General features: G+C 55.1%; 51 protein-coding genes, 1 other RNA gene, 4 pseudogenes and 2 other annotated features. Of the genes and pseudogenes, 43 read left to right on the plus strand and 13 right to left on the minus strand.

The genetic code is table 11. From position 1 onward, the window contains the following. From NFS31_RS17365 to gatB, 6 genes and pseudogenes are all read left to right on the plus strand, one after another. Positions 1 to 469: pseudogene (locus NFS31_RS17365) on the plus strand (hypothetical protein); the annotation flags it as partial. 709 nt (positions 470 to 1,178) lie between these two features. Beyond that, a complete protein-coding gene (aspS, locus tag NFS31_RS17370; RefSeq protein WP_251497790.1) occupies positions 1,179 to 2,510 on the plus strand; it encodes an aspartate--tRNA(Asn) ligase in 1,332 nt (443 codons plus the stop codon). A gap of 7 nt (positions 2,511 to 2,517) precedes the next feature. Continuing rightward, entirely contained in the window at positions 2,518 to 2,739 is a 222-nt protein-coding gene (locus tag NFS31_RS27885) for a DUF6783 domain-containing protein (protein WP_416389477.1), read from the plus strand. After that, complete coding sequence (gatC, locus tag NFS31_RS17375; RefSeq protein ID WP_251497792.1) at positions 2,723 to 3,016, plus strand: Asp-tRNA(Asn)/Glu-tRNA(Gln) amidotransferase subunit GatC; 294 nt, start codon at positions 2,723 to 2,725, stop codon at positions 3,014 to 3,016. The genes NFS31_RS27885 and gatC overlap by 17 nt, the downstream gene beginning before the upstream one ends. 15 nt (positions 3,017 to 3,031) lie before the next feature. Next, entirely contained in the window at positions 3,032 to 4,513 is a 1,482-nt protein-coding gene (gene gatA, locus NFS31_RS17380; RefSeq protein ID WP_251497795.1) for an Asp-tRNA(Asn)/Glu-tRNA(Gln) amidotransferase subunit GatA, read from the plus strand. Position 4,514: 1 nt separating this feature from the next. After that, entirely contained in the window at positions 4,515 to 5,951 is a 1,437-nt protein-coding gene (gene gatB, locus NFS31_RS17385; protein WP_251497798.1) for an Asp-tRNA(Asn)/Glu-tRNA(Gln) amidotransferase subunit GatB, read from the plus strand. A gap of 96 nt (positions 5,952 to 6,047) precedes the next feature. On the opposite strand, the gene NFS31_RS28365 is transcribed toward gatB, so the two are convergent. Beyond that, positions 6,048 to 6,134, minus strand: a complete 87-nt coding sequence (locus tag NFS31_RS28365) for a DUF6783 domain-containing protein (RefSeq protein ID WP_416389479.1) — start codon at positions 6,132 to 6,134, stop codon at positions 6,048 to 6,050. Between the two features lie 96 nt (positions 6,135 to 6,230). Continuing rightward, positions 6,231 to 6,470: a binding site (T-box leader), on the plus strand. A gap of 175 nt (positions 6,471 to 6,645) precedes the next feature. Here NFS31_RS28365 and pheS point away from each other — a divergent pair. From pheS to NFS31_RS17430, 9 genes are all read left to right on the plus strand, one after another. Beyond that, positions 6,646 to 7,665 carry a phenylalanine--tRNA ligase subunit alpha gene (gene pheS / locus NFS31_RS17390; RefSeq protein WP_251497801.1) on the plus strand — a complete coding sequence of 340 codons (1,020 nt, stop codon included), beginning with the start codon at positions 6,646 to 6,648 and terminating at the stop codon, positions 7,663 to 7,665. A gap of 108 nt (positions 7,666 to 7,773) precedes the next feature. Continuing rightward, positions 7,774 to 10,194 (plus strand): phenylalanine--tRNA ligase subunit beta, encoded by a 2,421-nt coding sequence (gene pheT / locus NFS31_RS17395; protein WP_251497804.1) that lies wholly within the window; start codon positions 7,774 to 7,776, stop codon positions 10,192 to 10,194. Between the two features lie 450 nt (positions 10,195 to 10,644). Beyond that, the gene (locus tag NFS31_RS17400) at positions 10,645 to 10,902 is read left to right on the plus strand and encodes a DUF3781 domain-containing protein (protein WP_251497918.1); all 258 of its coding nucleotides are present in this window, start codon (positions 10,645 to 10,647) and stop codon (positions 10,900 to 10,902) included. 365 nt (positions 10,903 to 11,267) lie between these two features. Then, the gene (gene eno / locus NFS31_RS17405) at positions 11,268 to 12,557 is read left to right on the plus strand and encodes a phosphopyruvate hydratase (protein ID WP_251497806.1); all 1,290 of its coding nucleotides are present in this window, start codon (positions 11,268 to 11,270) and stop codon (positions 12,555 to 12,557) included. Positions 12,558 to 12,614: 57 nt separating this feature from the next. Next, a complete protein-coding gene (gene secG / locus NFS31_RS17410) occupies positions 12,615 to 12,851 on the plus strand; it encodes a preprotein translocase subunit SecG (protein WP_251497809.1) in 237 nt (78 codons plus the stop codon). A 264-nt stretch (positions 12,852 to 13,115) separates the two neighbouring features. Beyond that, the gene (rnr, locus tag NFS31_RS17415; protein WP_251497922.1) at positions 13,116 to 15,215 is read left to right on the plus strand and encodes a ribonuclease R; all 2,100 of its coding nucleotides are present in this window, start codon (positions 13,116 to 13,118) and stop codon (positions 15,213 to 15,215) included. Between the two features lie 21 nt (positions 15,216 to 15,236). Further along, a complete protein-coding gene (gene smpB, locus NFS31_RS17420; RefSeq protein WP_251497811.1) occupies positions 15,237 to 15,701 on the plus strand; it encodes an SsrA-binding protein SmpB in 465 nt (154 codons plus the stop codon). Positions 15,702 to 15,724: 23 nt separating this feature from the next. Beyond that, entirely contained in the window at positions 15,725 to 16,336 is a 612-nt protein-coding gene (locus NFS31_RS17425; protein ID WP_251497814.1) for a GDSL-type esterase/lipase family protein, read from the plus strand. Further along, the gene (locus NFS31_RS17430; RefSeq protein WP_251497817.1) at positions 16,333 to 17,664 is read left to right on the plus strand and encodes an MATE family efflux transporter; all 1,332 of its coding nucleotides are present in this window, start codon (positions 16,333 to 16,335) and stop codon (positions 17,662 to 17,664) included. The genes NFS31_RS17425 and NFS31_RS17430 overlap by 4 nt, the downstream gene beginning before the upstream one ends. A gap of 64 nt (positions 17,665 to 17,728) precedes the next feature. On the opposite strand, the gene NFS31_RS17435 is transcribed toward NFS31_RS17430, so the two are convergent. The 3 genes from NFS31_RS17435 to NFS31_RS17445 form a co-directional block, all read right to left on the minus strand. Further along, positions 17,729 to 18,502, minus strand: coding sequence for an ABC transporter ATP-binding protein (locus tag NFS31_RS17435; RefSeq protein WP_251497820.1), 774 nt, complete (start codon positions 18,500 to 18,502; stop codon positions 17,729 to 17,731). A gap of 18 nt (positions 18,503 to 18,520) precedes the next feature. Then, positions 18,521 to 19,414 carry an ABC transporter permease gene (locus NFS31_RS17440; protein ID WP_251497823.1) on the minus strand — a complete coding sequence of 298 codons (894 nt, stop codon included), beginning with the start codon at positions 19,412 to 19,414 and terminating at the stop codon, positions 18,521 to 18,523. A 91-nt stretch (positions 19,415 to 19,505) separates the two neighbouring features. Beyond that, positions 19,506 to 20,618: an ABC transporter substrate-binding protein gene (locus tag NFS31_RS17445; RefSeq protein ID WP_251497826.1), complete on the minus strand. Its 1,113-nt coding sequence runs from the start codon at positions 20,616 to 20,618 to the stop codon at positions 19,506 to 19,508. Between the two features lie 151 nt (positions 20,619 to 20,769). After that, positions 20,770 to 21,011: a binding site (T-box leader), on the minus strand. A 304-nt stretch (positions 21,012 to 21,315) separates the two neighbouring features. Here NFS31_RS17445 and NFS31_RS17450 point away from each other — a divergent pair. Both NFS31_RS17450 and NFS31_RS17455 read left to right on the plus strand, forming a co-directional pair. Further along, positions 21,316 to 21,735, plus strand: coding sequence for a DUF3592 domain-containing protein (locus NFS31_RS17450; protein ID WP_251497830.1), 420 nt, complete (start codon positions 21,316 to 21,318; stop codon positions 21,733 to 21,735). Positions 21,736 to 21,787: 52 nt separating this feature from the next. Continuing rightward, positions 21,788 to 22,300 (plus strand): GNAT family N-acetyltransferase, encoded by a 513-nt coding sequence (locus NFS31_RS17455; RefSeq protein ID WP_331482737.1) that lies wholly within the window; start codon positions 21,788 to 21,790, stop codon positions 22,298 to 22,300. On the opposite strand, the gene NFS31_RS28370 is transcribed toward NFS31_RS17455, so the two are convergent. Further along, complete coding sequence (locus tag NFS31_RS28370; protein WP_416389478.1) at positions 22,218 to 22,451, minus strand: helix-turn-helix domain-containing protein; 234 nt, start codon at positions 22,449 to 22,451, stop codon at positions 22,218 to 22,220. The genes NFS31_RS17455 and NFS31_RS28370 overlap by 83 nt on opposite strands. 37 nt (positions 22,452 to 22,488) lie before the next feature. Between NFS31_RS28370 and NFS31_RS17460 the strand changes: the two genes are divergently transcribed. The 12 genes from NFS31_RS17460 (at position 22,489) to NFS31_RS17515 (ending at position 33,382) form a co-directional block, all read left to right on the plus strand. Continuing rightward, complete coding sequence (locus tag NFS31_RS17460) at positions 22,489 to 24,198, plus strand: alpha-glucosidase (protein WP_251497833.1); 1,710 nt, start codon at positions 22,489 to 22,491, stop codon at positions 24,196 to 24,198. 151 nt (positions 24,199 to 24,349) lie between these two features. After that, on the plus strand, positions 24,350 to 25,075 hold the full coding sequence (locus tag NFS31_RS17465; RefSeq protein WP_251497836.1) for a hypothetical protein: 726 nt from the start codon (positions 24,350 to 24,352) through the stop codon (positions 25,073 to 25,075). A 242-nt stretch (positions 25,076 to 25,317) separates the two neighbouring features. Then, positions 25,318 to 26,196, plus strand: a complete 879-nt coding sequence (locus tag NFS31_RS17470) for a YicC/YloC family endoribonuclease (RefSeq protein ID WP_251497839.1) — start codon at positions 25,318 to 25,320, stop codon at positions 26,194 to 26,196. Positions 26,197 to 26,213: 17 nt separating this feature from the next. Further along, positions 26,214 to 26,846 carry a guanylate kinase gene (gene gmk / locus NFS31_RS17475; RefSeq protein WP_251497842.1) on the plus strand — a complete coding sequence of 211 codons (633 nt, stop codon included), beginning with the start codon at positions 26,214 to 26,216 and terminating at the stop codon, positions 26,844 to 26,846. 22 nt (positions 26,847 to 26,868) lie between these two features. Continuing rightward, positions 26,869 to 27,123 carry a DNA-directed RNA polymerase subunit omega gene (gene rpoZ / locus NFS31_RS17480; RefSeq protein ID WP_251497925.1) on the plus strand — a complete coding sequence of 85 codons (255 nt, stop codon included), beginning with the start codon at positions 26,869 to 26,871 and terminating at the stop codon, positions 27,121 to 27,123. Positions 27,124 to 27,428: 305 nt separating this feature from the next. Beyond that, positions 27,429 to 28,766: a 30S ribosomal protein S12 methylthiotransferase RimO gene (rimO, locus tag NFS31_RS17485; protein ID WP_251497846.1), complete on the plus strand. Its 1,338-nt coding sequence runs from the start codon at positions 27,429 to 27,431 to the stop codon at positions 28,764 to 28,766. Beyond that, positions 28,750 to 29,292, plus strand: coding sequence for a CDP-diacylglycerol--glycerol-3-phosphate 3-phosphatidyltransferase (pgsA, locus tag NFS31_RS17490; protein WP_251497849.1), 543 nt, complete (start codon positions 28,750 to 28,752; stop codon positions 29,290 to 29,292). Before rimO ends, pgsA begins: the two co-directional genes overlap by 17 nt. Before the next feature lie 3 nt (positions 29,293 to 29,295). Further along, positions 29,296 to 30,549 carry a competence/damage-inducible protein A gene (locus tag NFS31_RS17495; RefSeq protein ID WP_251497852.1) on the plus strand — a complete coding sequence of 418 codons (1,254 nt, stop codon included), beginning with the start codon at positions 29,296 to 29,298 and terminating at the stop codon, positions 30,547 to 30,549. Positions 30,550 to 30,573: 24 nt separating this feature from the next. Then, positions 30,574 to 30,942 (plus strand): hypothetical protein, encoded by a 369-nt coding sequence (locus NFS31_RS17500; protein WP_251497855.1) that lies wholly within the window; start codon positions 30,574 to 30,576, stop codon positions 30,940 to 30,942. Between the two features lie 94 nt (positions 30,943 to 31,036). After that, the gene (locus NFS31_RS17505; RefSeq protein ID WP_251497858.1) at positions 31,037 to 32,041 is read left to right on the plus strand and encodes a hypothetical protein; all 1,005 of its coding nucleotides are present in this window, start codon (positions 31,037 to 31,039) and stop codon (positions 32,039 to 32,041) included. Positions 32,042 to 32,137: 96 nt separating this feature from the next. Then, positions 32,138 to 32,539 carry a GerW family sporulation protein gene (locus NFS31_RS17510; RefSeq protein WP_251497862.1) on the plus strand — a complete coding sequence of 134 codons (402 nt, stop codon included), beginning with the start codon at positions 32,138 to 32,140 and terminating at the stop codon, positions 32,537 to 32,539. A gap of 279 nt (positions 32,540 to 32,818) precedes the next feature. After that, on the plus strand, positions 32,819 to 33,382 hold the full coding sequence (locus tag NFS31_RS17515; RefSeq protein WP_251497866.1) for a DNA-3-methyladenine glycosylase I: 564 nt from the start codon (positions 32,819 to 32,821) through the stop codon (positions 33,380 to 33,382). 163 nt (positions 33,383 to 33,545) lie between these two features. Here the strand turns inward: NFS31_RS17515 and rpmB are convergent, their stop codons facing one another. Beyond that, positions 33,546 to 33,731, minus strand: coding sequence for a 50S ribosomal protein L28 (gene rpmB / locus NFS31_RS17520; protein WP_160228706.1), 186 nt, complete (start codon positions 33,729 to 33,731; stop codon positions 33,546 to 33,548). 199 nt (positions 33,732 to 33,930) lie between these two features. On the opposite strand from rpmB, the gene NFS31_RS17525 reads away from it, so the two are divergent. The 6 genes from NFS31_RS17525 (at position 33,931) to NFS31_RS17550 (ending at position 42,185) form a co-directional block, all read left to right on the plus strand. Then, positions 33,931 to 34,287 carry an Asp23/Gls24 family envelope stress response protein gene (locus tag NFS31_RS17525; protein WP_251497869.1) on the plus strand — a complete coding sequence of 119 codons (357 nt, stop codon included), beginning with the start codon at positions 33,931 to 33,933 and terminating at the stop codon, positions 34,285 to 34,287. A gap of 14 nt (positions 34,288 to 34,301) precedes the next feature. After that, positions 34,302 to 36,005, plus strand: a complete 1,704-nt coding sequence (locus NFS31_RS17530; RefSeq protein ID WP_251497871.1) for a DAK2 domain-containing protein — start codon at positions 34,302 to 34,304, stop codon at positions 36,003 to 36,005. 55 nt (positions 36,006 to 36,060) lie between these two features. Beyond that, a complete protein-coding gene (gene recG, locus NFS31_RS17535; protein WP_251497874.1) occupies positions 36,061 to 38,115 on the plus strand; it encodes an ATP-dependent DNA helicase RecG in 2,055 nt (684 codons plus the stop codon). Positions 38,116 to 38,173: 58 nt separating this feature from the next. Then, on the plus strand, positions 38,174 to 38,698 hold the full coding sequence (locus NFS31_RS17540) for a GNAT family N-acetyltransferase (RefSeq protein ID WP_251497877.1): 525 nt from the start codon (positions 38,174 to 38,176) through the stop codon (positions 38,696 to 38,698). A gap of 362 nt (positions 38,699 to 39,060) precedes the next feature. Further along, positions 39,061 to 40,740, plus strand: coding sequence for a methyl-accepting chemotaxis protein (locus tag NFS31_RS17545; protein WP_251497880.1), 1,680 nt, complete (start codon positions 39,061 to 39,063; stop codon positions 40,738 to 40,740). 341 nt (positions 40,741 to 41,081) lie between these two features. Continuing rightward, entirely contained in the window at positions 41,082 to 42,185 is a 1,104-nt protein-coding gene (locus NFS31_RS17550; protein ID WP_251497883.1) for a DUF362 domain-containing protein, read from the plus strand. A 109-nt stretch (positions 42,186 to 42,294) separates the two neighbouring features. Here NFS31_RS17550 and NFS31_RS17555 read toward each other — a convergent pair whose 3' ends face one another. After that, a complete protein-coding gene (locus NFS31_RS17555) occupies positions 42,295 to 42,570 on the minus strand; it encodes a hypothetical protein (protein WP_251497886.1) in 276 nt (91 codons plus the stop codon). A gap of 202 nt (positions 42,571 to 42,772) precedes the next feature. Here NFS31_RS17555 and NFS31_RS17560 point away from each other — a divergent pair, with 202 nt between their 5' ends. Both NFS31_RS17560 and NFS31_RS17565 read left to right on the plus strand, forming a co-directional pair. Then, a complete protein-coding gene (locus NFS31_RS17560; protein ID WP_251497889.1) occupies positions 42,773 to 44,134 on the plus strand; it encodes an NCS2 family permease in 1,362 nt (453 codons plus the stop codon). Positions 44,135 to 44,513: 379 nt separating this feature from the next. Next, on the plus strand, positions 44,514 to 44,984 hold the full coding sequence (locus NFS31_RS17565) for a methylglyoxal synthase (protein ID WP_251497892.1): 471 nt from the start codon (positions 44,514 to 44,516) through the stop codon (positions 44,982 to 44,984). A gap of 114 nt (positions 44,985 to 45,098) precedes the next feature. Here NFS31_RS17565 and NFS31_RS17570 read toward each other — a convergent pair whose 3' ends face one another. From NFS31_RS17570 to NFS31_RS17580, 3 genes are read right to left on the minus strand one after another with little or no spacing between them, the layout of a single operon-like run. After that, on the minus strand, positions 45,099 to 46,379 hold the full coding sequence (locus NFS31_RS17570; protein WP_251497895.1) for a GntP family permease: 1,281 nt from the start codon (positions 46,377 to 46,379) through the stop codon (positions 45,099 to 45,101). After that, positions 46,376 to 47,959 carry an acyl CoA:acetate/3-ketoacid CoA transferase gene (locus tag NFS31_RS17575; protein WP_251497898.1) on the minus strand — a complete coding sequence of 528 codons (1,584 nt, stop codon included), beginning with the start codon at positions 47,957 to 47,959 and terminating at the stop codon, positions 46,376 to 46,378. The genes NFS31_RS17570 and NFS31_RS17575 overlap by 4 nt, the downstream gene beginning before the upstream one ends. 21 nt (positions 47,960 to 47,980) lie before the next feature. Beyond that, entirely contained in the window at positions 47,981 to 48,400 is a 420-nt protein-coding gene (locus NFS31_RS17580; protein WP_251497901.1) for a MaoC family dehydratase, read from the minus strand. A 369-nt stretch (positions 48,401 to 48,769) separates the two neighbouring features. On the opposite strand from NFS31_RS17580, the gene NFS31_RS17585 reads away from it, so the two are divergent. From NFS31_RS17585 to NFS31_RS17595, 3 genes are all read left to right on the plus strand, one after another. Then, on the plus strand, positions 48,770 to 49,666 hold the full coding sequence (locus NFS31_RS17585) for a LysR family transcriptional regulator (RefSeq protein WP_251497904.1): 897 nt from the start codon (positions 48,770 to 48,772) through the stop codon (positions 49,664 to 49,666). A gap of 389 nt (positions 49,667 to 50,055) precedes the next feature. After that, positions 50,056 to 50,775, plus strand: a complete 720-nt coding sequence (locus NFS31_RS17590; RefSeq protein WP_251497907.1) for a DUF5131 family protein — start codon at positions 50,056 to 50,058, stop codon at positions 50,773 to 50,775. A gap of 20 nt (positions 50,776 to 50,795) precedes the next feature. Further along, positions 50,796 to 51,149, plus strand: a complete 354-nt coding sequence (locus NFS31_RS17595) for a hypothetical protein (RefSeq protein ID WP_251497910.1) — start codon at positions 50,796 to 50,798, stop codon at positions 51,147 to 51,149. 95 nt (positions 51,150 to 51,244) lie between these two features. Here NFS31_RS17595 and ssrA read toward each other — a convergent pair. Then, positions 51,245 to 51,589: a transfer-messenger RNA gene (ssrA, locus tag NFS31_RS17600) on the minus strand. A gap of 248 nt (positions 51,590 to 51,837) precedes the next feature. Between ssrA and NFS31_RS17605 the strand changes: the two genes are divergently transcribed. Further along, a complete protein-coding gene (locus tag NFS31_RS17605; RefSeq protein WP_251497912.1) occupies positions 51,838 to 53,175 on the plus strand; it encodes a glycoside hydrolase family 10-like protein in 1,338 nt (445 codons plus the stop codon). On the opposite strand, the pseudogene NFS31_RS27890 reads toward NFS31_RS17605, so the two are convergent. Then, positions 53,172 to 53,429, minus strand: a pseudogene (locus NFS31_RS27890) (DUF6783 domain-containing protein); the annotation flags it as partial. The gene NFS31_RS17605 and the pseudogene NFS31_RS27890 overlap by 4 nt on opposite strands. Between NFS31_RS27890 and NFS31_RS27895 the strand changes: the two are divergent. Next, positions 53,367 to 53,594 (plus strand): annotated as a pseudogene (locus tag NFS31_RS27895) (DUF6783 domain-containing protein). The pseudogenes NFS31_RS27890 and NFS31_RS27895 sit on opposite strands and share 63 nt — an antisense overlap. Here the strand turns inward: NFS31_RS27895 and NFS31_RS17610 are convergent. Continuing rightward, positions 53,497 to 53,838 (minus strand): hypothetical protein, encoded by a 342-nt coding sequence (locus tag NFS31_RS17610; RefSeq protein WP_251497915.1) that lies wholly within the window; start codon positions 53,836 to 53,838, stop codon positions 53,497 to 53,499. The pseudogene NFS31_RS27895 and the gene NFS31_RS17610 sit on opposite strands and share 98 nt — an antisense overlap. 334 nt (positions 53,839 to 54,172) lie before the next feature. Between NFS31_RS17610 and NFS31_RS17615 the strand changes: the two are divergent. Then, positions 54,173 to 54,751 (plus strand): annotated as a pseudogene (locus tag NFS31_RS17615) (MATE family efflux transporter); the annotation flags it as partial. Positions 54,752 to 54,828 lie beyond the last annotated feature (77 nt).

The raw sequence follows: 54,828 nt of genomic DNA on the forward strand, positions 1-54,828 counted from the left end.
GGCTGAGCAGGCGCGTGAGGAAGCAGCACAGGCGCGTGAGACGTCTGAACAGGCGCGCGAGGCGGCTGAGCAGGCGCGTGAGGAAGCAGCGCAGGCGCGTGAGACGTCTGAACAGGCGCGTGAGGCGGCTGAGCAGGCGCGTGAGACGGCTGAGCAGGCGCGTGAGGCGGCTGAGCAGGCGCGTGAGGAAGCAGCGCAGGCGAGTGAAGCGGCAACACAGGCCCATGAGACGGCGGTTAAAGCGGGCCAGGAAGCCAGGGAAGCGAAGAAGATTGCGCTGAGAACCCAGATGCTTCTTGAAAATGAAATCAGTTCAAAGATCGATGTAATAGGAGAAGGCCATGATTTCCTAAAAATGAGGCTGGAGGAGGCCCTGCAGATGGAAAGCAAACGCGAAAGGATGGAGCTGGAGATTTTGAATCTGAGCATGAAGGTAAAAGCAATCGAGCGCAGACTTGACGCGATGTAAGGGCGCCTTTGCCGCCAAACTGTAATCATTCAGATAACCTGTGAACAGTTACGCCGGTTTCTTAAGACATGAATAAAAAAATTTATTAGGTCTTTACAAATCAAAAAAAATGGTTTATAGTAAGGAGCATAATAACAAATAAAGCACAGAAGGCAATGAAGCCGCACAGCGGCCGATTTGTCTTCTTTTTTAAAAGGCAGTGAAGGAGACTCTGTTCCAAAGAATCCGACAGAAAGACGCGGTCACCGGCTGAGAGCCGCGTCAGGAGGGCAGGGGACAATAGGGAACACTCCGGAGCCGGACGGCTGAACCTGTCGCAGGCGGCAAATCTATTTGACGTTTGCATATTGAGAAATGTATAGGACGTTTCTGTAAGTAGGCCGCCACGTAGGTGCGCGTTAAGCATGAATGAGAGTGGAGAAAACGGATAACCGCATATAAGCGAGCCGCTGAAAAGGCGGTTTGCGGGCATATGGCGCGGCCTGTCTCTCCGAATGCGGGTGGTACCGCGGGAATATCCCGTCCCGGAATGTCGATTCGATGTTCCGGGATTTTTTATGCGCAGGGGTGCGTAAGGAAATTGGCAGCTTCGCTGTACGCGCTCCGCGCGCGGGTAGGGGTAGAGGGCTCTCCCCTGCTCGGTTGCACAGGCCCGCATAGGGAAGTTTGCTGCCCGGGCCGCGCGGTGAGAAGGGAAGGAGGAAAACACATGGATTTTTTGACAGGAAAAAGGGAAACCGGGGTTTTGGATTTGCAGGAACTGCTTTCAGAGGAAAAGGACGGCTGTGTGGTAAAGACGAACGGGGCGGTTTTGAGCATCCGTGACATGGGCGACATTGTATTTATTATTCTTCGGAAGCGGGACGGGATTCTGCAGGCTGTGATGGAGCGGGGCGCTGTAAATGAGGAGGCGCCGGCTCTCCGGGAAGAATGCTTTGTGGAGGCGGAGGGCAGGATTGTGAAGGAGGCGCGGGCGCCTCACGGCGTGGAGCTTAAGCTTACCTCCGTGCGGATTCTTTCCGCGCCGGAGGTCCCGATGCCAGTCGCTGTGTCAAAGTGGAAGCTGGGAGCTTCCCTGGAGGCCAGGCTGGATATGCGGCCCCTGACGCTCAGGAATCTGCGCGAGCGGGCGAGGTTTAAGGTACAGGAGGGCATTGCGCGGGCATTCCGCGAGTATCTCCAGGGCGAGGGCTTTACGGAGATACACACGCCCAAGATCGGGGCCAGGGGGGCGGAAGGCGGCGCGAACGTCTTTAAGCTTGAATACTTCCACCGGCCGGCTGTGCTGGCGCAGAGCCCGCAGTTTTATAAGCAGATGATGGTCGGCGTCTTTGACCGCGTGATGGAAATTGGCCCGGTGTTCCGGGCGGAGAAGCACAACACAAAGCGCCATTTAAACGAATATACCGGTCTGGATTTTGAGATGGGCTATATTGAGGACTTCAGGGATATTATGGCCATGGAGACGGGCTTTTTGCAGCATATGACCGCGCTTTTAAAGGCGGAATACGGCGCGGAGCTGTCCCTCCTGCATGTTGAACTTCCGGACACGGCCCGGATTCCGGCGGTTCCGTTTTCCGAGGCCAAAAGGCTGGTTTCCGAGGCGTACCACACGCAGATACGCAATCCGTATGACTTAGAGCCGGAGGAGGAACATCTGATCGGGCGCTATTTTAAGGAAAAATACAATGCGGATTTCGTGTTTGTGACGCATTATCCGTCCAAAAAACGGCCGTTCTACGCCATGGATGACCCGGCGGATCCGACGTATACTTTGAGTTTTGATCTGCTGTTCCGTGGCTTGGAGGTGACGACAGGCGGCCAGCGGATCCATGCGTATACAGAGCTGATGGATAAGATCAGACGGCGCGGCATGGACACAGAGGGCATGGAGGACTATCTGAGCGCGTTCCGGCACGGCATGCCGCCCCACGGCGGCCTGGGGATCGGGCTGGAGCGCATGGCCATGCAGCTTTTGGGAGAGGAAAATGTGAGGGAAGCCTCGCTGTTCCCAAGGGATTTAAGCCGTCTGGTTCCCTAGAGCGTGTTTGAAAATTCATTCCTGGCATCTGCACGCCCCACTTCGCGGTATATTTGTGCCAAATTCACTTAACGTAGCCCACTACGCCGCGTTCATTTGGCACAAATCTCCCACAAAGTGGCACGCACAGCTGCCAGAAAGCAATTTTCAAACACGCTCTCTAGACAACATTGCATTACGCGGCGTATTTGCGCCCGGGAAAGGAGCAAAAAATGGCGGTAACGATTGATGATGAGATGATTGAATATGTGGGAATCCTCGCAAAGCTTTCCCTCTCAGAAGAGGAGCGGGAAGCGGCGAAGAAGGATATGGGGCGGATGCTTACGTATATCGACATGCTAAATGAGCTGGACACAGAGGGGGTCGCGCCCATGTCGCATGTATTTTCCATCCAAAATGTGTTCCGTGAGGATGAGGTGACAAACAGCGACGCGTCGGAGCAGATGCTGGCGAATGCGCCGCAGAAGAAGGACTGCCAGTATAAAGTTCCGCGCACCGTAGAATAGCGGGAAGGAGGTTGGATGAATATGCAGGATATTGCACAGATGACAGCGCTGGAGCTGGGAAAGAAGATACAGGAAAGAGAGGTGTCCGCCGAGGAGGCGGTGAGGGCGTGCCTTACACAGATACAGAGGGAGGAAACGCAGATCCACGCCTTTGTGAGCATTGAGGAGGAAAAGGCCCTCGCCCGGGCAAGACAGGTCCAAAAGCAGATCGACAGCGGCGCGCTCGCCGGCCCTCTGGCGGGCGTGCCGGCGGCAGTGAAGGATAATATCTGCACCGAGGGCATGAGGACGACGTGCAGCTCGCGGATCCTGTCGGATTTTGTGCCGGCGTACTCCGCGGAGGCGGTCGCGCGCCTTGAGGCTGCCGGGGCCGTGATTCTCGGAAAGACAAATATGGATGAGTTTGCTATGGGCAGCACGACGGAGACCTCGTATTTCGGGCCCACGAAGAATCCCTGGAAACGGACGCATGTCCCGGGCGGATCCTCGGGCGGCTCGTGCGCGGCCGTGGCTGCCGGGGAGGCGTTTTATGCGCTTGGCTCCGATACGGGCGGCTCCATCCGCCAGCCGAGCTCCTTCTGCGGCGTGACGGGCATCAAGCCTACGTACGGGACCATTTCCCGCTACGGGCTGATCGCGTACGGCTCCTCCCTGGACCAGATCGGGCCTATTGCGCGGGATACGGCGGACTGCGCGGCCCTGCTGGAAATCCTGGCTTCTTATGACAAAAAAGACAGCACCTCCATCTGCAGGGAGGATTACCATTTCACAGAAGCCTTAACCGGGGAGGCAAAGGGCCTGCGGATCGGGATCCCGTCCGACTATCTGGGGCAGGGCCTGGACGAGGGTGTGAAAAAAGCCGTGCTGGCCGGCGCGGAGGGATTAAAGGAGCAGGGGGCCAGCGTGGAATACTTTGATCTGGGCATGGTTCCGTACGCGATCCCGGCCTACTATGTGATCGCCTCCGCGGAGGCCAGCTCCAACCTCTCGCGCTTTGACGGGATTAAATACGGTTACCGGGCCGGGGAGTATGAGGATCTGCACGAAATGTATAAAAAGACGCGTTCCGAGGGCTTTGGACCGGAGGTGAAGCGCCGCATCATGCTCGGCGCCTTTGTCCTGAGCTCCGGCTACTACGACGCCTACTATTTAAAAGCCCTGCGCGCCAAGGCGCTGATTAAAAAAGCCTTTGACAGGGCCTTTGAGCGGTTTGATATCATACTGGGCCCGGCCGCGCCATCCACGGCCCCGGCGCTGGGGGAGAGCCTGCAGGATCCCATGAAAATGTACCTGGGCGATATTTATACCGTATCCGCCAACCTGGCGGGCCTGCCGGGCCTGTGCCTTCCGTGCGCGACGGACGAAGCGGGCCTTCCGGTGGGCATGCAGCTCATGGCAGACTGCTTCCAGGAGAAAAAGCTGTTCCGGGCCGCCTCTGCCTATGAAAAGATCCGGGGCAGATGGCGCCTGCCGATCAGGGATAAGGAGGGAATGTGACATGAGAAAGGAATATGAAACCATCATCGGCCTGGAGGTTCACGTAGAGCTGGCCACCCGCACAAAAATATTTTGCGGTTGTTCCACAGTTTTTGGCGGCGCGCCCAATACGCATACCTGTCCGGTTTGTACCGGCATGCCGGGTTCCCTCCCTGTACTCAACAGACAGGTGGTAGAGCTGGCGCTGCGCGTGGGCCTGGCCGCCAACTGCCAGATCAACCAGTTCTGTAAATTTGACCGCAAAAACTATTTTTACCCGGACAATCCGCAGAACTATCAGATCTCGCAGCTCTATCTGCCCATCTGCCGCGACGGCTTCATTGCCATCGGCACAGCGGGCGGGGAGAAACGGATCCGTATCCATGAGATCCACATGGAGGAGGACGCGGGAAAGCTGATTCATGATGAATGGGAGGACTGTTCCCTGGTCGATTACAACCGCAGCGGCGTTCCCCTGATTGAGATCGTATCCGAACCGGATATGCGAAACGCCGACGAGGTCATTTCCTATTTAGAGCGGCTGCGCCTGCTGATCCAGTATCTGGGCGCATCGGACTGCAAGCTTCAGGAGGGATCCATGCGCGCGGATGTCAACTTATCCGTGCGGGAAAAAGGCAGCGATGTCCTCGGCACGCGGACAGAGATGAAAAATTTGAACTCCTTTAAGGCCATTACCCGCGCTATAGAGGGCGAGACAAAACGCCAGATCGAGCGTCTGGAAGAGGGAAAGCCGGTTATCCAGGAGACAAGGCGATGGGATGACAACAAGGAATACTCGTATGCGATGCGCTCCAAGGAGGACGCAAAGGATTACCGCTATTTCCCGGATCCCGATCTGCCGCCGATTTACATTGACGACGCATGGCTGGAGGCTGTGAGGGGCCGAATTCCGGAGCTTGCGCCGGACAAAATGAGGCGTTATCAGGAGGAATACGGATTGTCCGAGTACGACAGCCGCCTTCTCACCGGCTCCAGGCAGACGGCGGAGCTGTTTGAAAAGACAACGGCTCTCTGTAAAAACGCGAAAAAGGCCGCCAACTGGCTGATCGGGGATGTCAGCCGCCTGATGAAGGAGCGCGGGATCGGGCCGGAAGACCTTGTGCTCTCGCCGGGACATCTGGCAAAGCTCATCACGCTGACCGGGGCGGGAAGGATAAACCTAAACACCGCCAGGGAGGTACTGGAGGCTGTTTTCGACGGGGACCGGGATCCGGAAGCGTATGTAAAGGAGCACGGACTTCTGATGGTCAATGACGACGAGGCGCTTGAAAAGGCGGTGGAGGCGGCCCTTAAGGCGAACCCGAAGACCGTGGAGGAGTACCGGGCCGGGAAGACCAAGGTCATGGGATTTCTGGTCGGGCAGGTTATGAAGGGGATGAAGGGGAAGGCGAATCCGGCTAAGGTCAATGAGATTTTGGCGGAGCGGCTGAAGGGGTGATATGTGTTTGGGGGAAGGTGTGTGGGAGGGCCGCCAGAGCCAGATATCGTATCCATAGGGAACCCCCGCTCCCGCTCAGAGAAAAGCGCAGCGGTACTAAGCTCGAAAAAAACCGCTAGAGCGTGTTTGAAAATTCATTCCTGGCATCTGCACGCCCCACTTCGCGGTATATTCGTGCCAGATTCACTTAACATTGTCCGCGGGAATCAAAAACAGCAGCAGGGTATTGACAAACCATGGATTTGTGATTAAAATAAGTTTTAAGTTTCAACAAACTGTCAAAAAGCTGTGAAGGCGTCAGTAAGGCTTTACGTTTCTTACAGAGAGAGGGGATCACCGGCTGAAAGTCTCTTCAAGTTCAGGTAAAGCGCGAATTTCCCGCCGGAGCTGCATGGCTGAACACGGATCTGCGTATCCAGTAGGCTGTGACGGATCGTACACGTTACGTATAAGAAGAGTGCCTGTCCTTACGGGGCAGGAATCAGGGTGGTACCACGAGACAGACGTCCCGTCCCTTGCGAAGCAGGGGGACGGGATTTTTTTATGCGCAGGGGTGCGTAAGGAACTTAGCAGCTTTGCTGCAGGCGCCCCGCGCGCGGGCAGGGGAAGATGGCTCTTCCCTGCCCGATTGCACAGGCCCGTGCAGAGGAAAGATGCCGCCCCCAAACCATATTTTGCCGAATAAGGAGAAACCATGAAAGAGCAGTTGGAAAGAATCAGAGAAGAAGCGTTAAAGCAGATTGAGGCTTCCGACGCGCTGGAGAAGCTCAATGAGATCCGCGTCGCGTATCTTGGAAAAAAGGGCGAGCTGACCAGCGTGTTAAAGAGCATGAAAAACGTAGCCCCCGAGGATCGGCCCAGGGTTGGCCAGATGGTAAACGACGCGCGAGCGGCGATTGAAGCGCGCTTAGAGGAGACAAGGCTTGCCCTTGCCAGACGGGCAAGGCAGGAGCAGTTAAAGCGGGAGGTGATTGACGTCACGCTTCCGGCAAAGAAAAGCCGCGTGGGGCACAGCCATCCGAATACGATTGCCTTAAAAGAGGTGGAGCGCATCTTTGTGGGCATGGGCTATGAGGTGGTGGAAGGGCCTGAGATCGAGTATGATCTCTATAATTTTGAAAAATTAAACATTCCGGCCAACCATCCGGCCAAGGACGAGCAGGATACATTTTACATTAATAAAGACATTGTGCTGCGCACCCAGACCTCCCCGGTGCAGGCGCGCGTCATGGAGCAGGGGAAGCTCCCGATCCGCATGATCGCCCCGGGGCGCGTGTTCCGCTCCGACGAGGTGGACGCCACGCATTCCCCGTCTTTCCACCAGGTAGAGGGACTGGTGATTGACAAATGCATCACATTTTCCGATTTAAAGGGAACCCTCGCGGAGTTTGCAAGGGAGATGTTCGGGGAGGATACGCGGGTAAAATTCCGTCCGCATCATTTCCCCTTCACAGAGCCCAGCGCGGAGATGGATGTGAGCTGCTTTAAATGCGGCGGAAAGGGCTGCCGCTTCTGCAAAGGCTCCGGCTGGATCGAGATACTGGGCTGCGGCATGGTGCATCCCCATGTCCTGGAAATGTGCGGCATTGATCCGGAAAGCTACTCCGGCTTTGCCTTCGGCGTCGGCCTTGAGCGCATCGCCCTGCTGAAATATGAGATCGACGATATGAGGCTGCTGTACGAGAATGATATACGGTTTTTAACGCAGTTTTAGAGCTGCTGCAAAAGAAATGGAATGATACGGCAACACAGCGCCCGGAGCCGTTTACAGGCCCGGACGGCTGGAGAACCGTGCAAAAAGGCGAAAAGGAGCTATTTTATTATGAATACAGCATTATCATGGATCAAAGCATATGTCCCTGATTTGGATGTCACGCCCGAGGAATATACGGATGCGATGACGCTGACCGGGACAAAGGTAGAGGGCTGCGAGCGCCTGGACAAAAATCTGGAACGCATCGTGGCCGGCCGGATCGAGCGCATCGAGCGCCATCCCGACGCGGATAAGCTGATCGTCTGCCAGGTGGACATCGGAAATGAGACGGTTCAGATCGTGACCGGCGCGCCCAATGTGAAGGAAGGGGACATGGTCCCGGTGGTCTTAGACGGAGGCCGGGTCGCCGGAGGGCATGACGGAGGCCCGCTCCCGGAAGAGGGCGTAAAGATTAAGAAAGGGAAGCTCAGAGGCGTGGAATCGTGCGGCATGATGTGTTCCATTGAGGAGCTGGGAAGCAGCCGCGAGATGTATCCCGACGCCCCGGAATCGGGCATCTACATCCTGCCGGAAACGGCCCGCCCCGGGGAGGATGCCATAGCGCTTCTGGGCCTTCACGACACGGTGTTTGAGTATGAGATCACATCCAACCGCGTGGACTGCTACAGCGTGATCGGCATCGCCAGGGAGGCGGCCGCCACCTTTGGCAAGGCGTTTCACCCGCCGGTTGTCACAAAGACCGGCAACAGCGAGGATATCCACAGCTATTTGAAGGTAAGCGTCGAGGATCCGGCGCTGTGCCCGCGCTACTGCGCGAGAATGGTCAAGAACATCCGGCTTGCCCCGTCCCCGTCGTGGATGCAGCGCCGCCTGGCAGCCAGCGGGATCCGTCCCATCAACAATATCGTTGACATCACAAACTATGTGATGGAGGAATACGGCCAGCCTATGCATGCATTTGACTATGACACCTTAAGCGGCCATGAGATTATCGTTAAACGCGCAAAAGACGGCGACGCCTTCCAGACCCTGGACGGCCAGGAGCGCCGCTTAGACAGCCGCGTCCTGATGATCAACGACGGCGAAAAGGAGGTCGGTATCGCCGGCATCATGGGCGGGGAGAATTCCAAAATTACGGATGACGTAAAGACCATGGTATTTGAGAGCGCCTGCTTTGACGGCACGAATATCCGCCTTTCCGCCAAACGGCTGGGACTGCGCACCGACGCCTCCGGGAAATACGAAAAGGGGCTGGATCCCAACACGGCGGAAGAGGCCGTGAACCGCGCCTGCCAGCTCATCGAGGAGCTCGGCGCAGGGGAGGTTGTGGGCGGCATGATCGACATCTATCCCGTAAAGCGCCAGGGAAAACGCGTTCCCTTTGAGCCGGAGAAGATCAACCGCCTTCTGGGCATTGAGATTGACGCGGATACCATGCTCGGCTATTTTAAGCGCGTGGATCTGGACTATGACGCCGCCGCAAATGAAATCATCGTGCCGAGCTGGAGACAGGATGTCTGCCGCATGGCCGATCTGGCGGAGGAAGCCGCCCGTTTCTATGGCTATGACCGGATTCCGACAACCCTGCCCTCCGGAGAGGCGACGACCGGGAAGCTCTCCTTTAAAATGCGGATCGAAGAGATCGCCAGGGAGATTGCCGAGTTCTGCGGCTTCTCCCAGAGCATGACGTATTCCTTTGAGAGCCCCAGGGTATTTGACCGTCTGCTTCTGGAAAAGGATGACATCCTGCGCAGGGCGATCCCCATCTCAAATCCTCTGGGCGAGGATTTCAGCGTCATGCGCACCCTGCCGCTAAACGGCATGCTGACTTCCCTGTCCACGAACTACAACCGCCGGAACCGGGATGTGCGGCTTTATGAGATGGCGACTGTATATCTCCCGCAGGAGCTTCCCCTTACAAAACTGCCCGACGAGCGCGTCCAGTTCACGCTCGGTATGTACGGGGAGGGGGATTTTTACACCATGAAGGGCGTGGCCGAGGAATTCTTCGAGCGGGCCGGGATGAGGAAAAAGCCGCATTATAACCCGGACGCGGGAAAACCGTTTCTCCACCCGGGCCGCCAGGCGGAGATTCTCTATGGAAAAAAAGCCGTAGGCTATCTGGGCGAGCTGCACCCGGATGTGGCGGATGCCTATAAGATCGGGGAGCGCGCGTATATCGCCGTGATCGATATACCGGCTGTTTTGGAATTTGCGACCTTTGATTATAAGTATGCCGGACTTGCCAAATATCCGCCGGTGACCAGGGATCTGAGCATGGTGGTGAAAAAAGAGGTTTTGGCCGGGCAGATCGAGGACGTCCTGGAACAGAGGGGCGGGGCGCTGCTGGAGAGCTATAAGCTGTTTGATATATATGAAGGAAGCCAGATCACGGCGGGATTTAAATCGGTTGCTTATTCGCTTACGTTCCGGGCGAAGGATCATACGCTGGAGGAGAAGGAAGTGGGTGCGGTGATGAAGAAGATTTTGAATGGGCTGCAGGGGCTGGGGATTGAGCTGAGGGCGTAAAGAAAGTATTTTAGTGGCTCCCTGGCTGGAGTATAGATGCGAGGGGGCCGCCAGAGCCATTATCTATATCCAACGAAACCGCGCTTCCGCTCGGAGAAAAGCGCAGCGGTACCAGTACAGCCCTGCGTATACAGCTCGAAAAGACCTCGCTAAGTACCGGCGGTTTTCTACGCGTTTCTTTAGATATAGATAATGGCTCTGGCTGCGTTATTGGCTGCCTTTAGGGAAGGATGGGCGAATGTTTATGACAGGATTGAAAAAATTGTAACAAACGAGCCCATGATAATTCCTCCCTTTTAGAATAATAGCCTCTCGGAATCTCGCTGCGCCTGATTTTGCGAGTATATAATCGTGTATCCCTGACAATGGGAGTATAAATTTATATTGCAAATGCAGGCATATATTTTAAAATGTAATATAGATATCGGAACTTAAAGGGATAGTTGTATGATGGATATAGATAATGAATTACTAAATAATTTGGATAAATTGCATACGACAAAGCTAGGCGTGGAACGCATTAAAAGAAATCTGTCCTTAGATATAGATACAAGTGATGTTGTTGATTGGTGCAAAACTAAAATCAGTTCTGTCAATGCCATTATTTCAAGAAATGGAAAAAATTGCTATGTAAACGTGGATAATTGTATTATAACGATCAATGTATATAGTTATACGATTATAACGGCACATAAGGAAAAGAAATGAAATTGCCTAATCAATATAAAAAGTTATAATATTCGCTAAAATTTGGAAAATGTGCAATGAGAACACTTCCCCAAAAAGGAGTTATAATTTAAGGCTTACCATCTATACAGCCGGAAGCAGGCGATATATCCGTAAGAAACCCATAGAAAACCGCCGGCGCTTAGCAAGGTCTTTTCGAGCTTAGCGTCCGCTGCGCTTTTCTCTGACCGAGAGCGCGGTTTCGTCGGATATATCGCCTGCTTCCGGAGTCCCTTCCGCGGCTTTTCCAGCCAGCAACTTTCCCCCCATCGCCTATCCGCGCGAATAAACTAAAAAGAATCGAAGATACTGATACTGTCGAATACAATTCCAAGGAGGCAGACATCATGTATAAAGATTTCGAGATTATCGGCGTAAAGGGCCGGGAGATCCTGGATTCGCGGGGAAATCCGACGGTTGAGGCGGAGGTGACGCTGGAGAACGGCGCGACCGGGCGGGCGGCTGTTCCGTCCGGCGCTTCGACCGGGAAATTTGAGGCGGTGGAGCTCAGGGACGGGGACGCGCTGCGCTACCATGGCCAGGGCGTTAAAAAGGCCGTGGATCACATCGGAACCGTCCTGGGCGAGGCGGTTTTGTTTGAAAACGCGCTGGAGCAGCAGACAATTGACCGTCTGATGCGGAATGCGGACGGGACGGAAAATAAAGGAAAGCTGGGGGCAAACGCGATACTTGGCGTATCAATGGCTGTGGCAAGGGCGGCCGCGGCGGGCCTTGGGATCCCGCTGTACCGCTACCTGGGAGGAATCGGGGCCAGCCTCCTGCCGGTTCCGATGATGAATATTTTAAACGGAGGAAGGCATGCGGACAATACGGTGGATCTGCAGGAATTTATGATTATGCCTACCGGGGCCTGCTGCTTTAGCGAGGGTCTGCGGATGTGCGCGGAGATCTACCACACCCTGAAAAAGGTCTTAAACGAACGGAATTTGAGCACAGCCGTCGGGGACGAGGGCGGCTTTGCGCCGGATCTTAAAAATTCAGAGGAAGTTTTGGAAACCATTGTAAGGGCTGTGGAACAGAGCGGATACCGCCCCGGGGAGGACATAAAGATCGCGATGGACGCCGCTTCCAGCGAGCTCTACGACGAGGCAAGCGGGCTTTATCTGTTTCCGGGAGAGAGTAAAATGAGCGGGACGCGGGTGGCCCGCACGGCCGGAGAAATGGTGGATTACTATAAACGCCTGATTCAGAAGTTCCCGATCTGCTCCATTGAGGACGGCCTTCAGGAGGAGGACTGGGAGGGCTGGCGTCTGATGACAAAGGAGCTCGGTGCGACGGTGCAGCTCGTGGGAGACGATCTGTTTGTGACCAATACAAAGCGTTTGAAGCGCGGGATCGATGAGGGAGCGGCGAACTCGATTCTTATAAAGGTCAACCAGATCGGCACGCTGACCGAGAGCTTTGAAGCCATTGAGATGGCAAAAAGGGCGGGCTATACTACCGTGATTTCACACCGCTCCGGCGAAACCGAGGACTCCATCATCGCCGATATCGCCGTTGCCGTCAATTCCGGCCAGATCAAGACCGGGGCCCCCTGCCGGTCGGATCGGGTGGCAAAATATAACCAGCTTTTGCGCATTGAAGAACAGGTTTCCGGATATTTTCACAAAAAGTAGTTGTACAGAAAGCCAAAGTATGGTATGATACCTTTGTTTAACTACAGGAGGTGTGATATGATTCGGGGAATCCTTACGGTATTATTTGTTATAATCTGTATATTTTTATCCGCTGTGATTCTGCTTCAGGAGGGAAAATCTGCGGGCTTAAGCGGCTCCATCGGCGGTATCGCGGACAGCTACTGGGGAAAGAACAAGAGCCGTTCCATGGAGGGAAAGCTTGAGAAGCTGACCAAATATGCGGCCATCCTCTGGCTTGTCCTTGCGTTCATATTAAATCTGAAGGTTATTTGATTCGGACACTCCTGGAAACGGGAGTGTTCTTTTTATGCACACGGGCGCCCGGAAGAACTATATCAAGCCCAGAGGAACTATGTCAGCCAGAAGCTGACGGGCGCCCGGCGCGCAGGCAGAGGAAGATGCGCCTTCCCCTGCCCGGTTGTACAGTCCCGCAAAGGGAAACCAATTTTGTATAAAAGGAGTTTAAAAAATTTGAAAAAAACAGAGCAGGCCAATGAGCCTATCCGGGAGCCGCAAGAGCAGGAACGCCGGCGCGCGATGCTGCTGGAGCTTGTAAATGATCCGTCGTATGCGCCGATGAAGCTGAAAGAGCTGGCCGCGCTTTTGGAGGTTCCAAGGGAACTTAGGGGCGATTTGAAGGCAGCGGTGGACGCGCTTGTGGAAGAGGGCAGGCTTGGCATATCGGCCAAGGGACGGATCGGGAAGCCGGAGAGCTTTGCGCTGATCGGGATATTTTCGGGCCATCCGAAGGGCTTTGGCTTTGTCGCAGCCGAGGGGCGCGAAACGGATATTTTTATTCCGGAGGATAAGATCCGGGGGGCGCTTCACGGCGACCGCGTGCAGGTCGTTGTAGAAGAGGAGGCAGCCGGAAAGCGGGCCGAGGGGCGCGTTGTGCGTATCTTGAAGCGCGCAAATGAGACGGTTGTGGGCGTATACGAAAAGAGCCGGAACTTTGGCTTCGTGATTCCCGATAATCCAAAGCTTTCCACAGATATCTTTATCCCGCAGGGCTGCGACGCAGGCGCAGTGACGGGCCATAAGGTGACGGTTCGGATCCGTGAATTTCCCGCGGAGCGGGGGAAAAAGCCGGAGGGCGTTGTGACCGGGATCCTGGGGCATATGGATGACCCGGGCGTGGATATCCTGTCCCTGATCCGGGCGTACGGCCTTCCTGAGGAATTTCCGGACGCGGCGGAGGAAGAGATAAAGGGCATCCCTTCAGAGGTGCGTGAGGAAGAAACAAAAGGCCGGATGGACCTGCGCGGGCTTTTGACAGTCACGATTGACGGCGAGGAGGCCAAGGATCTCGACGATGCCATTACCCTGGAGAAAACGGACAGGGGATGGCGGCTCGGGGTGCACATCGCGGACGTCGCACATTATGTAAAGGAGAACAGCCCGCTGGATGAAGAAGCTTTAAAGCGGGGAACCAGCATTTATCTGACAGACCGCGTGATTCCCATGCTGCCGCACCGGCTTTCCAACGGGATCTGTTCCTTAAATCAGGGGGAAGACCGCCTTGCTTTAAGCTGCCTGATCGAGGTGGACGAAAAGGGGGCGGCGATGGGCCACGAGATCGCGGAAACGGTGATCCGGGTGGACCGGCGCATGACGTATACGGCCGTTGAGGCGATCGTTACGGCCCGCGATCCGGCGCTTTGTGAGGAATACGCGGAATGTATTTCCCTGTTTGAGCATATGAAAGAGCTGGCGGCGCTTCTTAGGGAGCGGCGGATGAGCCGGGGATCCATTGATTTCGATTTTCCGGAAAGCCGGATTATCCTCGATGAGACGGGCCGCCCGCTGGAGATACGGCCCCGCGAGCGCAACACGGCCACGCGCATCATAGAGGAATTCATGCTTCTGGCAAATGAAACCGTGGCGGAGGATTATTTCTGGCAGGAGGTTCCGTTCCTGTACCGCATCCACGAGAAGCCGGAGACAGAGAAGATGAAACGCCTGGCCACGTTTATCCACAATTTTGGCTGTTCGATCCGCATGCCGGGCGGCGAGGCGCATCCCAAAGAGGTACAGAAGCTTTTAAGCCGGATCGAGGGCAGGCCGGAGGAGGCGCTGATCGGGCGTCTTACGCTGCGCTCCATGAGGCAGGCCAAATACACGACGCAGAATATCGGCCATTTCGGCCTGGCGGCAAGGTATTATACGCATTTTACCTCCCCGATCCGCCGCTATCCGGATCTCCAGATCCACCGGATTATCAAGGAAAGCCTGCGCGGCGGCTTAGATGAAGCGCGCCTCGCGCACTATACGGATCTTCTGCCCGGGGTGGCGGCCGCCTGCTCTTCGCTTGAGAGGCGCGCGGAGGAGGCGGAGCGGGAGACGGATAAGCTGAAAAAAGTGCAATATATGGAGCAGTACATCGGAGAGGAATTCGACGGTGTGATCTCCGACGTCGTGGGCTGGGGCTTTTACGTGGAGCTTGCCAATACAATCGAGGGGCTGGTGCGCATCCAGGAGCTTAAGGATGATTACTACCGGTTCGACGAGGCCCATTATGAGCTGATCGGCGACCTTCACCGGAACACGTATAAGCTGGGACAGACGATCCGCGTCCGGGTCGCGGGCTGCGACCGGGTGGCGAAGACCATTGATTTCATCCCGGTGAAACCCACATAAAAACAGGACAGGAGCAGGGAAATGGGAAAAGAGAGCGTGAAGCTGGTAGCCAATAACAAAAAGGCGTACCATGATTATTTTATAGACGATACCTTTGAGGCGGGGATCGAGCTGTACGGCACAGAGGTCAAGTCGATCCGCATGGGCAAATGCAGCATCAAGGAGTCCTTTATCAAGATTGAAAACGGGCAGGTATACGTGTATGGGATGCATGTCAGCCCCTATGAGAAAGGAAATATTTTCAACAAGGATCCCCTGCGGATTAGGAAGCTTCTTCTGCACAGGGCGGAGATCCGCCGCCTTCTCTCGAAAATAAAGGAAAAGGGCTATACCCTGGTTCCGCTGAAGGTCTATTTTAAGGGAAGCCTGGTAAAGGTCGAGATGGGGCTGGCGAGAGGTAAAAAACTTTATGATAAGCGCGAGGATATCGCGAAAAAGGATGCGCGGCGGGAGATCGAGAGGGGATTTCGCGAAAAGAACCGCTGACGCGGGAGTGGAGGAGATGCGGATTGAAGAAGATCGTTTGTTTTGGCGATTCCAACACCTATGGCTATGACGCCCGCTCCTTTTTTGGAGAACGGCTTCCGGAAAACGAGAGATGGCCGGAGATACTGGGGGCGCTTTCCGGCTGGGAGATCATAAATGAAGGGATGAACGGCCGGGAGATCCCCCATGAGCCGTGGGCTCTGGAATCCTTTGACAGACATTTGTCGCGGTGCGGTGCGGTGGATCAGATATGGATGATGCTTGGGAGCAACGACCTTTTAAATTCCTATGTTCCGGATATCGGGGCAGTCGGAGAGCGGATGGAGCGGTTTGTAAAGCATGCGCTGGGCCATCCGCTGGCAGGGGGAGACGGAAGGAAGATCCTGCTGATCGCCCCGCCGCGGGTGGATGTCGGCCGTTTCCGGGAGGAGGACGGCTGTTATGACAGGGAATCGGGGAAATTCGGCGCCTGTTATGGAAGCATCGCCTCCCGCTATGGGCTGGATTTTGCGGACGCGGGCCTGTGGGAGCTTCCCCTGGCGCATGACGGGGTGCACGTAACGCCGCAAGGCCACAGGAGGATGGCAGAAAAGCTGTGGGAGAGGATGGCAGGGAAGGAGGCCGGAGGCGGATGAGAATCCAGTTATCGGATCATTTTACATACAAGCGGCTTTTGCGCTTTGTCATGCCCTCGATTGTGATGATGATCTGCACGTCCGTCTACAGCATTGTAGACGGGCTGTTTGTGTCCAATTTTGTGGGAAAGACGCCGTTTGCGGCGGTGAACCTGATTTTCCCCTTTCTGATGGCCATGGGGACCATTGGCTTTATGATCGGGATCGGGGGAAGCGCAGTTGTGGCGATCACGCTGGGAGAGGGGGACCGGGAGAGGGCGAACCAGTATTTTTCATTTCTGATCTATGCCTCGATTGGCCTCAGCCTTATTCTCTCGGCCGTGGGGCTTATCGTCCTGCGGCCGGTTTCCGTGATGCTGGGCGCAGAAGGGGCGCTTTTGGAGCACTGCGTGGTATACGGCCGGATTCTGATTGCAGGGCAGACGGCTTTTATTTTGCAAAATGTATTCCAGAGCTTTTTTGTGACCGCGGAAAAGCCGGGCTTAAGCCTTAAAATCTCGGTGGCGGCCGGGGTTGTGAATTTTGTGATGGATTATGTGTTTATCGTGCTGTTTGGCTGGGGCGTGGCTGGGGCGGCGTGGGCGACCCTGATGGGCCAGATCGTGGGCGGCATCATCCCGATCGTTTATTTTGCGCGGGAAAATGAAAGCCTTTTGCGGCTGATCCCCTGCGGCTTTAACGGCCGCGTCCTGTGGAAGACGTGTACGAACGGCTCTTCAGAGATGCTCTCCAGCCTTTCCGCGTCGGTGGTCAATATTCTGTACAATTATCAGCTAATCCGCATCGCCGGCGAGGACGGGGTGGCGGCTTACGGCGCGATCATGTACGTGAATTTTATTTTTGCGGCGATTTTTATCGGATACTCGATCGGCAGCGGGCCTGTGATCGGCTATCATTACGGGGCGGGGAACAAAAAGGAGCTTAAAAATCTGTTCGGAAAAAGCCTGGCTGTCATCGGCATCGCGGGAATAGCGCTGACCGCGCTGGCGGAGCTCCTCTCCGCGCCCCTTACGCGCGTTTTCGTGGGATATGATCCGGATCTGTACGCCATGACGCGCCACGGATTTTGCCTCTACGCCCTGGCCTTTCTCTTAAGCGGCTTTAACGCCTTTGGATCCGCTTTTTTTACGGCTCTTGGAAACGGCGTGGTATCCGCGGCGATCTCCTTTATGCGGACTCTTGTGTTTGAGGTGGCCATGGTGCTTTACCTGCCGGCGCTCCTGGGACTGGACGGGGTATGGCTGGCGCTTGTGGCGGCGGAGATCCTGGCGCTGGCGGTGACAGGGGCGTTTCTTCTGTGGGGGCGGGGGAGGTATGGATACATGTGACGGAGATACCGTCAGGTTACGGTTCACGCATCAGGCAACGCGAGGCGCTGTAACCGCAGCATCGTCAGTTCCCGCACTCAATACTGATCGCGTTAAACTGCTCCAGCAGATCCTCAGACCGCAGGCCCTCTTTCTCCTTCCCGGCCCGATCGATCACGCACTGGCCCTGGTGCATCATCAGCAGGCGGTTCCCGTATTCCACGGCATAGCGCAGGTTGTGCGTCACCATAATAGCGGTCAGTTTCTTTTCACGGACGATCTGATCCGTCAGATTCATGATCACCTCGGCTGTTTTCGGATCCAGGGCGGCCGTGTGCTCGTCGAGGATCAGGAACTCGATGGGGGTCATGGTTGACATCAGAAGCGCCATGGCCTGGCGCTGGCCGCCGGAGAGAACGCCGACTTTGACCTCCAGCTTATCCTCCAGCCCCAGGCCGAGCGCGGAGAGGAGCTCGCGGTAGAGGCCGATGCGTTTTTTGTTGGTTCCCCTGCGCAGGTTAAAGGACTTGCCCTTGGTGTCCGCGATGGCCATGTTTTCGAGGATGGTCATATTCGGGCAGGTGCCCATGGCCGGGTTCTGATACACGCGGCCGATGATGCGCTGGCGCTTAAAGTCCGGCATATTTGTGATATCCGTTCCGTTTACGAGGATGCGCCCGGCGTCCAGGGGGATCGTGCCGCAGATCAGGTTTAACAGGGAGGTTTTGCCGGAACCATTGCTTCCCACAACCGACACGAATTCGCCCTGGCGGATGGTCAGGTTAAAATCCTCAAACAGGCACATCTCATTTACAGTTCCCTGATTATAATATTTTTCCAGATGAATTAATTCCAGCAAAGCGATGCTCTCCTTTCTTTATACCACAGACCGGGCATGGACGGCGTTTCGTTTTTTGCGTTCGCTGACAACGAGAATGAGCAAAAACAGGAGCGATGTGACAAGCTTTAAGTAGAGCGTCTTTAAGCCCGCCGCCATGGCGAGGGAGACGCACGCCTTGTAGATTATGCTGCCCAGGATCACGGCGGAAGTGGTCTTTAACACGGTGATCCTTGCAAATACCCGGGCGCCGATGATGACGCTGGCAAGACCCATTACCATCGTGCCGGTGCCGATAGAGATTTCAAAAAATCCCTTCTGCTGGCAGTAGACGGCCCCGGAGAGGGCGGTCAGGCCATTGGCCAGGGCCAGCCCCAGAAGCTTTACGCGGCCTTTGTCCTTTGCCAGGGAGGTGACAAGCGTCTCATTGTCCCCCGCGGCGCGCAGGAGATAGCCGGAGCGCGTTTCGAGATAGAGATCCAAAAGCAGTTTTACAACCAGCACGATGAGGAGCAGGATAAGCGGCGTGGAATAGTCCGCCAGGGCGGGCGGCAGCCCGCTTATCCAGGTATTTTCAAAGATCGTGTCCTGGCTGAAAATCGGGAGGTTGGCCTTGTTGCCCGTGATGGCCAGGTTGATGGAATAAAGTCCTGTCATGACAATGATCCCGGAGAGAAGATCCCGGATCCCAAGCTTTACATGGATGAGCCCTGTGACTGCGCCCGCCAGCGCCCCGGCGGCAAAAGCCAGGGGCAGGGTCAGAAACGGCGGGACGCCGGCCAGGATCAGGGTGGCCGTTACGGCCGCCCCCAGGGGAAAGGTGCTGTCTACCGACAGATCCGGGAAATCAAGGATGGAGTAGGTGATATAAACGCCCAGCGCCATCAGTGCATAAATCAAACCTTCATTTATAACGCCAAGTAGAATGGACATGGCAAACCTCCTGTTTCCGTTTTATATCTGTATTTTATGCAACCGGTTCAGGACAACCCGGGCGGTTACTGTTTTATGACGCTTCGCCGCATTACGGCGCAATGTCGTCAAACATTTCCGCAGCCCCTGACACAAGGGACTCAGGAAGTGTGATTCCAAGCTGCTCTGCCACCTTCGTATTACCATAGAAGGAACCGCCTTCGATGATTTCAAAGCTCAGTTCGCCGGCCTTGGCCTCGCCTTTGAGCACCTTCGCCGCCATGCGGCCGGTCTGTTTCCCGAGCTCCACATAATCGAGCCCGACCGAGGCCAGGCAGCCTGCTTTAACCTGTTCGATCTCGCTTCCGAATACCGGGATTCCCTTCTTTCCCGCGGCGTCCAACACAACCTGCAGGGCGCTGACCACCGTATTGTCTGTCAGGTTATTAATGCAGTCCACCTTTTCCACAAGCTGATCCGCGGCTAAGGGAACCTCGGCCGTGGAGGAAACGCCGCTTTCTACGATTTCAAAGCCGTACTCCGCGGCGGCGGCTTTGTATTCCTCAATGGCGGAGAGGGAGTTCACCTCGCTCGTGCTGTACATGATCCCGATCTTTGCCGCGTCTGGCAGAACCTCCCGGATCATGGCGAGCTGTTCCGTCACCGGGAGCTTATCGCTCGTTCCGGTCACTTCCCCTACAGGGGTCTTATCCGCATTTGCCAGCTCCGCCGCCACGGGATCCGTCACCGCGGTATAGATAACCGGGAGGCCGCTTTTCCTCGCCGCGCTGTAGGCGCTCTGTGCCATCGGCGTGGCGATCGCGCAGATTAAATCCGCCTTATTGGAGAGGAAATTCGCGGCTATCTGGCTGGACGCGGCCCCGTCCGCGTTGGCGTTCTCATACAGGATTGTCAGGTTTTCCCCTTCCACAATCCCTTCCTCCGCAAGCCCCTGGATAAAACCTTCCCGGCAGTTGTCGAGAGAGCCGTGGACGGCGAACTGGCCGATGCCGACGGTGTAATGCGCGCTGCCTGTTTCCCCGCCCGGGGAAGAAGCATCCGTTTCATCGCCCTGATTGGCCCCGGTTTCCGTCTGCGCCGCACCCTGGGCGACGGTAGTCCCGGCTTCGGAGGGCGCGCCCTGTTTCGCGGCGGGAGAGCAGCCGGCCAGGGAAACAGCGGCAACGGCGCCAAGCAGAATAGTTGTAAATGTCTTGTTTTTCATAATTGTTTCCTCCATTTCTGAAATCTATCAATCGCGGTGCAAAACCTGTAGGTATAAATCATAAATCCCGTTTTGCAGGGAGACGCCGGCCGGCGCGGCTTTCTTATGGCAGGGCTGCGCACAAAAAAAGTCCCAGATACAGTTTTTCTGCATCTGGGACGAATCTGTCAAAACAAACCCGCGGTACCACCCATATTGGCCTTTGGCCCTCTTAAGTCATATACTAACATATATGCCGCCAGATAACGGTTGCGGTTTCCGTCAGCCCCTACTGCAATTTCAGGACTGCCCTCAAAAGTCCATTCGGCTATCCGCTTTGTACCGTGCTTCCACCGCGACACGGCTCTCTGTGACACTGCCAGATAACGTACTCCTCTTTCTCAACGGTTTCGATTTATGGGTTTTATCCTAATACTTTTTTGGGGAGATGTCAAGAGGAAAATTTGCGTTTTTTTGGAGGCAGTACGCATAAGGGCATAAGGGCAACCATTCAGGCCGCCTGAATGGTTACATATTGCTGTCATCCCCCGCAAACACTTGAACCGGAAGCGAAAGTGTGCTATTGTAGTTTTATCAGCCAGTGAAAGGGATTTTTTGCCTAAAGCTTATGTGGATTTATAAATTATATTCTAATAGTTCAGAAAATCCGAAGATTTAACAAAAACGTCTGGCAACAGTATACGGGGAGGTACAAAGGATGAATAAGATACGGATTGTGCTGCTGGGATTGATTGCCTGCAATGGGTTTTGGGCATACAGATATTTTAAAAGGCTGAAACAGCTTACGCAGCTCTATAAAGGCGTGGCCGCGGCGGAGATTGTGGAGCTTCGCGAGGAGGGGCTTGCGGATACGGGAAACAATCCATACAGATGTTATCCCACGTTTGAGTATACCGTGGACGGGACAGCGATCCGGAAGGCGTCCTCGTGGGGGTATCCCCGGAAGGCGTATCTGTTTATCGGCCGGAAGATGACGCTGCATTACGATACAGCGAATCCGGAATGCTTTATCCCCAGAGAGGATGAAAAGATGCTGAAACAAAAGTTTCATCTCCATGCGGCCGGAGTCCTGATCTTTACGGTACTGCTGATCCCGGCCTTTCTGTGGTTTGCATAGGACGGCGCGGCGGTTTTGTCTGGAAACGTATGTGTAAATGGAGGGGCGGACGATGATCAGAACGTTTCGGAAAGCGGAGATCGGCAGAGTGGCAGATATCTGGCTGGACACCAATCAAAGGGCGCATGCCTTTATTTCCGCTCAATATTGGGAGGAGCACTTTGAGGAAGTGAAGAAGCTCCTGCTGCAGGCGGAATTGTATGTGTATGAAGAGGAGACCAGGCATTTGGTTCAGGGCTTTATCGGGCTGGACGGCGATTATATAGCCGGTATTTTTGTCGCGGACGGGGCGCAGTCCCGCGGGATCGGCAGGCAGCTTTTGGAGCATGTAAAGAGGTTGAAGGGGCGGCTCTGTCTGAAGGTGTATCAGAAGAATGCGCGGGCTGTTGCATTTTATGTGAAAGAATCATTTCATATCCGGAATGAGGGTGTGGATGACGCTACCGGGGAGAATGAATATTTCATGATATGGAAGAAATCTTTCACTTCCCGTTCTTCTGAAAGTCCTGCGGCGTCATGTGACAGTATTCGCGGAAGCGTTTGTAAAAACAGGGAAGGCTGTTGAAGCCGCGGGCAAAAGCAGCCCCGGCGGCAGGAAGGCTGTTTTTCAGAAGCAGGGCGGACGGATTCAGGCGGTACGGATTTAAATACCGGTTGAAGGTAAAGCCTGTCTTCTCCCTGAATATAGCGCATAAAATTTCGTTATATAACAGCATAATCTTACAAAAATAAAAAGCAAGGAGCGCGGGAACGATGAAGAAAAAATGGTGGCATGGCAAAGCGGCGTATCAGATCTATCCAAAGAGCTTTATGGATGCGGACGGGGACGGGATCGGCGATCTGAAGGGGATTGCCGGGAAGCTTGATTATCTGAAGGGGCTGGGGATCGGCATTGTCTGGATCTCTCCGGTCTATCAGTCCCCCTTTGTGGATCAGGGGTATGATATCTCGGATTATTATGCGATTGATCCGGCGTTTGGAAGCATGGAGGACATGGAATGCCTGCTTCGGGAGGCCAAAAAGCGGGGGATTGCCATTGTCATGGATTTGGTGGTGAACCACTGTTCGGATCAGCATGAATGGTTTCAGAAGGCGCTTAAGGATCCGTTTGGGAAATACGGGAAGTATTTTTACATAAAAGAGGGGAAGGACGGGAAAGCGCCCTGCAACTGGCGTTCGTACTTTGGCGGGAGCGTGTGGGAAAAGCTGCCGGGGTATGACAATCTCTTTTATCTTCACATGTTTGCAAAGGAGCAGCCAGATCTCAACTGGGAGAACCCTGAGGTGCGCCAGGAGATCTACCGGATGATCCGCTGGTGGCTCGATAAGGGGATCGCGGGCTTTCGGCTCGACGCCATTATTAATATCAAGAAGGATCTCCGTTTTATGGATCTGCCGGCGGACCGGGACGACGGGATGTGTTCCCCTGCCGCCATGCTTGCGCAGGCGGACGGGATCCATGAATTTCTGCAGGAAATGAAGCGGGAGGCGTTCGCGCCGTATGAGGCGTTTACCATAGGGGAGCTGTTTGATTTTCGGGAGGAGGAGCTGGAGCGCTACATCGGGGAGGAGGGCTGCTTTGAGTCAATCTTTGATTTTGCGCCCCATATGCTCGGCGCGAGCGGGCGCGGCTGGTATGACCGGACGCCGGTGTCCTTAGATCAGTTCCGCGACGCGGTATTTGCGAGCAAGGCTGTTTCACAGCGGATTGGAATGATGGCCAATATCATCGAAAACCACGACGAGCCGAGAGGCGTAAGCCGTTACCTTCCGGAAGATGCGGGGGATGAGGCGGCGAAAAAGCTCCTGGCCGGGATCTCCCTCATGAGCTTCGGCCTGCCGTTTCTGTATCAGGGGCAGGAGATCGGCATGACAAATAAACGGTTTCTGAGCATCCGCGAGGTGGATGACATCAATACCCTGGACGAGTATAAGGTTGCGCTGGAGCACGGTTTTAGCGAAACAGAAGCGCTTGCGATCATTTCCGGCATGAGCCGGGATAATGCGCGCACGCCCATGCAGTGGAACAGCAGGCCGCACGCAGGCTTTACAGACGGTACGCCCTGGCTGGCGGAAAATGAGAATTACGGTGAAATCAATGCGGCGGAGCAGGAGGGGCGGGCGGATTCCGTGCTGTCCTTTTATAAAAAGCTGATCGCATTGCGGACGGATCCGGAGTACGGGGAGGCCGTTGTTTATGGGCTTCAGGAGCCGTTTGGGCAGGAGATGGAGCAGTTTACGGGCTTTTACCGCAGGGGGGAGAAACAGACGCTTTTAGCGCTTGCAAACTGCAGAGGTCAGGAGCGGGAGGTGGAGATCCCGCATGCGGTCCGGGGCGTTGTGCTTGATAATTATGATGAAGGGGCGGACAGCGTGCGGATTGAGACCCTTGAAGGGGGAAGCCGGGTAGTTATGAAGAGGTGGCAGTTTCTGGTGTTGGCTGTCATTGAGGATGGACAGTAACCCTCTGGCCGCCAACCTGTTTATTTTTGCCATAATACCGATTGAATATTCCCCATTTTTTTTGTATAATAAAACCACAGCAGTAAACCAGAGCGCCCGCCTCCTTTTCAGAGTGTGCGCAGGCGTTTTGGAATGAAAAAGAGGTGGCTTTATGATAAGTGGTATTTCAGGAATGAGCTCCTATTACAGCATGTACCGTTTCAGCGGCTTTTCCCACATGAATTCCGCGAACCGGGCGGCGCAGGGGATGCAGGGCGCGGCGGCGGTTGCCGGCGGACGGCGTTCGGACAATCTGGAAACGCCGGTCCAGCCGGTGGACCGAGTGTCCGGTTCCGCGCCGGTTCTGCCGCGGTCCCCGGAGCCGCGCCTGTTTATCCGTCAGGGAGCGGATCCCGTAGAGATGGCGGTGCGGATGCGCATTCAATATGTGGATATGCCGGGCCAGAGCGGGAGCGGCGGGGAAGCGGCGGGAACCGGAGAGGCGCAGGGAACACAGGGAGCGGAGGGCGTCCAGAAGGCGGCGGAGGAAGGCAAATGCCAGACCTGCGAGCAACGCAAATATAAGGACGGCTCCAATGATCCGGGCGTTTCCTTTAAGACAGCGACCAGAGTCGCGCCGGAGCAGGCGGCGTCCGCTGTCCGCGGCCATGAGAGGGAGCATGTGGTCCGTGAGCAGGCAAAGGCAAAGCGCGAGGATCGCCGCGTAGTCAGCCAGAGCGTGGCCTTAAAGACTTCGATCTGCCCGGAATGCGGAAAAGTCTATGTATCCGGAGGCGTGACGCGCACCACGACCGCGTCTAACCCGGAGCCGAAGGATACGGCCCAGGTTCAGGCAGAGGCGCAGGAAGGGCGCAGGCCGTTCTCGGCAGTTGCGTGAGAGGGACAGCAGACGCAAAAGACGTTTACAGGTACATAAGACAATAAGCGCGCGGGGAAGCGGCGCAGAGAGCAGGCGGCTGCCGGCCTCTGGCCGTTTCTTTATTTATATGGCGTTTCTTCGGGTGATCGCGGGAGCCGGATTTGATTTCACAAGCTTTGATTTCACAAACATTTCAGTTGACTCCCCCCCATATTTGCATTATAATACCAATATCTATGGACGAAAGAAGGAACTACAGCATGGTTAAAAGCATGACCGGTTTCGGCCGCCATGAGCTTTCTACAGAAGAATACCGCATCTCAGCCGAGATGAAGGCGGTGAATCACCGCTACCTGGATTTGAGCGTCAAGATGCCGAGAAGGTTCAACTCGTTTGAGTCCGGGATACGCGCGCTTCTGAAGGATTACGTGCAGCGCGGCAAGGTGGATCTCTTTATTGCGTATGAGGATTACACGCAGAGCCGTATGTCGCTTAAGTACAACGCGTCCCTGGCGGCGGAGTATATGGGATATTTCCGCGCGATGGCAGAGCAGTTCTCCATTCCGGATGACGTGTCCGTTACATCCCTGGCGCGGTTTCCCGAGATATTTTCCATGGAGCAGGAGCCGGAGGACGAGGAGCAGATTTGGCATATTCTTGAGGAGGCCGTGAGCGGCGCGGCGTCCCGGTTTGTGGAAAGCCGGATCCGCGAGGGCGAGAGCCTGAAAAAGGATCTCCTGGGCAAACTCGACGCCATGGAAGGCATGTTGGACGAGCTGGAGCGCCGTTCCCCGGCTGTTGTGAGCGAATACCGGGAGAAGCTCGCTGCCAAGGTGCAGGAGCTTTTGGGCAGTTCGTCCATTGATGAGAGCCGTATTGTGACAGAGGCGACGATCTTTGCGGATAAGATCTGCACGGACGAGGAGACGGTGCGCCTGCGCAGCCACATCGAGGCCACGAGGGCGGAGCTTTCAGCGGGCGGAAGCGTGGGCCGCAAGCTCGACTTCATCGCCCAGGAGATGAACCGCGAGGCCAATACGATTCTTTCAAAGGCCAATGATCTGGAGATATCGGACTGTGCGATTTCGCTGAAGACCGAGATTGAGAAGATCCGTGAACAGATACAGAATATCGAGTGAGAAAACCGGGAGGCAGGATGGATAATCAGGGAGTGCTGGCCGTTGTATCAGGCTTTTCAGGGGCCGGGAAGGGAACGCTTATTAAGACGCTTCTGGCCGGATATCAGAATTATGCGCTGTCTGTTTCCGCGACGACGCGCAGCCCGCGGCCGGGCGAAGCGGACGGAAGAGAATATTTTTTCAGGACAAACGATGAGTTTGAACGTATGATAGAAAACGGCGAGCTGTTAGAGTATGCCCGCTACGTGGATCACTATTACGGCACGCCGAAGGAGTATGTTCTGCAAAACCTTGCGGCCGGCAGGGATGTCCTTTTAGAGATTGAGATCCAGGGGGCGCTGGCGATCCGGGAGCGTTTTCCGGAGGCGGTGCTCCTGTTTGTGACGGCGCCGGACGCCGCGGAGCTTAGGAAACGCCTGACAGGGCGCGGCACGGAAGAACGGTCCGTGATTGAAAAACGCCTTAAGAGGGCCGCCGAGGAGGCGGACGGGATTGAACAGTATGATTATATACTCGTCAACGACGAGGTGGAGGCCTGCGCCCTGCGGATGCACAGCCTGATTCAGGCGGCGCATGCGAGGGTGGGAAACCACCTGGAATTTATCAGGGGCATGCGGGATGATTTGAAGGCGCAGTCCTTTGACGATTGAGAGGAGAGTGAATCGGGTTATGATGTTACGTCCGTCTTATAACGATTTGATTCAGGTTGTAAACAGCGGGGTGGAACCGGGTGAGGAGCCGGTGGTTCAGAGCCGCTATTCGATTGTGATCGCCACGGCGAAACGCGCCAGGCAGTTGATTGGGGGCGAGGAGGCCACGGTGATGGAGCGCGCGCGGAAGCCTCTTTCCGTCGCGATCGACGAGCTTTACCAGTCCAGGGTGAAGATTATCAATGAAGAGCCTGTTTCCGAGGACGAGGGGGAATAGCGGCTGCTGTTCCTATGCCGGCCACGGTGAAACGGGAGCCGCCGCGCAGTCCGGCCGGTATGCTGGGCTGTGCGGCGGCGGATGAGGGCCGTCTCACGCTTCCTTAGCGCCTGAGATGGCTTTTATAGTAAACGACAAAAGTATTTTCCGTTTACTATAAACCCTCCGGGGGATGCGCATGATTTTTGTGGTAGTTCTGCGTTTACACGCAGCAAAAATCGGCGCAGGAAACGTTATAAAAAACATTTATGACGTTTCCTGATAGTTTAAGATGTACTCTCGGTATCAAGGAGGAAATAGGTGGCATGAAGATACTTTGCATCTCCTTAGGCTGCGATAAAAATCTGGTGGACACGGAGCGGATGCTGGGGTTCTTGGATCGGGACGGTTATACCTTTACGGACGATGAGAACGAGGCGGATATCATTCTGGTGAACACCTGTTGCTTTATTGGCGACGCCAAGGAGGAGAGCGTAAATACGATTCTGGAGATGGCGAAGCTCAAGGAAGCGGGAAGCTGTAAGGCCCTGATTGTGGCCGGATGCATGGCGCAGCGCTATAAAGAGGAGATTTTGAAGGAGATTCCGGAGGTGGACGCGATTTTGGGCGTTTCCGCCTGCGATGAGATTTCCGGCATCATTAAGAGGGCTCTGGAGGGAGAAAAGGGCGTTTCATTTCCGCCGCTTTCCGGCCCGTATGAGCCGGAGGGAAAACGGATTGTGAGCACGGGAGGCCATTATGCCTTTCTAAAGATTGCCGAAGGGTGCGACAAGCGCTGTACGTACTGCATTATTCCCTCTCTGCGCGGGCCGTACCGCAGCGTTCCCATGGAACAGCTCCTCGCGGAAGCCAGGGAGCTTGCAGAAGGCGGCGTAAAGGAGCTGATCCTGGTGGCGCAGGAGACGACGCTGTACGGGGTGGACCGGTACGGCGAAAAGCGGCTCCCCGAGCTTTTACGGGAACTTGCGCGGATCGACGGGATCCGCTGGCTGCGGCTGCAGTATTGTTATCCGGAGGAGATCACAGAGGAGCTGATTGAGGTTATGCGGACCGAGGAGAAGGTATGCCATTATCTGGACATCCCGATCCAGCACGCCAGCGGCCGGGTTCTGAGACGGATGGGGAGGAGGACCACGCCTGACGCCATCCGAAAGCGGATTGAGAGCCTGCGGGCGGCCATTCCGGATATCGCGCTGCGCACGACCCTGATCTCTGGTTTCCCGGGCGAGGACGAGGACGATCACGAGATCCTGATGCAGTTTGTGGACGAGATGGAGTTTGACCGCCTGGGCGTGTTTGCCTACTCGGCGGAGGAAGATACGCCGGCCGCCTCCTTTCCGGATCAGATTCCGGAAGAAGAAAGGGAGCGCCGCCGGGATGCGGTGATGGAGCTGCAGCAGGCGATCGCCTTTGAGCGGGCGCAGGAACAGATCGGCCGTGAGATGGAAGTCATGATCGAGGGCAAAGTGGCGGATGAGAACGCCTTTGTGGGCAGAACCTACATGGACGCCCCAAATGTGGACGGCCTGATTTTTGTAAACAGCGACGCTCCCCTGATGTCCGGCGATTTTTGCCGCGTCAGGGTAACCGGCGCCCTGGAGTATGATTTGATAGGAGAATGCATCGATGAATTTACCGAATAAGCTTACGACGCTGCGCGTCATATTGATCCCGTTTTTCGTGTTCTTCCTGCTGTGGCAGGGGGGAGAAAACCGGACATTCCGCATCATTTCCCTGGTAATCTTCATTGTGGCCAGCCTGACGGATCTGCTGGACGGAAAGATCGCCAGAAAGTATAACCTGGTGACGAATTTCGGAAAGTTTATGGATCCCCTGGCGGATAAGCTTCTGGTCTGCTCGGCGCTTATCTGCCTGATCGAGCTTAATCAGCTTCCGGCCTGGATGGTGATTGTCATTATCAGCCGGGAATTCATCATCAGCGGCTTCCGCCTGGTGGCTTCGGACAACGGCGTAGTCATAGCGGCCAGCTATTGGGGGAAATTTAAGACCACGTTCCAGATGTTCGCGGTGATCCTGCTTATATTGGATATGCCGGCCCTTTCCGTTCTGACGACGCTTTTTGTCTGGGCCGCGTTCGCGCTGACGCTGATTTCCCTTGTGGATTATATTGCAAAAAATTACAAAATCCTGACAGAAGGGAGCATTTAAGCCATGATTGTGGAAATGATATCCGTAGGCACGGAGCTGCTGCTTGGAAATATTGTGAACACCAACGCCCGCTATCTCTCTGAAAAATGCGCGATGCTGGGCTTAAATGTGTATTACCAGACCACGGTCGGGGACAACAGAGAGCGGATGACTGAGGTGATAAGGACCGCCCTCGGGCGCGCGGATCTCGTCATCTTAAACGGCGGGCTGGGCCCCACGGAGGACGATATCACAAAGGATGTCTGCGCGGAGGTGATGGGCCGCTCCTTAAAAGAGGATCCCGGGGTGCGCGCCCACTTAGAGGAGTGGTACCGGCTGCGCAAAAAAAAGGATGTCCCGGAGAGCAACTGGCGGCAGGCGCTTGTGCCGGAGGGAGCGGTCATCTTTGAAAACAGCAACGGCACGGCTCCGGGCCTGGCGATCGAACAGGACGGCAAGACCGCGGTGCTGCTGCCGGGACCGCCGAATGAGCTGTACCCCATGGTGGAACAGCATTTCTGCCCTTACATCCAGAAACGCCAGTCCGGCGTGATCCGCTCGCAGATGGTCAAGATCTGCGGCTACGGCGAGAGCAAGGTGGAGGAGATGCTCCTGGATCTGATTGACAGCCAGACGAACCCGACGCTGGCGACCTATGCCAAAACGCGCGAAGTCCACCTGCGCGTGACGGCCCGCGCCGCGACGGACGAGGAGGCGAAAAAGCTCTTAAAGCCTGTGATCAAGGAGATCCGCCGCCGCTTTGGCGCAGCGGTTTATACGGCCTGCGAGGAGGAATCCCTGGAGGATGTGGCGATCCGTCTCCTGAAAAAACACGATTTGACAGTGACTACCGCGGAATCCTGCACCGGCGGCCTTCTGGCCGCGCGCCTGGTGAACGTGCCCGGCGCGTCGGAGGTGTTCCGCGAGGGCTTTATCACTTATTCCAATAAGGCAAAACGCAAGCTCCTCGATGTGAGCAAGGGGACGCTGCGCAAATACGGCGCGGTCAGCAAGCAGACCGCCAAGGAGATGGCGACCGGCGGCGTATTTGCCGCGGATGCGGATGTCTGCGTGGCCGTCACCGGCATCGCCGGCCCGGACGGGGGCACGGACGAAAAACCGGTGGGCTTAGTCTATATCGCATGCTACTTAAAGGATGAGGTGCGCGTAGAGGAGCACGTGTTCAAAGGGAACCGGCAGAAGATCCGCGAGCAGACCGTCGTTCAGGCCCTGGATCTGCTGCGGCGCTGCATTCTGGAGTCCGCCGACGGGAAATAAGGCGGCTTGCGGAAAAAGCGGCGAATGGACGGGCAGAGCGTGTCCGAAAGGATGGATGGGGAAGGAATGCGCTGGTATAAGCATTTATATGTGGGTAAAAAGGCGAAAAAGAAACGGTTTACGATCATACAGAATATCCGGAACCACCGGTTTCAGACAGGGGTTCATGTGATTACCCCGCCCTCCTGCGGGAGCAATGTGCTGGATATCTATCCGGCCAAAGTTCTTTTAAATGACTATTATAAAAAGCAGGAAGGGCTTCTCATCCTCGGGATCGGCGCGGATTATGATGAGACGCTGGAGGTTGCGGGGCGGATCGTGAGCGACATGTACCGCGCCACAGGCGGCTTTTGCACAGAGGCGTTTCTGGGCCGCCGTTCGCAGGAAACGTGATCCGGCGCGGCCGCGTGAGACCCCGTATATCCTTGCACAAATAACGGTGAATTCATGCAAGGATGTACGGGTACGCTGGGCAGAGGTGAATGTATTGTTTCAGATTATATTGTTTATATTAAAAATACTGGGGATCCTGCTGCTCGTGGTTCTGGCGGTATTCCTGTTGGTTCTCGCGGCCGTTCTGTGCGCGCCGGTCCGCTACCGTGCGCAGGGGAGCTTTCACGAAAGCATGACAGGCGCGGTAAAGGCCACATGGCTCTGGCCCCTGGTTTCGGTCCGCGTCTTTTATGAGCAGGAGCCGGGCTTTGCAGTCCGACTGTTCGGAATCCCTATCCTTAAAAGCGGGAAAAAAAGCCGGGAAGAGGAGTCCGCGGACGCGGCTGTAAACGGCGCGCCGGAAGGGGAGGCCGGATGGCTGGAGGAAACGGACGCCGGGCCGGCCTGGGAGGAAGAGACGGGCGGGGACGCCTTTTTGGACCCCATGGATGCCGATGCCGGGGACGATATGATTTTATCAGCCCAGGAGCTTGGAGGCGGCGGGAATAGCGAAGACGCCGAAGAAGCGGACGTACAGGAATCCCCGGACGGCGGCAGGGCGGCAAAAAAAAAGAAAAAGCGGCGCAAAAAAGAAAAGAAAAAAAAGGCGCCGGGCGATGGCGACGCCCAAAAGGTTTTTTTTGACCGCCTGACAGAGACGTTTCACAGTCTTAAAGATAAGGTTCTGGAACTGAAGGACAAAAAAGACCGGCTGACGGCGTTCCTGACCGATGAGGAAAACAGAAAGACGTTTTGCCTGATCAAACGGCAGCTCATCCGTATCTTAAAGCACCTGATTCCGACGCGTCTTAAGGGAAATCTCGTCTTTGGACTGGAGGATCCCTATGCGATGGGGCAGGCCCTGTCAGCGGCGGCGTTTTTCTACCCGCTGTACGGAAGAAGCCTGATCCTGAATCCGGTATTTGACGAGACGGTGATAGAAGGAGATGTGCAGATCCGCGGACGGATCCGGGCCGGCGTATTTGCCTTAGCCGCGCTCCGTATTTTGATAAACCGGAATTTCCGCAGGCAGCTAAAGCGGATTATAAAAGGAAAATAGAGGAAACCGGACGATACCGTTGAAAACGGCTGCCCGCGCGGGCGGCCGCCGCATAACCGTAATTTGGAGTGTTACAGATTGAGGAGGAAGAAAAGCATGGCAGACAATCAGTTTTCATCGACGGTTGAAGCATTATTCAAGGGGATGGATCATTTTGTGACTACAAAGACCGTGGTAGGAGAGGCGGTGAAGATCGATGACGCCATCATTCTTCCCCTGGTAGATGTAACCTGCGGCATGGCGGCCGGCGCCTTCAGCCAGACCGCAAAAAACAACGGCGCCGGCGGCATGAGCGCCAAAATGACACCCAGCGCCGTCCTGGTGATCCAGAACGGGGTGACAAAGCTCGTCAATGTCAAGCATCAGGATGCGCTGACGAAGGTGATCGACATGGCGCCGGATCTGATAAACCGTTTCATGGGCGGGAAAAACGCGGTTGTTTCAGAGGAGGCGGCGCGGAAAGCGGAAGAGATGGCGCAGGAGTATGCGGCGGAGTAGAAGCAGGCGTAAAGCGGCCGGGCAGCTCTGCAGGAATTGGTAATGAAACGGTTGGTCACGCATAAGATAGGAATGAGACGGAATATCTTTTGCGGAGGGGCCAGTGAAGCGTTTATGCGGCCTGATTCTGTTTGCTGTTGGGTTTGGGATGGCCCTGATCCTTATTTTTCCGAAAAATTTTTTTTGGGTATGTACGGCGATCGGCTGTCTGATTGTTGGATATAACATGTTTTGCAGTTAATATTATACGGTTTTGTACTTTACAGGAGGCGGTTTGAAGTGGAATGGGCGGACGGAAAAACACGGTGCCGCTGGGCGAATCCGAAAAATGAGGCGTATATCCGCTATCACGATGAGGAATGGGGCGTCCCGGTGCGGGAAGACCGGAAGCTGTTTGAGATGCTTTTGCTGGAATCGTTTCAGGCCGGCCTGTCCTGGGAGTGTGTGCTGAATAAACGCCGGGCCTTTTCAGAAGCATTTGACGAATTCGACCCGGAGCGCGTTTCCTCCTACGATGGGGAAACGGTAAAACGGCTGATGGAGAACCCGGCCATCATCCGCAACCGGAGGAAGATTGAGGCCGCCATAGAAAATGCCGGCGTATTCCTGGCGATCCAAAAGGAATTTGGAAGCTTTTCTGCGTATATATGGCATTGGACAGACGGAAACGCCATCCACGAGATAGGCCTTTCGCACTCCGCCCTGTCGGATAAAATATCAGCGGATTTAAAAAAGCGCGGGATGAAATTTGTGGGGACCACGATCATCTATGCCTATCTGCAGGCTATTGGAGTGATTGATTCGCATGAAGAAGGGTGTTTTCTGGAACGGCTGCCGGGATGAACAGGAGCTTTAGTCAAGAATTTAGGGGAATCCGGGCCATGGTTCAGTGCGGGAAGGCCGACCCAAGCCTTAAATATTGCAGTAAATAAAAAAGGAACCAGACATCTCCATCCCGTCCGGTTCCTTTTCTTTTCATCATAAAACCATGCCTTCATCCGCCTGCTTAAGCTCTCTCCACTAAGCCGGATCTCAGGCAAGACGTACATACATACATCTTCTGTGAACCGCCCGTTGTCTTAACCCTGACAGACTTCACATTCGCTCTCCAAATCTTATTCGATCTTCTATGTGAATGACTCACAGCATTTCCAAAATGGGCTGCCTTCTCACAAATCGCACATTTAGCCATCCTCGCACCTCCTTAAACCGAACATTTGATTTTCTAAGAAAATCCATAACAAGGGTATCATAACAGATAGAAGGAGAATTTGCAAGCAAAATTTAAAAATTTCTTGCTCCGTTCTTTCTTTTTTTGGGGAAATAGGGTATAATGGTAACAATATGAGCTGTTATGGATTCGTAAAACAAAGGAATGGAGGCTGTCATCTATGAAAGGGCGCATTAATAATAAACTCGGTTTCATCCAGATCGACCCGGAGGTCATTGCCCTGTATGCAGGGACGACCGCGGTGGAGTGTTTTGGCATTGTCGGAATGGCTGCTGTCAATATGAAGGACGGGCTGGTCAGGCTCTTAAAGCGTGAAAGCCTGACGCATGGTATTAATGTATCCGTAAAGGAGAATGCTATCAGTATTGACTTCCATGTCATTGTCTCGTACGGCGTCAGCATTTCCACGGTGGCGGATAACCTGACAGACAGTGTAAAGTATAAGGTCGAAGAGTTTACGGGCATGACGGTTGAGAAAATCAATATCTTTGTCGAAGGCGTGAGAGTGATCGATTAAGGAGGAAACTACCTGTGGGTATGAAGTACATTGACGCGGGGATGCTGAAACAGGCGTTTCTTGCGGGAGCGAAGGGCTTAGAGGCCAATAAGGAATGGATCAATGAGCTGAATGTGTTCCCTGTGCCGGACGGGGATACGGGAACCAACATGACGATGACGATCCTGGCGGCGGCCAGGGAGGTGGCGGCGATTGAGAAGCCGACGATGGAAAACCTGGCAAAGGCCATTTCATCCGGCTCTCTCCGGGGCGCGCGCGGGAATTCGGGCGTTATCCTCTCCCAGCTTTTCCGCGGCTTTGCCAAGGAGATAAAGGGCGTGGACGCCATTTCCACATCGACGCTGGCAAAGGCCATGAACCGCGGGACGGAGACAGCCTACAAGGCGGTCATGAAGCCAAAAGAGGGAACCATCCTGACCGTGGCCAGAGGCATGGCGGACAGGGCCGCGGAGCTTGCGCCGGGTACAGAGGATATCCTGGAGTTTGCCCGGGAGGTGATCCGGTGCGGCAATGAGGTTTTGAGCCGCACGCCGGATATGCTTCCTATATTAAAGGAAGCGGGCGTGGTTGATTCCGGCGGGCAGGGCCTGATGAAGGTCCTGGAGGGCGTGTATGACGGCCTGAGCGGGAAAACGGCGCCGGAGAGTTTTCAAAGCTTTGAGGCCCAGACGGAGAGCGCGGCGGGGGAACACAGTCCGGCGGCTCTTTCGGAAGCGGATATCCGCTTTGGATACTGCACGGAATTTATTATCAATCTGGAAAAGCGCTATGGCAGGGAGGAGGAGACGGCCTTTAAAGCGTACCTGGAATCCATCGGCGATTCGATCGTGGTCGTGTCGGACGAGGAGCTTGTGAAGGTCCATGTGCATACCAATGATCCGGGCCTGGCTATCCAGAAGGCGCTATGTTTTGGATCCTTATCCCGCATGAAGATTGACAACATGCGCGAGGAGCACGAAGAACGCCTTTTTAAGGCCGCGGATAAAGCCGGACAGGACGGGCCTGCGCCTTCCCGGGAGGGAGAGGATACCGCGGATAAGGCCGGACGCGGGACCAGGAAGCCTTACGGCTTTATCGCCGTCTGCGCGGGCGCGGGCATGGGAGAGATTTTCAAAGGGCTGGGGGCCGACTACCTGATTGAGGGCGGCCAGACCATGAATCCGAGTACGGAAGATATGCTGAACGCGATGGAGGCGGTGAACGCAGAGACGGTGTTCATCCTGCCGAATAATAAAAATATTATTCTGGCCGCGGAGCAGGCGGCGGGCCTCGCAGAGGATCAGACGGTTATTGTCCTTCCCACAAAGACGATCCCCCAGGGCATCACGGCGCTGATCAATTTTTCTCCGGAGCGGTCCGCGTCGGAGAATACAGCGCAGATGACAGAGGAGATGGCCCATGTAAAGAGCGGCCAGCTCACGTATGCGGTGCGCAATACGATCATTGACGGCATGGAGATCGAGGAGGGCGATTTCATGGGCATCGGCGACGAGGGGATGCTGGCTGTCGGGAAGTCGCTTGAGCGCACGGCGCTTGATACGCTGGAGGCCATGATCGACGGGGAGTCGGAGCTGGTCACGATCTATTACGGCGCGGAGACTGCCAGAGAGGATGCAGCGCGCCTCCTTGCCAGGGCGAAAGAGCGCTTTTCGCAGTGCGAGATCGAATGCCATGAAGGCGGCCAGCCGGTCTATTACTATGTAATTTCAGTGGAATGAGGACAGGATATTTGCGCTGGAGAGCCGGAACGGAGATCCGCGCGGCGGAGAGCAGATGAACACAGAAGCGATTACTTCGATCAAAGGGATCGGGGAAAAGACGGCCCGTCTTTTTCAAAAACTGGGCGTGGAGACCGTGGAGGATCTGCTTCACTATTATCCCAGGGCATACGATGCCTTCCTTCCGCCGCAGCCGGTTTCGGAGCTTGCGCCGGAGACCGTAGCCGCGGTGGAGGGCGTTCTGACAAAGACTGCGGATGTGCTTCCATACGGCCGCATGAAGGTGACGACCGCGGCGCTCCGGGATATCAGCGGGCTTCTGACCCTGACCTGGTATAACATGCCGTACCTTAAGTCTGCGCTTCGATCCGGGGAGCGCTTCGTATTCCGGGGGCGCGTGGTGAAAAAAAAGGGGCGCATGGCCATGGAGCAGCCGCTTATGTACACCCCAGAGGAGTACGGCGGTCTGGTGAATTCCATGCAGCCCGTCTACGGCCAGACAAAGGGCCTGGGGAATAAGACGATAGCAAAGGCCGTGTCAGAGGCGCTGAAAGGCCGCCGGACGGAGCGCGAATACCTGCCGGAGGATATCCGCCGGCGCTGCGGGCTGGCCGAGTACAACTTTGCCCTGGAGCATATCCATTTCCCCGGTGACGGGGCGGAGCTTTTGTTTGCCAGAAAGCGCCTCGTGTTTGATGAGTTTTTCATGTTTCTGGTAGCTGTCCGGCTCTTAAAGGACAGACGGGAGGATGTGCAGAGCCCATGCCCCATAGCGGTGAGCGGCGAGGTCCGGGCGGCGCAGGAGAAGCTTCCCTTCTCCCTCACAGGGGCCCAGAAACGTGTTCTGGGCGAGGTGTACGCAGATCTGTCGGGAGGGCGCGTCATGAACCGCCTGATCCAGGGGGACGTCGGCTCCGGCAAGACGATCATCGCCGTGCTGGCGCTTCTCGCGGCGGCATACAATGGATATCAGGGCGCGCTGATGGTTCCGACCGAGGTTCTGGCCAGGCAGCATTTTGAATCCATGGAGGATTTATTTGGCCGCCTGGGACTGACGGCGCGCCCGATCCTTCTGACAGGCTCGATGACGGCAAAGGAAAAACGCCTGGCGTATGAGCGGATCCGCTGCCATGAGGCGGATATCGTCATCGGCACGCACGCCCTGATCCAGGAAAAAGTCGTTTACGATAATCTGGCCCTGGTCATAACCGACGAGCAGCACCGTTTCGGCGTCAGCCAGCGCGAGATGCTGGGAAATAAGGGCCGCCGGCCGCATGTCCTGGTCATGAGCGCCACGCCGATCCCAAGGACGCTCGCCATCATCCTCTACGGCGATCTCGATATCTCGGTCATCGACGAGCTGCCGGCGGACCGCAGGCCCGTCAAAAACTGCGTGGTCGGGACCGATTACCGGGAAAATGCCTACCGCTTTATCGAGCGCGAGGTCCGGGCGGGCCGTCAGGCCTACGTCATCTGCCCCATGGTGGAGGCGAGCGAGCTTCTAGAGGCGGAAAATGTGCTGGATTACAGCAAAACGCTGCGGGAGAAGCTCCCGTCTTCGATTCAGGTCGCATACCTGCACGGAAAGATGAAATCGCAGGAAAAGAACCGCCTGATGGAGCAGTTCGCAGCCGGGGAAATACAGGTGCTCGTCTCCACCACGGTGATTGAGGTGGGGATCAATGTGCCCAATGCCACGGTCATGATGATCGAGAATGCGGAGCGCTTCGGCCTCGCGCAGCTTCACCAGCTCAGGGGGCGCGTGGGCAGGGGAAAGGAGCAGTCTTACTGTATCATGGTGGACGGCTCGGGGCAGGCGGATACGCGGGAGCGGCTTGCGATCTTAAACCGTTCCAATGACGGCTTTTTTATCGCCTCAGAGGATTTAAAGCTGCGCGGCCCGGGGGACATCTTCGGCGTGCGCCAGAGCGGGGAGCTTAACTTTAAGCTGGCCGATATCTTTACGGATGCGGAGATTTTAAAATGCGCCTCGCGGGAGGTAAAGCGCCTTCTTGACGCGGATCCCCTTCTTGAAGAGGAGGAGAACCGGGAACTAAAGAACAGACTTGACGTCTATTTAGCGCGGCGTTACGAAAAACTGAACCTTTGAGAGACAAAAAACGCGCTGCTTTTCGGCGTTGGACAATAGGTTAAAAGGAGGGAGCAATATGCTGCGGTTAAGGCCCTGTAAGCTGGCGGACGGGAGATTTCTCCTTACGTGGCTGGCCGATGAGCGGACCGTGGAATTTTGGAGGGCGGATCGCTTTACATGGCCCCTGACGCAGGGGCAGCTCGATACATATTTCAGGGATTTTGAGGCAGATCAAAACGCCATGGCGTTCACGGCTCTGGATGCCCGCGGCCATCCATGCGGACATTTTTCCTTCCGGAACATAAGCTGGGAGGAAAACAGGGCGCATATGGGCTTCATCGTCGTGGATCCCGCGGCCCGGGGCATGGGCTATGGCAGACGCATGGTGCGCCAGGCGCTGCGGTATGCGTTTGGCTGCCTGGGGCTCTCGGCCGTCACGCTCGGCGTCTATGACTGTAATGAGCCGGCCAGGCGCTGCTACGAGGCCGAAGGCTTTGTGCGGATCGACCGCGAGGGCTTTAAGGCGGGGCGCGAAAGCCATGCAGACGGGGAGTGGGAGTATTTCTACATGGAGGCAAAGGCCGGACAATTGGAACAGTAACGTTACTGTTCACACACCAGCCAATGCGAGGTGTTTTTTGTGAGTGCAGCGCAGCGGAAGTCACGGAAAACCCGAGGGCAGCGGCGCCAAACCGCGTTTTTTTGCGGTTTGTGTGCATCGCGAAGCGTGTTACTGGGCGCAGCCCGGCAGGGGTGTGAACAGTAACACAGTAACCTGGAAACTACCGGGAATTATGTAATAAACAACTTTACCTTTGGTGTATTTTGTGTTAATTATGAATATAATAGGGCGGCTGTCAAGGGACGGAACCGCATCAGGCCGCTGACTGTATAGGCCCGGGCAGAGGTTTCTGCTATTCGGGCCGATGTGCAGGGATGTACGGTTTTGGAGGTATGTGAATTATGAAAAATATGAAAATTTTCTTCAAGCTATTGGTTTCATTCGGCGCGATCTTGTTAGTTACTTTTGCGCTTGGTATAACAGCGCTGGTGTCTATCAATCATTTGGACAAGATTTCTCAGGGATTTTCCTCGCAGTCTATTCCCAGTATTAATTATCTGTGGGCTGCCAGACGGGCGATTCAGGCCACGGAGAAGATGGCTCTGGAGACGACGGTTGTTATGTCAGAGGAGGAGCTGGAAAGCGTGGAGGCCACTCTTAAGGAAGAGCGCGCCAGCCTGGATCAGGCGTTAAAGGATCTTGCGGCGGTTGCTCCTCAGTTCCAGCCGCAGCTCGATGCCATTCAGGAAGAACTGACCGATGTATCTTCCTACCGCGCCCAGATATTGGAGGAGGCGTGGAAATTCACAGAGGAGGGCAATGCCCGCGCTTACGAGCTTTACAGAGGCGGTTATCATGACAGCTTTGAAAAGGTCAGGATGTCCCTTGTGGAGTTGACAGAGGATGTAGATAAACAGATCGCTGAGGATTACGCGAATTCCCAGAGAACGGCAATCGTTGCGACCAGCATTACCGTGTTCATTTTCATTCTTGCCATTGCGGTGATCGCGCTCTTTACCATTGTTCTGACCCGTCAAATCGTAACTCCTGTGCGGGATCTGGAGCAGGCGGCGACTCTGGTGGCGGGAGGAAATCTTGATACGGAGATCGATTATGTTTCCGATGACGAGATCGGTATACTGGCCAACAGTATCCGTTCACTGGTTTCTGCCCTCAAAAATATCATCCTTGACATTGATTTTCTTCTGGATCAGATGGCCGGCGGTAATTTTGCGGTACATACCAAAGCAGAGCAGTATTATGTCGGCTCTTTTAACAGCGTTCTGCTTTCCATGCGCAAGCTGAAGGAACGCTTAAGCGATACGCTCCAGCAGATCGACGAGTCAGCTGATCAGGTAAATTCCGGCAGCGGACAGGTATCCAGCGGCGCGCAGGCGCTGGCCCAGGGCGCTACGGAACAGGCGTCCTCTGTACAGGAGCTGGCTGCAACCATCAAAGAGATTTCCGTCAAGATAGAGGCAACGGCCGAGCACGCCCAGACCGCAAAGGCTGAGAATCTGCAGGCCCATGAGTTGATTCAGATCTGCTCCGGGCATATGGGCGATCTGCTGAACGCGATGGGCTCTATCAGTGATAAGTCAAAAGAGATCGGCAAGGTGATCAAGACGATCGAGGATATCGCCTTCCAGACAAACATTCTGGCGCTGAATGCCGCTGTGGAGGCCGCCCGGGCCGGCAGCGCCGGCAAAGGCTTTGCCGTGGTTGCCGACGAAGTGCGCAACCTGGCCACCAAATCCCAGGAGGCATCCAAGAGCAGCGCAGCCCTGATTGAGGAGACGGTAAAAGCTGTGGAAGAGGGCAGCAAGCTGTCAGATGATACAGAAAAAGCCCTGCGGGATGTAGTGGACAGCGCAAAGAAGATTCTGGATGCTGTCACCCTGATCTCAGACGCCACACAGGAGCAGTCCTACGCCGTTTCTCAGGTGACGACAGGGGTGGATCAGATTTCCAGCGTTGTGCAGACCAATTCCGCAACGGCAGAAGAGAGCGCGGCCGCCAGCGAAGAGCTGTCGGGGCAGGCGTCGGTTCTTAAGAATCTGGTGAGCCAGTTTCAGTATTAAGGGACAATGGAAAGAAGTTAAACCGTTAGAATAGTTTGAAGAGCAGCGAGAGGGTGTTGTGTAAGGCAATACCCTCTTGTTTTTAACAGTAGCTGTCAATTTTTATAAAGATATGCGGTTCTCAGGGGGGCGTCCCTTTTCCGTATTTTAAAGCCAACATCACATTGAGATATTTATTTCATGCTATCCATGTATAGCAACAAATACTTCAAACCCTGCAATACACATGAAATTTCTCAGATATCACTTGTTGACTTTCTAAATCCATGCTAAACTAAACAGAGCGCTCCCCGCCCCACGGCGGTTTGCCGCATCAAATGATTCAAGGAGGAATAAAACGCATGGCATCAGAGGTATATTATACGAATTTAAGAACCACCTTCCACGAAAACCTTCTTCAAAAGCTGGCCCGTCTGGTTAAGAGGGCCGGGATGCTTGACAAGATCGATTTCAGCAACAAGTACACGGCCATAAAGATTCACTTCGGAGAGCCGGGCAATCTGGCTTATCTGCGCCCGAATTATTCGCGGGTGATTGTGGATCTCATCGGCTCGCAGGGCGGGAGGGCTTTTCTGACGGATTGTAATACGCTCTATGTGGGCGGGAGGAAGAATGCCCTGGATCACCTTGATTCTGCCTATATAAATGGCTACAATCCGTTTACCACGGGCTGTCATCTGCTGATTGCGGACGGTTTAAAGGGTACGGATGATATCATGGTTCCGGTTGACGGGGAGTATGTGAAGGAGGCCAAGATCGGGCGCGCGATTATGGATGCGGATATTTTCATTTCCATGAATCATTTTAAAGGGCATGAAGCCACAGGTTTTGGCGGCGCGCTGAAAAATATCGGCATGGGCTGCGGCTCCAGGGCGGGGAAGATGGAGATGCACAATGCCACCAGCCCGTTTGTCCTGAAGGATACGTGTATCGGCTGCGGTTCCTGTAAGAAGAGCTGCGCGCACGGCGCGATTTCCATGGAGGATAAAAAGGCGTTTATTGACGAGACGAAATGTGTCGGCTGCGGGCGCTGTATCGGCGTCTGTCCTGTGGATGCGGTGGCAAATCACTGTGATGAGTCGAATGATATTTTAAATAAGAAGATTGCGGAGTATTCGCTTGCCGTGCTTAAGGATCGGCCGCATTTCCATATCAGCTTTGTCGTGGATGTTTCGCCCTACTGCGACTGTCATGCGGAGAATGATCTTCCCATCGTGCCGGATGTGGGCATGTTTGCTTCGTTTGATCCGGTGGCTTTGGATATGGCCTGCGCGGATGCGGTGAACCGCCAGCCTGCGATCGCCGGCTGTGTCTTGGAAGAGCGGGAGCGCTGCCATCATGATCATTTTACGGATGTCCATCCGGAGACGAACTGGATGGTGGCATTAGAGCACGCGGAAAAGCTGGGGATTGGAACCAGAGCCTATCAGTTGATCGAGATTTAGGGCGTGTTTGAAAAAGGCTCCGGGAACTGCCGCATGCAGAACGCCGTGTCCGGGCTCATGAAATCCCGGACACGGCGTCCTTCCCGGCAGGCCCAAGCCTTGCGGGATTTTACCGGCAGCAGCCGTGATGGCCGCCGTGGGACTGGCCCGCATATCCGCAGAGCCCGTCACAGTAACCGCTCTCATGGTGATAGCCACAATAGTATGTTCCTTCATGGGTGTGGCGGCCCGTCTCTGCGCAGTCGTCGTAAGGACAAACCTGGTAGGACGTATTTACCGGGGCAGCCTGTCTGTGATGGCCGTGCGCGTAGACCGGAGTGGCTACGAAACATGTGATGCACAGCGTAAGCAGGGCAACAGCCGGCAGATTTTTTTTGTGACGCATGATAATCGCCTCCTTTTTCTTCCATTCTATCACAGGCAGATGGTTCTGTCCATAGACAAATCAGGCGGATATAGCGGGCAGGTTTCTTACGAATTTTTTAAGTTCATGTTATTGTGAACAGGAAGAGTTTTGTAACAGTTTAAGCTTTGAACTGCTGCACATTTTTACAACCGAATTCATCACACGAAAAGGGGATAGAACGATGTTTGAAAAGGTATTCAGGCTGACAGACAATAACACGACGGTGCGGACAGAGGTTATGGCCGGGATCACGACTTTTATGACCATGGCGTATATTCTGGCTGTAAATCCCAGTATTTTAAGCGCGGCGGGCATGGATCCTACGGCTGTGCTTCTGGCCACGGCGCTGGCCTCCTTTATCGGCACGGCCTGTATGGCGTTTCTGGCGAACCTGCCGTTTGCGCTGTCGGCGGGTATGGGGCTGAACGCCTATCTGGCGTATACGGTTGTCCTTGGCTATGGCGTGAGCTGGCAGGTTGCGCTGCTGGCGGTATTTGTCGAGGGCGCGGTGTTTATTGTCCTCTCCCTGACCAATGTCCGCGAGGCCATTTTTAATGCCATTCCGCTGACGCTGAAAAAGGGCGTTTCGGTCGGTATCGGGCTGTTTATCGCGTTTATCGGCCTGCAGAATGCGGGGCTGTGCGTAGATTCGGCCACTCTGGTCACAATCACCAGCTTTACAGAGAATTTCCGCACCTCCGGTATCTGCGCCCTGCTGGCCCTGATCGGGCTGTTTGTCATCGCCGCGCTGTATATTCATAAGGTAAAGGGCGCAATCCTGTTTGGGATTGTTATTACCTGGGCGCTTGGTATGGCGTGCCAGGCGGCGGGGATCTATACGCCGGATCCGGAGGCCGGCTTTTATACGCTGTTCCCGTCGCTTTCGATCACGGATTTTACGAAGCTGGGCCTGACGTTTGGCCAGTGCTTCAAGGTGGATATGGGCGCGGTGGGCCTTCTGAATTTTATTGTCATCGTATTCTCGTTCCTGTTTGTGGATATTTTTGACACGCTGGGGACGCTGATCGGCGTGGCGACCAAGGCGGACATGCTGGACGGAGAGGGCCGCCTTCCCCGCATCCGCCCGGCCCTTTTGTCGGACGCGATCGCGACTTCTGCCGGGGCGGTGCTCGGCACTTCGACGACGACCACGTTTGTGGAATCCGCCTCCGGGGTGGCGGTTGGCGGGCGCACCGGCCTGACGGCTCTGGTGACGGGCGCGCTGTTTTTGGCCTCGACGCTGTTTGCGTCGGTATTTACCGCAATCCCGTCCTTTGCCACCGCGCCTGCGCTGATTATGGTGGGATTTCTGATGGTGGGGACCGTGACGGAGATCCGTTTCGATGAGGAACATCTGACGGAGGCGATCCCGGCCTATCTGGCGATCATCGCCATGCCGCTGTTTTACAGTATTTCCGAGGGGATCTCACTCGGGATCATCTCCTATGTGCTGCTGAACCTGGCGGCGGGAAAGGGACGGCGGGTCGCCCCGCTGATGTATGTGCTGGCGGCGCTGTTTGTGCTGAAATATGTGTTCCTGTAGGATCGTCTGTATGAGACGCAGGGCGCGGCGTTTAGAAGGTTACCGGGCACAGCCCGGCAGGGGTGTGAACCGTAACGTTAGAAAATCGTCAGAAATTGTTTATTAATATTTAACTTGTGTTCCGGCCCGGTTCTGTGGTATAACTTGTGAAACGCGGCGTACGGCTTTTTCTTAGGAGCTGTCTCGAAATAACTTCCCATTAGTCCGCAGGATTTTTCTTCGAGAGTGCTGCTCAAAAATCAAGCGCATAGCGGGCTATGTAACTGATTTTTGAGCAGCGCTATCGGAGAAAAAGACAAGGAATATGGGAAGTTATTTCGAGACAGTTCCTTACCGCCGTACGCCGCGCAGACAGCCATAGAGAAAGGAGATGACAGCTATGGCAAAGGATTACATAACATTTACCATCGGACCGAAAAAAGATATTGCGCTGATTGCGCATGATAATGAGAAACCAAAGCTGATAGAGTGGTGCAGGGAGCACTACGCCATCTTAAAGCATCACAATTTATACGGAACAGGGACGACGGCGCGGATGATCACGGATCAGACAGGGCTTACGGTGAAAGGCTATAACAGCGGCCCTCTGGGCGGGGATCAGCAGATTGGCGCCAAGATTGTTGAGGGTGTAATTGATTTTGTTGTCTTCTTTTCCGACCCGCTGACGGCGCAGCCGCATGACCCGGATGTGAAGGCGCTGATGCGGATCGCGCAGGTGTATGATATTCCCATGGCGGTTAACAAGGCGACGGCAGATTTTATGATCACATCGGAATATATGTCAACAGATTATCAGCACGATGTCATCAATTTCCGCAAAACGATCCAGGAGAGGGCGGATACGCTCTGACGGGCGGTTTTGGCGGGGGATGGGCAAAAGATGCCGCTTCGCTCCAGCCGGCGCATGACTGATAAGCAAAGAGCCTCCTTTGAAAAAAGAGGCTCTTTTCTCTATTCTTTCCCCTCAGACAATCCCCAAACTTCCCATCACAACTATCACTGCCACCGCCAGGATCGGTATCACGCAGGTGACGATCCCGATATCCGCATAGGAATCCTTATGCGTCAGCCCGCATACCGCGAGCAGCGTGATCACTGCGCCGCAGTGCGGCAGGGAATCGAGCCCGCCGGAGGCCACGGTTGCGACGCGGTGGAATGCCTCGGGGCTGATGTGCATGGCCTGGGCGATCTCCAGATATTTGGAAGCCAGGGCCTCCAGGGCGATCGTCATGCCTCCGGACGAGGATCCGGTCGCGCCTGCGAGAGTGGTGATGGCCACAGCCTCTGACACGAGAGGGCTGCCGCCCATCCCGAGCAATGCGGAGGTCAGGGCGGCAAACCCCGGAACTGCCTTTACCACGCTTCCAAAGCCAACGGCGGCGGAAGTGTTCATGATCGCCATGACAGAGCCTGACGCGCCCTCATTGATGGCGGGAATAAAGGTCTTCCACCGCCTGATATTGAAAACAGCGATGAGGGCGATCCCTGTGCCGATGGCCGCTATGGCCGGCCACTGAAGGATATTTAAGGTCGCTACAACGGCCGCGAGCGGGATGATGCCAAAGATCCAGTGAGGAAGCTCTGCCGTCTCCTGCGCCGTTTCATCGCCTGCGCCTTCATACCGCTCCCCGGCGGCGCGCAGGATCTTTTCGCGGCGCGCCAGCCAGGCGTAGCCTCCTGCGAACATGATGAGGGCGGCGGTGAGGCCAAGGACCGGGGCCGCCATGGCTGTTGTGCCGAGGTAGCGGGCCGCGATCAGGTTATTGAGCTGCGGCGAGCCGGGCAGGGCGGTCATGGTGAAGGTAAAGGATCCGAGCGCGATCGCGCCGGGGATCAGCCTTCTGGGGATGTCCGCCTCCCGGTATAGCTCAAGCGCCAGGGGGTAGATGGCAAAGACCACGACAAACAGGCTGACGCCCCCGTATGTCAGGACCGCGCAGGCGATGACAACGGCCAGGATGGCGCGCCTGCTGCCGATAAGGCCGGAGAGGAACCGGGCGACTGAGCTGGCGAGCCCGGTTGCCTCCATCATTTTCCCGAAGACGGCCCCAAAGAGGAAGACCGGGAACCACGATTTGGCAAAGCCTGCCAATCCGTCCATATACAGCTCCGTGTAGGCCGGGAAGAGTTCAAGGCCCCCAAGGAGCGCGACGATCATGGCCGACGCCGGGGCAACCCAGATGATGTTGTAGCCTTTATAGGCCAGGAATACTAAAACAGCCAGGCCAAGTAAGATACTTATCATACGCCGGCCTCCTTTCCGTCTATGGAGTGCGCAAGCCCCATAGGCTGATCTTTAAATATACGGGCGTCCATAAGCTTCAGATCACGGGAGATCAGGGGGCAGAAGGCCATTTTTCCAAGGATATCTGTTTCCAGATCAACCAGGGGAGCGATTTCAATCAGCTCCAGGCCCCCGGAGGCCAGCCGGAAAACGGCGCGCTCCGTCACGTAGAGAACCTCCTGGCCTCTCAGCTTGGCGTAGCGCCCGCTGAAGGTGATCTGTTCCACACAGTCGATAAATTTGATGTGCGGCCCGTCCTCAATGATATGTACGCCCATGGCATCAACGGCGATATGGCTGCGCCCGGCGGTAAACGCGCCGCAGAACACGACCTTTTTTGTGTTCTGGGAAATGTTTACAAATCCGCCGCAGCCGACCATGCGGCCCTTAAATTTGCTGACATTGATGTTCCCCGCCGCGTCGGCCTGGGCGAGTCCGAGAAAGGCGATGTCAAGGCCGCCGCCGTCGTAGATGTCAAACAGGTTCGGCTGGCCGACAAGAGCTTCCACATTGGCGGCCGCCCCCAAACCGTATCCGGAGGCCGGGATTCCGCCGACCGCGCCGGCCTCGACGGTCATGGTCATCCAGTCGTGTATGCCTTCCTCAAGCGCAGCGGAAGCGATCCCCTCCGGCACGCCGATGCCAAGGTTGACCGTCATTCCCAGACGGAGCTCCATGGCGCAGCGTTTTGCAATCACCTTTCTCACATCCAGCGGCATGGGAGCGACCCGGTCAGACGGAATCTTCACTTCACCGGTGAACGACGGGTCGCAGATTGTCCCTACATTCATCCGGTGATCTTCCTGCGGAGCCGGCACGATATAATCGACGAGGATACCGGGCACGGCAACCTTTCTCGGGTCCAGCGCGCCCTTTCTGGAGATATGAGCCGCCTGCGCAATCACAATGCCCCCGGCGCTTTTGGCCGCTGCCGCCAGGTGCAGGGTTTCTAAGAGCACGCCCTCCTGATCCACGGTGAGATTGCCCGATTCATCGGCCGTCGTCCCGCGGATGAGCGCCACGGTAAGGGGAGGCGCTTTGTAATACAGGCGTTCCCTGCCCCCGATTTCAATGAGTTCAACCAGGTTTTCTTTTGCGAGAGCGTTCATCCGGCCGCCTTCCACCCGCGGATCCGCAAAGGTTCCCAGGCCCACATGCGTGACAATGCCTTCCTTGCCGCCCGCCATTTCCCGGAACAGATGGGCAATGACGCCCTGGGGGAAATTCCAGGCTGCGATCCTGTTTTCACTGATCAGTCCGCTCAGCTTTTTGGCCAGACCGACGTGGCCGGCGATGATTTTGTCCACCATCCCGTCCTGGGCAAAATGATCCAGGCCGAAATCGCTGGCCCCGCTGTCGCCGCAGCCGGATGCAAACATCAGGGTCAGCCCCCTGGGGCTGCCTTCCCTGCGATAGCGCCCGCCAAGGGCCTTTGCCAGCGATTCCGGAAAACCGAAACCGAATGCAAACCCGTTGATACCAACTACGTCCCCGTCCTGAATGAGCTGCGCGGCCTCCGCGCTGTTAATGATTTTTGCCATGTGCGTTCTCCCTTCCTGTGTTCACGATGCCGTTTCGGGCGGAATCACGGTTGCCGTCCCGCTGATAACGACCTCTCCCCGCTCATTCGTGCAGGTTGTGCGTATTTTTGCGATATCAAATTTCGTCTTTGGCAGGATTTCCAGGACCTTAAGCTCTACGGTCAGGACATCGCCGATCCGGACCGGCCGCATGAATTTCAGATCCTGCTCCAGATACGTTGTGCCAAGCCCCGGCATATGCATCGCCAGCCCGCCGGATATGATGCCGGCCCCGATCATACCATGCGCGATCCGCTCTTTAAACATGGTGGTCCGGGCAAACTCGTCGTCCAGATGCAAAGGATTTTTATCCCCTGTTACTTCTGCAAATTTTCTCACATCCTCGTCGGATACCTTTTTCTGAAAGGTGCATACCTGTCCGGTTTCCAGTCTTTTTTCCATAGCGCCTCCTTTTTGTGCGGTTGTCTGAGCTGCTGCAATTCACGCATGGCCACGCGTCGGGATACGGAACATTTTTGTGAAATATACTCAGAATTATCGATTGTCCCGCCCCTTTTTTGTAATATATCACAGGGGCCTTTGTTTGTATAATGGATAAAATTCATCATTTCATGAAAAAGAACCATAAGCATTTCGCCGCGGAATGTATTAAAATAGCAGAATAAGAAACGTACATCAGGGCTTGTATAAGGGACGGCCTGCAGGCGGGGCGGGAAGCGGGGTATAATGATCATGGCAACGGTTCCGGAAATACGCAAATGGCCGCATACCATGTACGGACAGCGGCATCACACACAAGGAGGCGCGTTTATGAATTTGAAATATCTGTCGTATTTTATCAAGGTTGCGGAGCATGGAAATTTTACGAAAGCTTCAAACGAGCTGTTTTTGTGCCAGTCCACCTTAAGCAAGTCCGTAATAGCCCTGGAAAAGGAGCTTGAAACCAGCCTGATCGACCGCTCCTCTAATGAATTTAAGCTGACAGAGCACGGCGTCCTGCTGGTTGAAAAGGGGAAATACCTTCTGGATATGATCGGAAAGCAGGAGGAACAGATTTACAACTGTATCAGGGGCAATCAGGGGGAGCTGCGCATCGGCATCCCTCCGGTCATCCTGACCGCATATTTCCCGTCGATTATCTATGAATTTCAGAAACAGAATCCCAATATCAATATCCGCGTCGTGGAGGCCGGCGCGAATACGGTGAAGGAGAGGGTGGACAACGGTTCTGTGGATTTAGGGGTGATCATTTTTCCGTTTTCTTATCCGGGTTACCATGTGGCGCCCTTTGCCTCGTCCTTTAATGTCCTGCTCGTCCATAAGTCGCACCGGCTGGCAGAGAGAAAGACGGTGCGGTTTATCGAACTGATTGATGAGGATTTTATGATCCTTGACCATACGTATATGCTGCATGACCGCATCCTTTCGAGCTGCCGCAACGCGGGCTTTGAGCCGCGGATTACATGCCAGAGCTCCCAGTGGGATTTTCTTGCGGAAATGGTGGCGCTGAATCAGGGGATCAGCATTCTGCCGCTGCCGATCGCGGTGCGGTTCCATTCCGACGACATACGGCGCATCCGGCTGACAGAGCCGGAGTTTCCGTGGGAAATCGCGATTATTGTGCCAAAGGAGAGGTATGTTTCGGGGGTGATGGATGCGTTTATACGGTTTGCTTGCGAGAGGGTGGGGAGAAATGGCGGTAGTTAGAAGGTATGGTTTACATGTATGGCTATGGAATTGAGCGAAGCGGGGAGATTGCGGACCGGGGGGTATTGTGAGAGGGGCCGCCGCCCGGGGGCCTCTATATCCAACGGAACCCCGCTTTCGCTCGGAGAAAAGCGCAGCGGTACTAAGCTCGAAAAGACCTCGCTAAGTACCGGCGGTTTTCTACGGGTTCCTTATGGATATAGAGGCCCCCGGGCGGCTACGTTACCGACAGGCCGTGAATGCCGCCATTTTTAAATAGATCTTCATAATGAACGGTTTTTGTGATATGATCATTTGCGTAAAAGCGGCGCGCTCTGGCAAGTGGTAATATAGCGCTGCCGGGAGTGGTGTAAAAGCAGGAGAGGGTAATCGCGGATGGGGGCGAGCGGATGGATATATGGAATCCATGGCATGGCTGCCGTAAAATCAGCGCGGGATGCGCGAATTGTTATATGTACCGCAGGGACGCGGAATTTGGGAAGGACAGTTCGGTCGTGACAAAGACGGCTTCATTCCGGCTGCCGGTTCAGAAAAGGCGGGACGGTTCCTATAAGCTGCAGGAGACAGGGTATGTGTATACATGCATGACGTCCGATTTTTTTATTGAGGAAGCGGATGAGTGGAGGAGAGAAGCATGGGAATTTATCCGCATCCGGCCGGATCTGAGGTTTTATATTATCACCAAGCGGATTGGGCGTTTTGAGGTGAGCCTGCCGGACGACTGGGGAGACGGGTATGAGAATGTGACGGTTTGTTCGACCTGCGAGAACCAGAAAGAGGCGGATGAACGCCTGCCGGTGATGCTGGGTCTCCCAATCAGGCACAGGGAGGTGATCCATGAGCCCATGCTGGAGGGCGTGGATATCCGGCGCTATCTCGCGACAGGAAAGATCGGGGGCGTCATCTGCGGCGGGGAATCCGGGCCGGATGCGAGAATCTGCGATTATGGCTGGATACTGGATTCGGCGAAACAGTGCAGGGAGCACCATGTCCCGTTCCGTTTTAAACAGACCGGGGCCCATTTCAGGAAGGATGGGAGATTGTATAATATTCCGAGAAGCCTGCAGGCGGTTCAGGCGCGTAAGGCGGGGATTGATACAAACGGATAGAGAGAGGGGAGGGACGGGCGATGTGTATCGGGATGCCAACGAAGAATATATTGGTGCTGGGAAATAATTTTGTCCGCTATTTTATGGCGTATCATGCGGAGGTGAAGGGATGGATTGATTTTGAAGTCCTGATCCGGAATGTTACGGAGACAATAGAAACGCTGATAGGGCGATTTTCCGGTTTAGAGGGAAACAGGAGGGATAATTATGCAGATGGAATAGGCGGAAATGTGGGAGAACGCCTGCTGGCAGGATGCTTTGATAAGATTTTCAATATCAGTCAGCAAGGTGAGATCTGTATCCAAAAAGGACTTGCGGATTCTGTCAGCGGTATCCACAAAAAGGATGTTAAGGGATTTAAGCGGGATGTTTAATTTTTGAAGATTCGGCCGGAGGGCAGCGCATTGTAAGTCATTGAAAAAATCCATCCGCTATTGGTTTTAAAATCAATAGCGGATGGATTTTTCAGAAATGGAGCAGACGGGAGTCGAACCCGTGTCCAAAAACCAATTCCCTGTTCTTCTACTATCATAGTCTGTTCTTTTTCATTCCCTCTGCCCTGCGGAAGCAGACATCCTCAGGGTTTCAGTAGTTCCTGATACGACCGGCAGTCCGGAACCCCCCTGCCGTCGTTTCTCACATAGTCGATGCCAGATTCTTAAGGTGTGAGTGCCCTAAGGCTGACAACTGCTTTAATTAAGCAGCAAATGCTAATTCTCTATCGTTAGCGTTTAATTTTAATTTTGCCATTTGACGCATCGCATGCGGATAGCTTCACCAGCTTCATGATCCCTGTCGAAACCGGTACTGCCCCTGATATTGGGGATTTCCTTGCTATGGTAGCACAATAGCAGACGGTTGTCAATGATTTTTTATCTCAAATTTCCCCGCCGGCGCTTAGCGAGGTCTGTACAAAGATAACGTAAACCGACAGAAAAAAGTAAAGATTCCGTCTTCCATTTCTGGTAAAATACATTGGGACAGGAAACATTTCCCGGTATCTGTTTCCCGCAAACATCTGTTCATACTGCGAACGATAAAAGGAAAGGAACACGAATCATCATGCAAAATCATAAAAAAACGAAAAAGCGCGCGTTTCCCGCTGCCCTGGCCCTGTTTCTTGGCCTGGGACTGAGCGTTTCAGCTATGGCGTCCTCCCGCGCGCTTGCAGGTCCGGCAGAGGACATTTCCCTCTCTGCGCAGGCGCAGTCAGACGGGGATGCCGTCTCCGGCGGCGACGAAGTTTTCGTGAAGGCGGCTTCAACTGTCCCGGCCGCGCAGGGGGAGCTGCGCGGCGTGTGGATTTCCTATCTGGACTGGAACCGCTGGCCTAAGGATCCGGCGTCCTTTCGTAAAGCAGTGGACGCTTCCATGGATCTCTGCGTGTCCAAAGGCATCAACGCCGTTTTTGTCCAGATCCGGCCCGACGGGGACGCCATGTATCCGTCCGCTTATTTCCCGTGGTCTAAGTTCGCGTCCGGAAAACAGGGCGTGGACCCCGGCTATGATCCCTTTGCGTATGTCCTTTCATCCGCCCATGCCAGGGGCCTGCAGGTCCACGCCTGGATCAACCCGTTCCGCATCACGGGCTATTTAAACCGCTACAGCGATCTCTGCGCCTCGAATCCGGCGATCGCCTGGGCCGGCGATCAGGACGCGTCCAATGACCGCTGGGTTCTGACCCATGAGGGCGAGCTCTACTACAATCCGGCTGTCCCTGAGGTCCGCCAGCGCATCATTGACGGCGTGCGGGAAGTGGTCGAGCGCTATGAAGTGGACGGAGTCCATTTTGACGATTATTTTTACCCCAATATCGACGACGCGAATGAGGCGCTGTGGTTTGATAAGCCGGAATATCTCTCGTCCGGCTCACGGGAGAGCATCGCAGCCTGGCGGAAGAATAATATTAACCAGCTTGTGCGGGGCGTGTATCAGACCGTAAAGCAGTACCGGCCCCAGGCCGTGTTCGGAGTCAGCCCAGAGGGCTATTTAAAGCATCTGCGCCTTGAGAACCGGCTGTTCGTGGACATTGATACATGGATGTCCCAGCCGGGGTATGTGGATTATGTGATGCCGCAGATCTACTGGGGGTTTGAGGCCAAAGTAAACGGCCAGCCGGCGGCCTATGCGTTCGATACCTGCTTAAATGACTGGATTACGCTTAAGAAAAAGGGGGATGTGACGCTCTATGTCGGCCTGCCCCTTTATAAAACCGGAACCGACGCGGCGGACGGGAATGAGACGCCGGAATGGCTGCGTTACCAGGACATCATGCGGCGTCAGGTTCTTACCGGGCGGAGCACCGGGCAGGTAAGCGGATACTGCCTGTACGATTTCAGCTCCCTCACCAGGGAGGCGGCCCGCGCCGAGGTGGAGAATTTAACCGCGCTCTTCCATTAAGAGCGCGGTTGAAAGATGCTTTCCGTCCGATGCGCGCCGCCGTTTGTGAAAGGCGCGGATGGCGGGAGTGATGTTTCAAACACAATCTGGAAGCATATGCCGTAACGGTCCGGGCGCGCCGGGAGGTTACGGCATTGCTTTTTATGTACGGGATGAATCCTAGAGCGTGTTTGAAAAATGCTTTCTGCCAGATGTGCGTTCCGCTTTGTGGGAGATTTGGGCCAAATGAACGCGGCGCAGTGGGCTGCGTTAAGTGAATTTGGCCCAAATATGCCGCAAAGTGGGGCGTGCAGATGGCGGGAATGATTTTTCAAACACGCTCTAGGGCATTTCTGCTTTTTTTGCCTTCGCGGGCCGGGGCGTCACCACTCCGAGCTCCCGGAAAATGGCCCACACATAGGGCGCGCCGAAACAGTTGAGCTTTTTCGGCCCGCAGATGACGCGCTCGTGATCCTCGAGAACGCGCGCATAGGCTTTTAGAATCGTAGCCTTGGTGATCGATTTGGAACGCCGGTCCACAAACATTTCACCGCCCCGGATCTGATAGGTAAAGGGCAGTTTTTTCTCCGTATAAAATGTCTGCTCCTGGCAGGAAACCAGGCGGTTCCAGAATTCCTCGCTGCTCAGGGCTTCATTTGCCGCTTGTGTCTGCTTTTCATCCATTGTGGGACTCCCTTCCGTATGCACATGCCGTAAACAGCCGCCTCCCGCAGCGGGCCCTGGCTGGCTGCTGCGGACAAAGCTTCGTAAAACCGCTGCCCGGGACGCCCTTTCCTCTGCCTGTACATACTCCGTTTTTGGATATCATACCAGCTTTTGGGCGGCAGCGCAAGCAATATGGGGCGAAGAGGGCGGCCTTCTCACGACAAACAGCGCCAGCAAAAGGTATTGAATTCCAAATCCGTATAGCCTATAATTTACTCAGGTGCGTCTAAAAAATCGCCTGTTCATCAAAAGAGAAAGGAGTGCGCCTGTTTACAGGAGCCCGCGTGGGATCATGGCAGACAAGAATGATTTTTCAAAAGGAAGCGTTGTTAAAAATATTTTGGATCTGGCTGTTCCAATGACGTTTGCGCAGCTTATCAATGTGCTTTACAATATCGTTGACCGGATCTACATCGGAAAGATACCGGAGCATTCCACGCTTTCCCTGACCGGGATCGGCCTGTCTCTTCCGATCATCACTATGGTGATCGCCTTTGCCAACCTGTTCGGCATGGGAGGCGCCCCGCTGTGCTCGATTGAGCGGGGGCGGGGAAATGTCGGGGAGGCAGAGGCGATTATGGGGAATTCGTTTGCGCTGCTTTTGGGTTCCGGCGTCTTTATTACAGCCTTTGGCCTGGCGTTTCGCAGGCCGATGCTGTATCTGTTCGGCGCGAGCGACGCGACGTATCCGTTTGCGGATGCGTATATTACCATCTATCTTCTGGGCAGCGTGTTTGTGATGGTCGGGCTGGGGATGAATTCGTTTATTAATTCCCAGGGCTTTGGGCGGATTGGCATGATGACCGTATTTCTGGGGGCGGCTGCCAATATGATCCTGGATCCGATCTTTATCTTCGCGCTGCATATGGGCGAGACTGTCCGAAAACTCGGACAGTTATAGAATGAAAAAAGGGTAGATACATCCGGACAAAAACGGATGATTTACAA

The sequence above is a fragment of the Otoolea muris genome, from assembly GCF_943193115.1.
GTDB lineage: Bacteria > Bacillota > Clostridia > Lachnospirales > Lachnospiraceae > Otoolea > Otoolea muris.

Bases quoted from the DNA above. Each gene is read 5' to 3' on its own strand.
- aspS (WP_251497790.1), top strand. From the start codon at position 1,179: ATGGATTTTTTGACAGGAAAAAGGGAAACCGGGGTTTTGGATTTGCAG.
- gatC (WP_251497792.1), top strand. From the start codon at position 2,723: ATGGCGGTAACGATTGATGATGAGATGATTGAATATGTGGGAATCCTC.
- gatA (WP_251497795.1), top strand. From the start codon at position 3,032: ATGAATATGCAGGATATTGCACAGATGACAGCGCTGGAGCTGGGAAAG.
- gatB (WP_251497798.1), top strand. From the start codon at position 4,515: ATGAGAAAGGAATATGAAACCATCATCGGCCTGGAGGTTCACGTAGAG.
- pheS (WP_251497801.1), top strand. From the start codon at position 6,646: ATGAAAGAGCAGTTGGAAAGAATCAGAGAAGAAGCGTTAAAGCAGATT.
- pheT (WP_251497804.1), top strand. From the start codon at position 7,774: ATGAATACAGCATTATCATGGATCAAAGCATATGTCCCTGATTTGGAT.
- NFS31_RS17400 (WP_251497918.1), top strand. From the start codon at position 10,645: ATGGATATAGATAATGAATTACTAAATAATTTGGATAAATTGCATACG.
- eno (WP_251497806.1), top strand. From the start codon at position 11,268: ATGTATAAAGATTTCGAGATTATCGGCGTAAAGGGCCGGGAGATCCTG.
- secG (WP_251497809.1), top strand. From the start codon at position 12,615: ATGATTCGGGGAATCCTTACGGTATTATTTGTTATAATCTGTATATTT.
- rnr (WP_251497922.1), top strand. From the start codon at position 13,116: ATGCTGCTGGAGCTTGTAAATGATCCGTCGTATGCGCCGATGAAGCTG.
- smpB (WP_251497811.1), top strand. From the start codon at position 15,237: ATGGGAAAAGAGAGCGTGAAGCTGGTAGCCAATAACAAAAAGGCGTAC.
- NFS31_RS17430 (WP_251497817.1), top strand. From the start codon at position 16,333: ATGAGAATCCAGTTATCGGATCATTTTACATACAAGCGGCTTTTGCGC.
- NFS31_RS17440 (WP_251497823.1), bottom strand. From the start codon at position 19,414: ATGTCCATTCTACTTGGCGTTATAAATGAAGGTTTGATTTATGCACTG.
- NFS31_RS17445 (WP_251497826.1), bottom strand. From the start codon at position 20,618: ATGAAAAACAAGACATTTACAACTATTCTGCTTGGCGCCGTTGCCGCT.
- NFS31_RS17450 (WP_251497830.1), top strand. From the start codon at position 21,316: ATGAATAAGATACGGATTGTGCTGCTGGGATTGATTGCCTGCAATGGG.
- NFS31_RS17455 (WP_331482737.1), top strand. From the start codon at position 21,788: ATGATCAGAACGTTTCGGAAAGCGGAGATCGGCAGAGTGGCAGATATC.
- NFS31_RS28370 (WP_416389478.1), bottom strand. From the start codon at position 22,451: ATGCTGTTATATAACGAAATTTTATGCGCTATATTCAGGGAGAAGACA.
- NFS31_RS17460 (WP_251497833.1), top strand. From the start codon at position 22,489: ATGAAGAAAAAATGGTGGCATGGCAAAGCGGCGTATCAGATCTATCCA.
- NFS31_RS17465 (WP_251497836.1), top strand. From the start codon at position 24,350: ATGATAAGTGGTATTTCAGGAATGAGCTCCTATTACAGCATGTACCGT.
- NFS31_RS17470 (WP_251497839.1), top strand. From the start codon at position 25,318: ATGGTTAAAAGCATGACCGGTTTCGGCCGCCATGAGCTTTCTACAGAA.
- gmk (WP_251497842.1), top strand. From the start codon at position 26,214: ATGGATAATCAGGGAGTGCTGGCCGTTGTATCAGGCTTTTCAGGGGCC.
- rpoZ (WP_251497925.1), top strand. From the start codon at position 26,869: ATGTTACGTCCGTCTTATAACGATTTGATTCAGGTTGTAAACAGCGGG.
- rimO (WP_251497846.1), top strand. From the start codon at position 27,429: ATGAAGATACTTTGCATCTCCTTAGGCTGCGATAAAAATCTGGTGGAC.
- pgsA (WP_251497849.1), top strand. From the start codon at position 28,750: ATGAATTTACCGAATAAGCTTACGACGCTGCGCGTCATATTGATCCCG.
- NFS31_RS17495 (WP_251497852.1), top strand. From the start codon at position 29,296: ATGATTGTGGAAATGATATCCGTAGGCACGGAGCTGCTGCTTGGAAAT.
- NFS31_RS17500 (WP_251497855.1), top strand. From the start codon at position 30,574: ATGGACGGGCAGAGCGTGTCCGAAAGGATGGATGGGGAAGGAATGCGC.
- NFS31_RS17510 (WP_251497862.1), top strand. From the start codon at position 32,138: ATGGCAGACAATCAGTTTTCATCGACGGTTGAAGCATTATTCAAGGGG.
- rpmB (WP_160228706.1), bottom strand. From the start codon at position 33,731: ATGGCTAAATGTGCGATTTGTGAGAAGGCAGCCCATTTTGGAAATGCT.
- NFS31_RS17525 (WP_251497869.1), top strand. From the start codon at position 33,931: ATGAAAGGGCGCATTAATAATAAACTCGGTTTCATCCAGATCGACCCG.
- recG (WP_251497874.1), top strand. From the start codon at position 36,061: ATGAACACAGAAGCGATTACTTCGATCAAAGGGATCGGGGAAAAGACG.
- NFS31_RS17540 (WP_251497877.1), top strand. From the start codon at position 38,174: ATGCTGCGGTTAAGGCCCTGTAAGCTGGCGGACGGGAGATTTCTCCTT.
- NFS31_RS17545 (WP_251497880.1), top strand. From the start codon at position 39,061: ATGAAAAATATGAAAATTTTCTTCAAGCTATTGGTTTCATTCGGCGCG.
- NFS31_RS17550 (WP_251497883.1), top strand. From the start codon at position 41,082: ATGGCATCAGAGGTATATTATACGAATTTAAGAACCACCTTCCACGAA.
- NFS31_RS17555 (WP_251497886.1), bottom strand. From the start codon at position 42,570: ATGCGTCACAAAAAAAATCTGCCGGCTGTTGCCCTGCTTACGCTGTGC.
- NFS31_RS17560 (WP_251497889.1), top strand. From the start codon at position 42,773: ATGTTTGAAAAGGTATTCAGGCTGACAGACAATAACACGACGGTGCGG.
- NFS31_RS17565 (WP_251497892.1), top strand. From the start codon at position 44,514: ATGGCAAAGGATTACATAACATTTACCATCGGACCGAAAAAAGATATT.
- NFS31_RS17570 (WP_251497895.1), bottom strand. From the start codon at position 46,379: ATGATAAGTATCTTACTTGGCCTGGCTGTTTTAGTATTCCTGGCCTAT.
- NFS31_RS17575 (WP_251497898.1), bottom strand. From the start codon at position 47,959: ATGGCAAAAATCATTAACAGCGCGGAGGCCGCGCAGCTCATTCAGGAC.
- NFS31_RS17580 (WP_251497901.1), bottom strand. From the start codon at position 48,400: ATGGAAAAAAGACTGGAAACCGGACAGGTATGCACCTTTCAGAAAAAG.
- NFS31_RS17585 (WP_251497904.1), top strand. From the start codon at position 48,770: ATGAATTTGAAATATCTGTCGTATTTTATCAAGGTTGCGGAGCATGGA.
- NFS31_RS17590 (WP_251497907.1), top strand. From the start codon at position 50,056: ATGGATATATGGAATCCATGGCATGGCTGCCGTAAAATCAGCGCGGGA.
- NFS31_RS17595 (WP_251497910.1), top strand. From the start codon at position 50,796: ATGTGTATCGGGATGCCAACGAAGAATATATTGGTGCTGGGAAATAAT.
- NFS31_RS17605 (WP_251497912.1), top strand. From the start codon at position 51,838: ATGCAAAATCATAAAAAAACGAAAAAGCGCGCGTTTCCCGCTGCCCTG.
- NFS31_RS17610 (WP_251497915.1), bottom strand. From the start codon at position 53,838: ATGGATGAAAAGCAGACACAAGCGGCAAATGAAGCCCTGAGCAGCGAG.